Source organism: Proteus mirabilis ATCC 29906, from assembly GCF_000160755.1.
Classification (GTDB): Bacteria; Pseudomonadota; Gammaproteobacteria; order Enterobacterales; family Enterobacteriaceae; genus Proteus; species Proteus mirabilis.
The window spans coordinates 874,497-931,057 of sequence record NZ_GG668576.1; the positions used below are offsets into that span (position 1 = coordinate 874,497).

The following is a 56,561-nucleotide window of genomic DNA, read 5'->3' on the forward strand; positions in this document are numbered from 1 at the left end:
AGCGCGAAATTATGCCTATCTCTGAGCTTGCTGTCTAGCATTCAGCGTAAAAAAAATGACTTTTTTTGTTTATTTGCTCAAACTTCACCCGAATATCCCTTTTAAAGTAATAACCTGTTAATATAATGACTTAATACTGATGGTTGTTTAGCCAATTTTTTCTTTTTTATTGACTTCATTTCTTAAAGGCTCGCAAACTGAATGCGTACACTGACCCAATTAAAGCCAAATACATTAACTCGCTTATATGCTCTGTTTCTTCTGTTTATGGCCATATCCCTTTTTCTATATGCTTATAGCTATTTTGATACTTGGCTAGAAAGTAAAAAAAATGCCATTAATAACACGACTAATAAGTTTGCTTCTCAAGTTGAAGATTACCGCTATCACGCTAACCAACTATTCCAGTTATCAAACAAAATTAATGATCCAACCCTCTTTTTGCCTTTAAAAATCAATCCGGTCAAACTACGCTCTGATGTTTATTGGCTTGAAGGACGCGATCAGACCGTTGACGCAATTGTTTTTGGTAAATCGAATGAACAAACCTTTCAGTTAGCCGGTTATTTTGCAAACGCGTTAGAAATTATTTGGGGGGTACGTAATAACTATAGCTCTCTCTATTATCTTAATGGTAAAGGCAATGATCTTATCCTTATTACTACCCACTCAATACTAAAACCAGAATTGCGCTATAAAGAAAGCTATTTAACACTAACGGCTGAAAACAAACGTTCTGAGCTATTAATGCAATCAACGGCATTAGATGAAAAAGAGAGCCTTTCTCCCATTAGGAAAATGCCGACAGAAAATATTTATTACTATACCTACCGCACCATGTTTAATGTGCCAGGGCAACTGACCAGTGTTATTGCCTTTGATTTACCCATAAATAATTTTCTACCTGCTGAGCTATCACCTCAATATTTAAGATTATTACCCACAGGACAGCAGAGTGTTTATGATAAAAACAATATTGAGGTATCAACGGATGGGACTTCACTCATCTTCTCACAGCCCATCGCAGGAATACCCTACTCTTTATCTTATGAGTATCCACTAAAATCGATTTTCAATGAGATTGTGTATAAAAATATCTGGTTACTTATCAGCCTACTCATTTTTATCTCGATTTCAGTGTTTGGCCATATCTATATTCGTAATAAATATGTATTCCCTTATATTTCGATGACGCGTAATCTTCGCATCAAAGAAGAGATGACTAACGATATCATTTCTAATCTTCCTATTGGTCTATTGGTGTATAATTTTTCATCAAACCATAAGATTATTAGTAATAGCCACGCAGAGAAACTATTACCTCATATCGATTTATCTAAGATCCGCCAGATGGCGATTGAACATAATGGTTTAATCCAAACGGCCATTGATAACGAAATTTATGAGATCCGCACGAGTAGCAACAGCAATATCGATAATACTGCTCTATTCATTTTTCTGAATAAAGACAACGAAGCATTAATCAATAAGAAATTGCAGCTAGCACAACAAGAATATGAAAAAAACACGATTGCACGCCGCAAGATCTTATCCAATATGTCATTGGAACTCATACGACCAATTAAAGATATTAATGAGATGGTATATCAATTTAAAGATCTACTTCCTAACGATACTCACCAACAATTACTGAGTCTGCTATTAGAAAAAACGAATTATATTTCTGAGTGGATAGAAAACATTACGCTAATTAATAAGTTAGAAAATCAAGAATGGAAAATACATCAAGATGAATTTGAACTTTCAACGCTAGTTGAATCTATTCTAATAACCGCATCACCATTTATGATAAGAAAGGGATTAACACTTTATTTCCATAATAATATTAAACCTAGTTTACTTTTATTTAATGATGGCCCAGCATTAAGTAAGATTATTTTATCATTGATTAATTATGCCATTAGTACGACTAATTATGGAAAAATAACCGTCAATCTAAATTTAGAAAAAAATAATGATAAAGAAGAAATAGTAATTGATATTATTGATAGTGGCAGTGGGTTAACAGCTCAAGATCTGGCTAATATTAAATATCCATTTTTAGGTCAAGCTATGGGTGATAAATATTATTCCAACTCGGGTATTATTTTTTATTTATGTCATTTGTTGTGTAACAAAATACAAGGCACTTTGACCATTACAAGCCAAGAAAGTATTGGCTCTCATTTCCGTATCGTACTTCCATACCAGCATATAGATACAGAAGAGCGCTCTTTTGACATATTATTAGAGGGTATAACTGCAAAACTCGCCATAAAAAACCCTGAAATAGAAAAAATAATCTGCCAACAGCTTGATAAATATGGCGCTACATACTTTGATAAAAATAAAGAGAATCTTTACTCAGAATACGATATCATACTTAGAGACACTCCGGATAATAATCCTGAATCAGCAACAGTATTATTAGTTAGCTCTATTACCGGATTTGAAAAAATAGCAAGAAATTTAATAAAGTGTAACTATAACTTCGGTGATCCATTAATTGAGGCTATTACTTATTTGATTGAAGAAAATGAACAACTTTCTCTCGAAACAACTCAAACGAGTATTCGTAATGAGAATAATAACCTTGATCATCACGAAGTAATTCTTAATAATTATAGGAAGAAGTTGAATGATAGTGATTATAAGGAACTATTTATCAATACTGTTCCCATTGATGTTGAAAAACTACACTTAGAAGCAACTAATAAAGACTTTCATTCTCTAGCTCAGACAGCTCATCGTCTGAAAGGGGTTTTTGCTATGTTAGATTTAGAATATCTCAGAGAGAACTGCGAATATTTAGAAGATGACATAAAAAATCATAATGAATTAGAGATAAAAGAACGTATCAATCAACTGGATAAATGGATCCGACAGTTGCTGTAGCAAGGTAACAATTAAACATGAATAACCTTAATATTATTATTGCCGATGATCATCCAATTGTTTTATTCGGCATTCGTAAATCTTTAGAACAAATTGAATGGGTTAATGTTGTTGGTGAATTTGAAGATTCCACTTCACTTATCAATAACTTATCTAAATTAAATGCAGATGCTCTTATCACCGACCTATCTATGCCTGGTGATAAATATGGTGATGGTATTACGTTGATAAAGTACATCAAAAGACATTATCCTAATTTGTCTATTATTGTACTCACTATGAACAATAACCCAGCTATCTTAAGTGCTGTTCTTGACCTTGAAATCGAAGGTATTGTATTAAAACAAGGTGCGCCTGCTGATCTACCTAAAGCACTTGCAGCATTGCAAAAAGGCAAGAAATTTATGCCTGAAAGCGTGGCTAAACTGTTAGAAAAAGTGAATGCCAATGGTTATGGTGATAAACGCTTATCTCCCAAAGAAAGTGAAGTGTTGCGCTTATTTGCCGAAGGTTTCCTTGTCACTGAGATTGCTAAAAAACTCAATCGTAGTATCAAGACTATCAGTAGTCAGAAAAAATCAGCCATGATGAAGCTCGGTGTCGACAATGATATCGCTCTGCTTAACTACCTATCATCAGTCACTATTGATAAGGAAATTAACGGAGAAAGCTAACCCGTTAACTTTTCTTCTCTATGCTGTATAGATAAAATCAGGAAGCTCATACCCATTGTGGGAGCTTCTCTGCTTTTTTATTACTTTTTATCCGCCATCACATCGTTGGCAACAAAAAAATGTTTTCCTCTCTTCCCCTATCATCCTGAGCCGGCAACCTAGCAACAATATTTATCACTGTAATATCGAAATTTTTCAATCAAATCTACCATGAAAAAACCTCGCTTTTCCGAGATTAACCGTTGGATTATGCCACATAGGTGAGTAATACGTCTTTTAATACAGTAAGAGAGACTGGCTTGGAAACACAATCATTCATTCCCGCATCAATACAACGTTGTTTTTCTTCGGCAATCGCATTTGCTGTAACGCCAATAATAGGAATAGTGCTACTCAATTCACGCACTGTTGTCGCTAATTGATAGCCATTCATATTTGGCATATTGACATCGGTTAAAATAATATCGACATGATTTTCTTGCATAAAGGCTAAAGCATCACAGCCATCTTCTGCCGTTGCGGTATTAAAACCAATTTTTTTCAGTTGATCGGTCAACAATAAACGATTGATAGGGTGATCATCAACAATGAGCACCGTCAATAATTGTAGATCGTGATCTGTCATTAACGCGTTATTTTCTGAGTCATCAGACTCTAATTTTGTTTGTGGTAATTGTAGGATAATCTTAATTAATTCATTTAATTTATATGTACTACATAACCAATTATTCTCAGAGATTTTCTTTGCAGGCTCAAAATAGTGTTCATAAATACGGATAAATTGGCAAGAGTTATCTAAACATTCATCATGATCGGTGATAATAAAATCATTCTCAGAGACCTGAGTCACTTCCGTGAATAATTGACAATGTAAGCCCACATAGCTTAAATATCGTTCAACAAAGCTTTCTAGATAAAGATTTTTAATACTGATAAAGCAGCGAATAGTACTCTCTTTATAGAGATTATATTTGGTTTGTCCATCACTCGAATTTAGTGCCCCATATAAAGGGATCCGCACAGTAAAACGACTACCTACATTTTCTTGAGAAACAACACTGATATCACCATCCATCAAGTTAATCAGTTTTTCACAAATCGCTAATCCTAATCCTGTACCTTCTGAAGCACTTTCTGTATTTTGCGAGACCTGAAAGAAGGGTTCAAAAAGCTGATGAAGCATTTTTTCATTTATCCCTCTGCCGGTATCATGAATATCGAAATAGAGATAATATTCATCTCGATACAGGTGCAAAGTAATACATCCTGTCGTAGTAAATTTAATACTATTATTTAGTAGATTAGAGATAACTTGTTGGACACGAACCGGATCGTTATTAACGATTTTAGGTACATCCGGCTCAATAAAGCAGTAAATAGCTAAATCTTTTTTAGCAATTAACGGCAAATAGTTAGAGATAACAAAAGAGACAACTTGGCGACAATTGAATGGCTTAACGTCAATTTTTAATTGTTTCGATTCTATCTTCGAGAAATCGAGGATATCGCTGATAATTTTGAGTAGCAGCGATGAAGAGTTATCCATTGTTTTTAATAATCTGGCAGTCTCTTCATTTTGCGTCAATGATTGTAATAATTCTAAGTTACCAATAATGCCATACAGTGGTGTACGCAGCTCATGGCTGACTGTCGCTAAGAACATTGATTTAGCTTGGTTTGCTTGTTCTGCGGCCGTTGCCATATTTTGTAGAGAGCGTTCCATTTTAACACGAGCGCTGATATCCACTAATACGCAAATCGCCACATCTTCATTCTGATAACGTGAATTCACAAAACTAATTTGCAAATGATTATGATTATTAGTGACCACATCCACTATATTGCTACTTTTTTCAGCAATAATAGAGAGAATATTTTGTTTATCACTATGACTTAATAAGCGAAAATAATTATGGGCGAGCTCATTACTTAAAATAATCATGCCATCACGTATTCTTAAGATACTTATTCCTACTGGGGCTGACGCGACAATTTTATGATTAAACTGCTCATGCTCCTCTAAGCGTGAAGCATTATTTTCTGCAGGTGAAAATATTTTTCGCTCAAAAATCCAAACGAAAATAAAGATAACAATCGCCGAAATGATATTTAAAATAATGGCATTAAAAATAGTAAACTTAAATTCATTTAAAATTTGTTTTAATGGTAGTGAATAAACCACACTAAAAGAAGAAGGAAGTAGCTTACGTTTTGCAACTAAATCACTAAAATCATCATCAAAGCCAAAGTAAGGAGCACTAACATCCGGTACATCCCTTACACTGCGATAATTATTCTCTTCAGGATAACTTAAGACTGGATTATTTTTATTGTTTAAAAGATGAATAGAGATAACGCGATCTTTCGTAGGTGAAAAATACTCCAATCGGATCGCCCTTTCGATACCAATGAGTGCAATAAATTTCCCTGACGCATAAACTGGCGACATGACATAGAGGATACCGCTATCCCCCTTGGCATCAGGTACTATCCAGTATTGATTACTCTCTTTCCCTTGAGCTCGTTGATTAATGTAATTACGTGTATTTTCATAAACCATTTTTTTCAACAGTTCAGTATCAATAGGTGATGCACGCAATGGGAAATTAATCATACACATACTATGAGAGCCAACCATAAATACTTGGTTGATACCTTGTAAAGCAGGGGTATTATCTTTCCAGTAATACAGAATACTATTAAATGATCGAAAATAATTGTTTGTTTGCCCTTTGAATAATTCACAATCGGCACTTTCACTTAATTTATGAAGTGAAAAAGGCCCTTCATAAAAAAAAGAATTATTCATCTTAGGGTTTAAATTGAGTTGCTCTTGATGCCGCTCTGCTAAATATTGCAAATCGCGGATAGTACTCGAGGTTTGGCGAAAGAAGCCCAATAAATCGGTATAGTTATTACTATATTCTTGTCGGATATCTGATTTAGTATCATTAAAGATGTTGATGAGATAAAACATGGTTAATAATGCGCCCATTGCCCACAACATGATACCCAGTGCACGAAAAAGGTAGCGGGAAATTTTTAATGACGTTTTAAATGACGAAAGATATCGCAAATAACCACCCTAATCGGTAATACAGATAATCAACTTTCTCATTCTAACAGAAGTTACTCTAGGTCTGAATGAGATGATCTTTATCATCAGGATAATTTTTTCTGATGACTGATAAAATTTTTTGACTAATAAATGCTTATAATATAAAAAAGCAGGCATTCCGCCTGCTTTTTTTGCTTTAAGTTACTGAAAAATAGCTATTATTCTTCTTCACTATCCGCATCATCTGTTGGTTCAGACTCTGGAACATCAGAGATATTGTCGCTGATCATTTCATCAACTTCATCATCATCTAATGCATCATCTTCATCTTCAACACGTTGTAAGCCAACGACTAGCTCGTCTTCTGTAGTACGGATCAAGGTAACACCTTGTGTATTACGTCCCACAATGCTGACTTCTGATACTCGGGTACGCACTAACGTTCCGGCATTGGTGATCATCATAATCTGGTCAGTTTCTTCAACTTGAATAGCGCCTACCACTTTACCATTACGCTCACTCACTTTAATCGAGATAACGCCTTGTGTTGCACGGTTTTTGGTTGGGTATTCACTTTGAACGGTACGTTTACCATAACCGTTTTCAGTCACTGTTAAGATATCACCTTCGCCACGAGGAATGATCAGTGAAACCACTTTATCATCATCAACCAGTTTCATACCACGAACACCTGTCGCAGTACGACCCATTGGGCGAACACACTCTTCTGCGAAACGAACCACTTTACCATCTGCTGAGAACAGCATGGCTTCATTACTACCGTCGGTTAAATCAACACCGATAAGCTCATCGCCATCATTTAAATTAACCGCGATAATACCAGCACTACGAGGACGACTGAAGTCTTGTAATGGTGTCTTTTTAACCGTACCGCTCGCCGTTGCCATAAAGACAAATTTACCTTCTTCATACTCTCTTACTGGAAGAATAGCGGTGATCCGCTCATCTTGCTCTAGAGGTAATAAATTGATAATTGGGCGACCACGAGCACCGCGGCTCGCTTCTGGTAACTGATAAACTTTCATCCAGTACAGGCGACCACGACTTGAGAAACACAAAATAGTATCGTGTGTATTAGCCACCAGTAGGCGATCGATAAAGTCTTCTTCTTTGATCCTTGCGGCTGACTTACCTTTTCCTCCACGACGTTGCGCTTCATAATCAGTCAATGGCTGATATTTAACGTAACCTTGGTGAGATAGTGTCACAACCACATTTTCTTCATTAATCAGATCTTCGATATTAATATCAGCGGTATTTTCAGTGATTTCAGTACGACGAGGATCGTTATATTGTGTTTTGATTGCTGTTAGCTCTTCACGAATAACGTCCATTAAACGCTCAGGGCTTCTCAAAATATGCAATAACTCAGCAATTTGTAGCAGTAATTCACGATATTCATCTAGCAGTTTTTCATGCTCAAGTCCAGTTAGTTTCTGCAAACGCAGATCTAAAATGGCTTGTGCTTGTTGTTCTGTTAGATAGTATTTACCGTCATGCACACCAAATTGTGGCTCTAACCACTCAGGGCGAGCAACATTGCTATCACCAGCACGCTCTAACATCGCAGACACGCTACCGAGATCCCAAGGTTGGGCAATTAATGCTGCTTTCGCTTCTGCTGGGGTTGGTGCTTGACGAATTAATTCAATCACAGGATCGATATTGGCCAAAGCGACCGCAAGTGCTTCTAAGATATGAGCACGATCACGCGCTTTACGTAATTCAAAAATGGTACGACGAGTCACCACTTCACGACGATGGCGAATAAAGGCTGCGATAATTTCTTTTAGGTTCAATAATTTTGGTTGGCCTTGATGAAGCGCAACCATATTAATACCAAAAGAGACTTGCATTTGAGTTTGTGAAAAGAGGTGATTTAATACTACTTCACCGACTGCATCACGTTTGATCTCAACAACAATACGCATACCGTCTTTATCAGACTCGTCACGTAATCCGCTGATACCTTCAATACGTTTATCTTTTACAAGCTCCGCAATTTTTTCAATTAAACGGGCTTTATTCACCTGATAAGGAATTTCTGTCACGATAATGGTTTCGCGACCCGTTTTCTCATCAGTTTCAATATCAGCCTGAGCACGGATATAAATCTTTCCACGCCCTGTACGATAAGCATCTAATATTCCTCTGCGACCATTAATAATCGCAGCAGTCGGAAAATCAGGCCCGGTAATATATTCCATTAATTCTTCTATGGTGATGTCTTCATTATCAACATAGGCAAGACAACCGTCGATAACTTCACCGAGGTTATGCGGAGGGATATTCGTTGCCATCCCAACGGCAATACCTGAAGAGCCATTAACTAACAAGTTTGGAATACGGGTTGGCATAACAGCCGGTATATTTTCTGTTCCATCATAGTTAGGAACAAAGTCGACCGTCTCTTTTTCCAAATCCGCCAGCAGTTCATGGGCGATCTTCGCCATACGAACTTCGGTATAACGCATAGCCGCCGCGGAGTCACCATCAACTGACCCGAAGTTACCCTGACCGTCAACCAACATGTAGCGCATAGAAAAAGGCTGTGCTAAACGAACGATCGTTTCATAGACAGCACTGTCACCGTGCGGGTGATATTTACCGATTACATCCCCAACAACACGGGCTGATTTTTTATAAGGTTTATTCCAATCGTTTCCCAGTACATTCATCGCAAATAGCACTCGGCGGTGTACTGGCTTCAGTCCGTCTCGAACATCGGGTAATGCGCGTCCTACAATAACGGACATCGCATAATCCAAATATGAGCTTTTCAGCTCTTCTTCGATATTAACTGGTGTGATTTCTCTGGCAATGTCGCTCATGGAGCCACTGTCCCTCATACTACGGATTCAAAGGTGTAGAACTATACCACAAATCGCCAATTTTAGGAAAACTGAAACAATGAAATTAATCACTCTTTCGCGATTCTCTTCGATTTAGCTTCGATTTCGCTCTCTAACATTGGTAGAATCATCGGTAATATGAAAATAGGAGTAATACTTTCTGATGAATGATAAAACAACCTCTTTGCATGCTAACGTAGATCAGCATGAAATCGACAAATTTGAGAGTGTCGCATCAAGATGGTGGGATCTTGAAGGTGAATTTAAACCCCTACATCGCATCAATCCACTAAGACTTAATTATATCCAAGAACGTGCTGATGGCTTATTTGGTAAAAAAGTACTTGATGTTGGGTGTGGTGGCGGTATTTTATCTGAAAGTATGGCCCGTGTTGGTGCAGAAGTAACCGGACTCGATATGGGGAAAGAGCCATTAGAGGTCGCACGTCTCCATTCACTGGAAACCGGTATTCCTGTCACCTATATACAAGATACCGTTGAAAACCATGCCGCAGAATATCCACAACGCTATGATGTGGTCACTTGTATGGAGATGTTAGAACACGTTCCAGACCCTTCCTCCATTGTAAGATCATGTGCCAAACTGGTGAAACCAGGTGGACATGTATTCTTTTCTACCATCAACCGTAATAAAAAAGCGTGGTTTATGCTGGTGGTAGGCGCGGAGTATATTCTGAATATGGTTCCTAAAGGCACCCATGATGCGAATAAATTTATTCGTCCCTCAGAGTTATTAAGCTGGGTCGATGAAACCAATTTACGTAGCAAAAATATGATTGGGTTACATTACAATCCTATTACAGACAAATTCCGATTAGCGCCAAATGTTGATGTTAATTACATGGTGCACACTCAAGCGACCGATAATTCGGATTTGTGAAATAGAGAGATTGATTTGGTTTAATAAAACATCAAACGATCACATTTTTAAAAATTGACTTTGCCTCTTTTTAGCGTCGTTTTAAGTTTCTGACTGCCTGTATTTATGCAGGGTACAGGCAGTTGTTAAAAAAATTATCCCCTATTTATCCACAGAAACATTCAGATTTGTACACTTGATCAATCCCTCAATTACCATTATCTTGTTATCACCATTTGAACAAACCCCTATATATTGTGTTTCCTTAAATTTCACACCACAAGACTCCTTGGCAATGTTTGTCATCGGGAGCGCTTTTTTGCGGTATAAAATTTCAGGTTGCCCATTTATAGGTCATTAAAGCCAGAAAGGTGCATCGCTCATGAATCACAGCCTGCTCGTCACAAAACGTGATGGTCATAAAGAACGCATTGACTTAGACAAAATTCACCGTGTTATTACTTGGGCCGCTGAAGGTCTAGAAAATGTCTCTGTTTCTCAAGTTGAGTTACGTTCTCAGATTCAGTTTTATGATGGTATCAAAACTGCCGATATCCATGAAACACTGGTTAAAGCTGCTGCAGACTTAATATCTGGTGAAACACCTGATTATCAGTATCTTGCTGCTCGTCTTGCTGTCTTTAATTTACGTAAAAAAGCCTATGGTCAATTTGAGCCACCGGCATTGTATGATCACGTTAAACATTTAGTTGAACTCGGTAAATATGACCGTCATCTTCTCGAAGATTACACCAAAGAAGAGTTCGAACAGATGGATAAGTTTATTGTTCATCAACGTGATATGAATTTCTCTTATGCAGCAGTGAAACAGCTAGAAGGTAAATATTTTGTTCAAAACCGTATTACCGGTGATATTTACGAAAGTGCACAATTTCTCTATGTGTTAGTTGCCGCTTGCCTATTTTCGCGTTATCCAAAAGAGACGCGTATGGATTATATTGAACGCTTTTATAACGCGGTATCCACATTTAAAATTTCACTCCCAACACCTATTATGGCGGGTGTAAGAACTCCGACACGTCAATTTAGCTCCTGTGTTCTGATTGAGTGTGATGATAGCCTTGATTCTATCAATGCGACCTCAAGTGCTATTGTTAAATATGTATCTCAACGTGCAGGTATTGGGATTAATGCCGGTCGTATTCGTGCATTAGGTAGTGCTATTCGTAATGGTGAAGCATTTCACACGGGTTGTATCCCATTCTATAAGCACTTCCAAACGGCGGTAAAATCTTGTTCACAAGGTGGGGTACGTGGTGGTGCAGCAACGCTATTTTATCCTTTATGGCATTTAGAAGTTGAAAGCCTACTGGTATTAAAAAATAACCGTGGTGTTGAAGATAACCGTGTACGCCATCTCGATTATGGTGTGCAGTTAAACAAATTAATGTATGAACGTTTAATCAAAGGTCAGGATATTACATTATTTAGCCCGTCTGATGTGCCGGGTCTCTATGATGCATTCTTTGCTGATCAAGACGAATTTGAACGTTTATATGTACAATATGAGAAAGATAAGAGTATTCGCCAAAAACAAGTTAAAGCGGTTGAATTATTCTCACTCATGATGCAAGAGCGTGCCTCTACAGGTCGTATCTATATTCAAAACGTTGACCACTGTAATACACACAGTCCGTTTGATCCGGCGATTGCACCTATCCGTCAATCAAACTTATGTTTAGAAATAGCACTACCAACCAAACCATTAAATGATATTAAAGATCCAAATGGTGAAATTGCCCTGTGTACACTTTCGGCCTTTAATCTTGGGGCAATTGAAAATCTAGACGATTTAGAAGAGCTAGCACGTTTAGCCGTTCGCGCGTTAGATGCTTTGTTAGATTACCAAGATTATCCAATTTTAGCAGCTAAACAAGGTGCTATGGGTCGTCGTACACTGGGTATTGGTGTGATCAACTTTGCTTATTATCTGGCTAAACACGGTGTTCGCTACTCAGATGGCAGTGCAAACAACTTAACACACCGTGCCTTTGAAGCTATTCAATACTATTTATTAAAAGCATCAAATGAATTAGCAAAAGAGCAAGGGGCATGCCCATGGTTTAATGAAACCACCTATGCAGAAGGTATCTTACCTATTGATACTTATAAAAAATCATTAGATGTACTGACTAATGAACCTCTGCATTATGACTGGGAAAGCTTACGCAAAGAGATCAAACAATACGGTTTACGTAACTCAACGCTCTCTGCATTGATGCCATCAGAAACATCATCACAAATATCAAATGCAACCAATGGTATCGAGCCACCTCGTGGTTATATCAGTATTAAAGCTTCTAAAGATGGCATCTTACGTCAAGTGGTTCCAGAATATGAGCGCCTAAAAGGGGCTTATGAATTACTGTGGCAAATGCCAAGTATCGAAGGTTATTTGCAGTTAGTCGGTATTATGCAAAAGTTTGTCGACCAAGCGATTTCTGCCAACACTAACTACGATCCTACTCGTTTCCCTAGTGGTAAGGTTCCTATGAACCAGCTGCTAAAAGATTTGCTGCTCGCCTATAAATATGGTGTGAAAACACTCTATTATCACAATACCCGTGATGGTGCAGAAGATGTACAAGGTGATCTGGAAGAAGTCGTTGAAACGGCAGATTCAGATTGTGAAGGCGGCGCGTGTAAAATTTAATTGAGGAAGCTATGTCTTATACCACTTTTTCACAAGTTAGAAATGATCAGCTTCAGGAGCCCATGTTTTTTGGGCAACCTGTTAACGTAGCGCGTTATGATCAGCAAAAGTACCCTATTTTTGAAAAACTAATTGAAAAGCAACTCTCTTTCTTCTGGCGTCCAGAAGAAGTTGATGTTTCTCGTGATCGTATTGACTACAATGCGCTTCCCGATCACGAAAAACACATTTTTATTAGTAATTTAAAATATCAAACTCTGCTTGATTCGATCCAAGGTAGAAGCCCTAACGTGGCATTTTTACCTTTAATTTCGATTCCAGAATTAGAAACTTGGGTAGAAACATGGTCGTTCTCTGAAACCATCCATTCACGCTCTTATACCCATATTATTCGTAATATCGTCAACGATCCGTCGGTCGTTTTTGATGATATTGTTGAAAATAAAGAGATTTTAAAACGTGCTCGTGATATCTCATCTTATTATGATGAGTTAATCAATTTAACTAACCTTTACCATATGTTTGGTGAAGGTACGCATCAAATAAAAGGTAAAACTGTTGAAGTTACTTTACGTAAGCTCAAAAAACAGCTTTACCTATGCTTAATGAGTGTTAATGCTTTAGAAGCGATTCGTTTCTATGTCAGCTTTGCCTGTTCATTTGCCTTTGCAGAGCGCGAACTGATGGAAGGTAACGCTAAAATCATTAAATTGATTGCCCGTGATGAAGCATTACACTTAACAGGCACACAGCATATGCTCAATTTACTGCGTTCAGGTCAAGATGATCCTGAAATGGCCGAAATTGCCGCAGAATGCGAACAAGAATGTTATGACCTATTTGTTGAAGCAGCAGAGCAAGAAAAAGAGTGGGCAGAATACCTATTCTCAGAAGGCTCTATGATCGGTTTAAATAAAGAGATCCTTTGCCAATATGTTGAATATATTACTAATATTCGTATGCAGGCAGTAGGACTTAAATTGCCGTTTAAAGCACGTTCAAACCCTATTCCATGGATTAATGCTTGGTTAGTATCTGATAATGTGCAAGTTGCACCACAAGAAGTTGAAGTAAGCTCATATCTAGTAGGTCAAATCGACTCACAAGTAGATACTGATGATTTAAGTAACTTCGAACTGTAAAACAGAGAACTAGCGCTATACATTATGGCATCTCATAAAGTGACCCTGCACCAGCAGGGTCTATCAACCGCATTAGAATTTAGCTCTGAAACGCATCCTTCCTTGTTGGAGACGTTAGAGCGCAGCAAAATTCAAATCGAATATCAATGCCGAGAAGGTTATTGTGGCTCTTGCCGATTACGCTTAGTAAAAGGCAAAGTATGTTATCGCAATGAGCCATTGGCATTTATTCAAGCTGATGAAATTTTACCTTGTAGCTGTCACCCTGTGAGTGATATCGAAATCGAGATCTGCACAAAGTAAAACCATTGACTATAATGATCACTGTTTTCTTATATTGTTCTTTTTCTAACACAAATGCGTATTTTTAACTAAAGTTAAATAACAGAGTTATAAAAAGGATCGTTACTATGAAACTAAAAACTATTTTACCGATTTGTGCCGCCTCTTTCTCTTTACTGCTATTAGCAGGTTGTTCATCGCCACAAAAAATTGAAACCGTCGATGGGCAAACCATTTTGACCACAGATAAACCTCAAGAAGATGAGTCTACCGGATTAATTATTTATAAAGATGCTGAAACCGGTGCAATCAAACAAATTAATCGTGATCAAATAAGAAGAATGGTTGAGCTTGATGATTAATTAATCTTTTTTTGTCGTTCAACAACCAAAGATATGATGAATAGCGCCAACATTTTGTTGGCGTTTTTTTATATCCCCTTTATTTTGTAAACAAAACATTACACCCATCGTAATTAAAATTTGACAGAAATTTACCATTCTTATACCCTACTTTTAACTAGGTAAAATAGTTTGGAAAAACGAGGACTTTGTGAAAAATCGCACTATAGGCAGTGTATTTATTGTTGCAGGAACAACAATTGGTGCAGGAATGTTGGCAATGCCACTTGCTGCTGTGGGTATTGGCTTTAGTACCATGGTGTTATTGCTGGTGGGCTTATGGCTATTAATGAGTTACACCGCGCTTTTATTAGTGGAAGTCTATCAATACAACGATCCCCATACAGGCCTTGGCTCTATTGCGAAACGTTATCTGGGTATTGGAGGACAAGTCGTTACAGGTTTAGCTTTGCTACTTCTTATGTATGCTTTAACAACGGCTTATATCAGTGGTGCGGGTGAATTATTAGCTTCGACTTTATCTTCTTGGATTGGTCATAAGATAACCATCACACAAGGTATCATTATCTTTACAATTATTGGTGGTGCAGTAGTCGGTATTGGCACCACTTCTGTGGATATGATTAACCGCTTACTCTTTACAGCAAAAGTTATTTTCTTAATTTTTATGCTGGTAGTCATGTTACCCCATGTGGAAAAAGTCAACTTAACCTCTATGCCTATCGCTCAGGGACTCGTTCTTTCTGCGATCCCGGTTATTTTTACCTCTTTTGGTTTCCACGGTAGTGTACCCAGTATTGTCAGTTACATGGATGGCAATATCAAAAAACTACGCCTCATATTTATCGTAGGTAGCGCAATCCCTCTTATTGCTTATATTTTATGGCAATTAGCAACATTAGGAGCTATTCCCACCACCACCTTTATGGGGATTTTAGCCCAAGAATCTGGCTTAAATGGCCTACTCACCGCCATCCGTGATGTGGTTGCTACACCGCGAGTCAATATTGCTGTCAACCTTTTCGCAGCCCTTGCACTCGCCACCTCTTTCTTAGGCGTAGCATTAGGATTATTTGATTATCTAGCTGATTTGTTTAAACGCAGTAATCGCGCATCTGGTCGTTTTCAATCTGGTTTATTAACCTTTGTTCCACCGCTATTCTGTGCGTTATTTTTCCCTAACTTTGTGCAAGCCTTAGCCTATGCCGCAATTGCTTTATCTATTCTCGCACTATTATTACCGGCACTACTGGTATGGAAAGTAAGACAGCAAAAGCAGACTACAGAGCATTATAAAGTTAAAGGCGGTAAGCCAGCCTTAGCCATTGTATTTATCTGCGGGTTAGTGGTGATTGGTATTCAAATAGCGATTACCTTTAATATATTGCCACAAGTGGGTTAATCACCATTAGCTGATAAAAATCAAATAAAAAGCAGGTGTTAATTGTAACACCTGCTAAAAATAAATAACTAAACGGGAAAAACCTAATGTTCCCGTTATTGATATTAGAAACTTAAACCAGCTCCTACATAGAAACCATCAGCAAGTTTATTGTTACTGTGATTATGCGCGTTTTCAATTTCAATCACCCGATAACCCGCATTAACATGAAGTGGTTTAAATACCGTGTATTTAGCACCAACATCAGCTTCATAATAGGATTTACTTCCTGAGGTTAATCCTTCCGGCGAAGCGTAAGCTTCACCATAAACACTCAGTGAAGGTAAAACACGCCAATTAAGTCCAACACCACCAGCTAATGCCGCGCCGTCATCACCATTTTTGGGAGAGAGGTAAAGTGCTTTACCACCAACGCTTGCTGAGAATGGGCCAAGAGGTAACGCAAATTTTGCACCTAAACTACCTAATTGACCATCGTGATCACTACGTGCCCAATTACCGTTAAAAGAAAGTCCAGAATCGGCATCACCTAAACCTGCTTGTACATCGGTATAATGTTTACCCGCTTGCACATTCATCGATATGGCATTGGCATTAGCAGAAATAAGTAATGCGCTCATTGCTCCTAATAATAAAAACTTTTTCATTATGATTACCCCAGCAAATAATTTTCCTAACTTATAATTATACAGCAAATTTATTAAACAATTTTACTGAGAATTGAAAGTCAATGTTTAGATTTTTCAATCTATGTAAATAAGTTACATCTATCAATACTATCGGTCTAATGGGTTTTATTAATAATTTTAATCTTGCTAAAGTGGAATTACAGTAAAAATTAACCATAATAAATATAAGGCTGTTCGCTTCGTTTTATTCACCCATGCTATTTTTTAATGTTCACTATTCCACAAATTGGAGAAGATGTGATGGAAAAGAAAAAGCTCACAACGGCGGCTGGTGCACCAGTTGTAGATAATAATAATGTAATAACAGCAGGACCTCGTGGCCCAATGTTACTACAAGATGTCTGGTTTTTAGAAAAACTCGCCCATTTTGATCGTGAAGTTATTCCTGAAAGACGTATGCACGCAAAAGGCTCTGGTGCCTTTGGTACATTTACTGTCACTCACGATATTACGAAATATACTCGAGCTAAAATATTCTCTGAAGTGGGTAAAAAAACAGAAATGTTTGCTCGTTTTTCAACAGTAGCGGGTGAACGTGGTGCAGCTGATGCTGAGCGCGATATTCGTGGATTTGCCTTAAAATTTTATACAGAAGAAGGTAACTGGGATATGGTGGGTAATAATACTCCTGTATTCTATCTACGTGATCCCCTTAAATTCCCTGATCTTAACCATATCGTAAAACGTGACCCTCGCACTAATATGCGTAATATGGCTTATAAATGGGATTTCTTTTCTCATTTACCAGAATCTCTACACCAATTAACTATCGATATGAGCGATCGTGGTTTACCTTTAAGCTATCGCTTTGTGCATGGTTTTGGTAGCCACACTTATAGCTTTATCAATAAAGATAATGAACGTTTCTGGGTTAAATTCCATTTCCGTTGCCAACAAGGCATCAAGAACTTAATGGATGATGAAGCGGAAGCTCTAGTAGGTAAAGATAGAGAAAGCTCTCAGCGTGATCTTTTTGAAGCCATTGAACGTGGTGATTATCCGCGTTGGAAGTTACAAATTCAGATCATGCCAGAAAAAGAGGCATCAACCGTGCCTTATAACCCATTTGATTTAACCAAAGTTTGGCCACATGCTGATTATCCACTCATGGATGTCGGTTACTTTGAGTTAAACCGTAATCCAGATAACTACTTCTCTGATGTTGAACAAGCTGCATTTAGCCCTGCGAATATTGTTCCAGGTATTAGTTTCTCACCAGATAAGATGTTACAAGGTCGTCTATTCTCTTATGGTGATGCACATCGTTACCGTTTAGGCGTTAACCATCATCAAATCCCTGTTAATGCCCCAAAATGCCCATTCCATAATTATCATCGTGATGGTGCTATGCGTGTTGATGGTAATAGTGGTAATGGTATTACTTATGAGCCAAATAGTGGCGGTGTGTTCCAAGAGCAACCTGACTTTAAAGAGCCACCACTTTCTATTGAAGGTGCAGCCGATCACTGGAACCATCGTGAAGATGAAGATTATTTCAGCCAACCTCGTGCACTGTATGAGCTATTAAGCGATGACGAGCATCAACGTATGTTTGCGCGTATTGCGGGCGAATTATCACAAGCAAGTAAAGAAACACAACAACGTCAAATCGACTTATTTACCAAAGTTCATCCTGAATATGGCGCTGGCGTTGAAAAAGCGATTAAAGTGTTAGAAGGGAAAGACGCTAAATAACCTGATAACAAGAAGCCCTGTGAGCAACTCGGCAAAATAATAAGGCGCCTGTAGTTTGGGCGCCTTTCTTAAAGTCGTTCGATAAAATCGCAATATCAATTTACTTGTTGCCCTTTCACCCACTGTTGCACTTGTTTACGAGAGATTTTGATCCCTCCATTCTTTAGCTGTTCTGGTAATAGTAAACAAGCGATGGGACGTTGAAAGCCTGCTAAACGCGTATGATACCATTGTGGTAATTGATTAATTGTCTCAATATCAGTATCAACAACAGCAACGGGACGTTGACCAAATTCAATATCGTCAATCGGGACAATAAATGTTTGGCGAACATTCGGGTGACTATTTAGCACCTTTTCAATATCTTCTGGCTGGATACCTTCACCCGCACTAAAAAACAGATTATCTAATCGCCCTAAAATGCACCATTCCCCCTCTTTAAAACAACCTCTATCCCGTGTTGCATACCAATCATCCTGAGTGTGTGATAACGGCTTTAATTGACCATCAAACCAATATCCTAATGCAACACTATCAGATTTGATCTGGATTTCATTATCCACTAATCTGACCGCTTTACCCTTTAATGGCGTACCAACTCCCGCTTTACCATCTGCGCGTTTTGCACAAACAGTAGAGGCCATTTCAGTCATGCCATAACCACACCAACACTGAATACCTTTACTTTCCGCACATTGGGTTAATTCAGTTGGGATCATCGCTCCCCCTAATAAAACCGCTTTTAATGTGATGGGCTGCGAACTATCCTGTTGTGTATTTTGTAATAAACGCCAAAGTTGCGTTGGCACTAAAGAAGCATGAGTACAGCCTTGCAAAGCAGCAATAAAGGGGTGCATATTACGCACTACCAAGGTAGCGCCTCGTAATAACCAACGCCAAAGAATTCCTTGCCCAGATACATGAAAGAGAGGTAAAGACAATAACCAACTGTCGCTTTTTTCAAAGGGTATCAATTCAAGAACACCTTCTGCACTACAAAGATGAGCTTGAAAAGTATGTACTGCGGCTTTAGGTAAACCTGATGATCCAGAGGTTAAGATCAGTGTTGCCATACGAGAAGATGTCCATGCAACACCTGCCATGTTATTTTTATCTTGATGTGATTTGTTATTGAATTCGACACCTGAAAGATCGAGTAACCTCGCATCTAACTCAAGTGTTGATCCACTTAAATCAGCATAAAAATCGATGTTTAAATGGGGTAATAAATCATCAAGTAGAGACTTAGGGAGCTGAGGATCTAACGGTAATACTTTTGCACCGCATTGAAAAACAGCAAGTAGCGTAAAAACAACATGGATATGATTTTTACCACGTAGCAACACGGTACTTTTAGTATTAACACCCTGTTTCGCTAAATGGTTCGCCAATTGATTAATATGACAACTTAATTGTTGCCATGTTATAGGTGAATCACCGGATATGATGGCCGTTTCATTTGGGTTAAGCTGCGCCCAGTGATGCCACGGCCATTGTGTAAAATTAACTACTGTTGCCATACTGTCTTAAGCTGTTCAAGCGTGATAAGCGGAATATCTACATCTGGCCAACAACGAATAAGTTGTTGTTTGATAAGATCAACGGTATCTAAACCGGGAATAGAATCTGGCGTTAACCACTGAGCCACTCTTGCCAGTTGTGTCAATCCAAAGCTACTTTCAATACTCGAGCTAATAATCGCCTCTAGACCTAAAGCATGTGCTTGTTCAACGATAGATTGGCAACGAGCAAGACTTCCTACTAGCGTAGGCTTGATAACAATCGCCGTAACACCCTCTTGAGCTTTCACTTCAAAACCTTCATCACGCACAGTCTCATCCCAAGCAATATTGATACCTGTTGCTTGTGAAAAGGCGAGTGACTCTTCTGGGGTTTTGCATGGCTCTTCTAAAAATGCAATACGGTCGCGCCATTGTGGGTTCACGTACTTGGCAAAACCTTCTGCTTTAGCTGGCGTCCAACTGCGATTGGCATCAAGTCTTAGTTTTAAGTCGGGGATTGCCTCTAGTAATAAGTTGACGACAATACCATCTCGTACCGCTTCATACAGACCGACCTTAACTTTAGCAACTTTCTCCCCACTCATTTCATTAAGACTTAAAATTAAGTCATCAGGATCACCGTTGCATAAAGGTGCGGCACGATAATTGGCTTCTTCTGGTAAAGTGCCTTCAAGCTCTGCTAATGCGCAACTAATACCAAAAGCGACACTTGGCAATTCACTGTCAGTAGGATTTTCACCTAGACACCAAGCTGCTAGCCAAGATTGTGCGGCATCTTGTGCTTGTTCTAACGTTTCATGGCTAAACTCAGGAAGAGGTGAAATTTCACCCCAACCTTGTTTGCCATTTTGCTCTAAACAAACAAGAAAACCATCACGCGTTTTTAATCTTTGGTAGCGCAGAACAACACCTGCCTCCATTGGCAGGCTGAATGAATAGAGTTTGGCGTTTCGCATTATGGGTTACGTTTAAATTTAGTGAAATCAGGATGACGTTTTTCATTAAAAGCATTACGTCCTTCTTGACCTTCATCTGTCATATAAAACAGCATGGTTGCATTACCAGCCAATTCTTGCAGACCCGCTTGACCATCACAGTCAGCATTTAATGCTGCTTTCAAGCAACGTAGTGCCATTGGGCTATTTTCTAGCATTTCACGACACCAACGTACCGTTTCTTTTTCAAGAGAAGCATAAGGAACAACGGTATTTACCAATCCCATATCTAATGCTTCTTGCGCATTATATTGGCGGCATAAGAACCAGATTTCGCGAGCTTTCTTCTGCCCGACAATACGTGCCATATAAGAAGCACCCCATCCACCATCAAATGAGCCTACTTTAGGACCAGTTTGACCAAAAATGGCATTGTCTGCAGCAATGGTTAAATCACACATCATATGTAAGACATGACCACCACCAATGGAGTAGCCAGCCACCATAGCAACAACGGGTTTAGGACAAGTACGAATTTGGCGTTGGAAATCTAATACGTTTAAGTGGTGAGTGCCACTTTCATCACGGTATCCACCGTAGTCACCACGGATCTTTTGGTCACCACCGGCACAAAACGCTTTTTCGCCTGCACCAGTAAGAATAATAGTACCAATTGAGTCATCGTAACGTGCATCGGCTAATGCTTGGATCATCTCTTTCACAGTCAAAGGACGGAAAGCATTACGCACTTGCGGGCGGTTAATCGTAATTTTGGCAATGCCATCGACAGATTTGTGGTAGAGGATATCTTCAAAACCTTCAGAACAATCCTGCCATTCAATCGGTGCATATAGCTTTTCTTCGCTCGGGTAAAGCATAATTAGGTTCCTTTAACCAAAGAGGGATAATACATGGTTTATCACCGCAGCATAAGCATCAGGCTGTGCCTGATGGGCATTATGACCAGCTTGCGGGATAGTCGTTAATGGCAGCGAATATTGCTGCGCTATTGATTGAAATTTTTTATCTTGCTCACCACACAACCAAATAAAGGGTAAGGTGAGTTGTTGTAATTCTGCAACTAACCAAGGCTGATGGCCTAAAGAGAGTGTTTCTAAACTTTCCGCAATACAAAAACCTGCATTACTACTGCGTTTTTCAACTAATAACTGACGCATTTCATCGCTTAAATCAGCAAAGACAGGCTGTTGATACCATTGCGTTAATACATCATTAATAGGTTCATTGCGAAAACGCGCGGCCCAACGTTTATCATGTGCAATACGGTTTTGTCTTTCTATTGCATCATATAAACCTGGGTTTCCCCCTTCAACAATCAATCCCATTAATCCCGATGTTTCACCAAAACATGCGTGATACATCGCAATTCTGCCACCTAAAGAGTAACCAATCAGCCAGTAATGATTAATATCGTATTCTTTTAAAGTGTCATGGAGTAATGCACTCATCTCGACAAAATTATTTACCCCAATAGAGGCAGAGTTACCATGACGGGGCAAATCAATCACGAGTGAGGGATATTCATGGCAAGCCTTAATGACGGTCTCCCACTCATGACTGTCTCCTAATAGTCCATGCAACCAAACTAACCATGGCCCTTCGTTATGCGTGTTATATTGCCTACAAGCTAAAGTCATAAGCGGTTACCTGTTTTACCAACTGATTTAAGGTTTCAGCACCCTCAGTTTCATTGACAATCAATTCAATTAATGTTGTTTTGGCTTCCCCCTGCCAACATGCAGTCACTGTAGTAAACAGATCATCCCAACAGTTTGGTGCAACATAATCTAAACCAAACATGGCAGCAGCATGTTTAAAATTTAAAGCATGGGGCATACAGTAAAAACGCTCCCGCTCTGCCATAGGCGTCGGTAACATAGAGAATATCTGCCCACCATTGTTATTGACGATAATCACCACATTTGGGGCATAGACTTGTTGATGTAGTGCCAAACTATTTAAATCATATAATGCCGATAAATCACCCAAGATAGTTAACGTCGGTTTTTGAGTGGCTCGATGAACACCTGCTGAGGTTGAAAGTAATCCATCAATGCCACTAGCACCACGATTACTCATAACAGGATAGCCCTGTGGCAATTGTGCAAAAGCATCAATTAAGCGCACAATTAAACTATTGCCAACAAAAAGCTGCCCATTGTGAGGAAGTAGATGATCTAACTGATGAGCAACTTGTGCTTCACCAAAATAGTCTGTTACTTCAGTAACATGTTGATAAGTTTGTGTAGCAATATGACTTAATGACAACGCCCAAGGTAAATTATCAATAGCAGGATGTGCCGTTAACCATTGACTCGGGGATAAGGTAAATTTCTCCCCTTGATGATGCCCCGGATCTAAACGTCCCGGAATAGCATCAATCACCCAATACATTTGCGGTGAGCAATTCGCTTGCCATTGTAATAAGCGTTTGCCTGTTAAACTGGAGCCAAATTGGATCACTATTTCTGCTTGGTTTAATTCAGCCTTCACTTGTGGATTATTTAGCCATAAGTCAGCACAAGGTAGTGGTTGTCCAGTTTGTGATAACACATCACCTAACAGAGGCCATCCCAATTGTGAGGCCCATTTGGCAACGGCAATCCCCTCTTTCGCACTGATACGTCCAGCAATAACGACCCCTTTTTTCTGACGTAGTCGATCCCATTGAGGGTGTGTAGTCACAGAGGGAGAAAGCGTTTCTTGTAACCAAGGTTTATCACTTTGCCACCACTTTCCTAATGCTTGTGTCCATGGTGTGTCATGCTCTATATCATCACCATATAATGGCTCTGCAAAAGGGCAGTTTACATGCAAAGCACCATGCACAAGATTATTCATGGCATTATCTAATGTAGAAACCAGCCAACGAGCAGGAATATCTGCTGTAGGGCGTGGTAAAGAGAGTGTTTCTGAGGGATGGCTGGCAAAAATACCTTGTTGGCGTATAGCCTGATTGGCGCCACAATTAATCAGTTCAGGCGGTCTATCTGCCGTGAGAAAAATCACCCGTTCACCAGTAAGTCCCGCTTCAATTAAAGCCGGGTATAAGTTTGCCACTGCAGTACCTGAGGTGACAATCACAGCAACAGGCTGTTGAGTGGCTTTCGCCAAACCTAATGCTAAGTGACCTAAACCACGCTCATCGAAATGCGTATGACAAATAAGTTTATGATTGGCGGCTGCCGCAAGCGTTAAAGGCGTTGAACGTGATCCGGGTGCGATACAGATATGACGTAAACCATGACGAGTCAAAGTTTCCAGTATAACTTTAGCCCATTGGCGATTAAACGAACTATTAGACATTGATCATCCCAATAACGAAAACCTGCAATGACTATTATAATATCTGTTCCTAAATACTTTTCCTTAGCCTAGTTCAATGAACAGAAGTTTTCGTTAAATAAATCGTGAAAAAGAACTCTGATAAGAGTGTATTATTTAAGCTAAAGTACTTATCTTTTTAGGCTTAATTTTTATCGTTAACAAAAAGATAGCAATAACACTAGCTAGCACAAGAATAACATTAATTTATTAACAAGATGCAGTGACGAGTTGAAAGTAGCACTAAATGGCATCCTAATCAGTACTACTTATCAACACCCAGTTTATATATTATGAGAGCCACTGGATAAACTGCAAAGAATTCAACACTCTTTTTCTAATAAAGTGCGCAAACCTGCTGCTTTATTTTCAATTTCAGCCCACTCTTGCAAAGGATCAGATCCCGCAACCACCCCTGCGCCCGCATAAAGCGTTAATGCATCATCATGCAATTCACCGCAACGCAGGCTAACCGCAAATTCGGCATGAGGCAAAGACAAATAGCCCGCAGAGCCAGCATACCAACGGCGTTCAAAAGGTTCATGTTGACGAATAAAAGTGCGCGCAATAGAGCGCGGTAAGCCACAAACAGCCGCGGTAGGTTGTAAACGCTGTAAACAATCCACATCATCAGCATGGATAAGTTTACCGTGGATATAGCGACGCAGATGTTGCACTTTACGTAAGCGGATCACATCTGCTGACGACACATCAATCCCTTCTATCCCACCTTGTAATCGCTGACAAATATCATCAACTACCACCAGATTTTCATGTTGATTTTTTTTATCGTTCATTAGCCAATCAGCAAATGCTCTGGCCTGTTGTTCATTATCAGAACTTGCCACAGTGCCCGCTAACGCTTCGGTATAAAGCACAAATTCATCGCGTTTATACAATCTTTCTGGTGATGAGCCCATAAAAGCATCAGTAGGTGAAAAAGCCAGCATATAATGATAGCAATGATGATTAACATCTCGACTTGCTTTCATAAATTGAATAGCTTTTAACGGATTATCTAAGCTTAAGCAGGTTGCCCGTGCAGGTACTACTTTTTCAAATACACCTTGATTGATTTCCTCTAAAGCAATATTAAGATAGTCAGTCCATTGCTGTTGCGTTAACGAGTGCTCTACAGATGTTACTTTGACAGATAAAGGTGCAATATTCAGTGCATTTTTAAGTGAGCGAATAAAAGCAAGCGCACTTTGCTTATCTTCTTCTGCCAATAAATTAATATGGATCGACAGTTGTTGCTGACGTCTTATTTCGATACGAGGTAAAAAAAGGTAAGCATCATCCCCCTTTTCTTTATCAATACGCCCTGGAATAATGGTATCCCACGCGTTTAATCCCCAAATACGCACATCATCAGCATGCAATGAATGCCGATGTGTTGCTAAAAATCGATGAGCATCACGGATATGATTAAAGCACTTAACTTGTCCACAAGCGGCTACTTCTTCGCTTTCATCACGATGTTGCCAATAAAATTGCGGGTAATACGTTTGTGCTGCTAGCCATGAAAGTAAGGAAAATGACACCTCTGATGGCAAGATAACTTTCAAATGTAAAAGATCATCTTGTGCTGTCAGATTTATATTTTTAACTTTTTCGTACAGTGTCGAAAACACAGGATTAACCTTTTCCACTCTAAATACCTACTACTAATGAAAAGAAAGATTATACGTCTCTATAAGAATTATCAAAGTGCTGATTAATTATAACCTTTGTCATTTATCAAACTTTTGTTGTTTTCATGTTACAAAGGAGAAGCATTGACCAGATAATCGCAAATGGAAAACAGATCACTTCTAAATTATGCCTTAATCATAACAAATAATTATACATAAGAGAGGTTATATGGATACAACCACCCTTGATCATATAGATAAAGTGATTGAACAATACCAACTTCCCGAAGTCACTCTTAGCTTAATTCTAGGTAAAAATATCGATCATGGACGTAGTGCGGGTATTTTTACACCTTATGATCTTAATAAAATCAAATCTTATATTGATAAAGTATTAAAATTACCTTATCAAAAAGACACTATTATTGAATTATTAGGCTATGAAGATATTAACATTTCCCAAATATCGGCTGAAACTATTCAAACCCTCTTCTTAAATATGAGAACACATGCCTTTGAATGGCAAAAAATTGAATACTCAGTAAAACAGCAAGCTATTGATTTAGAGATCACCGGTAGAGAAATCACGAGTACAGGTGAGCAACTATTGGCATTTATTAATAAAATGCCAATTATAAAAAAAATAAATAGGAAAATTGAAGATATCACACCAGAAGAACTCAGTTCAATAAAATATTCAACACAAGATAAAAAAGTGTCTAAGCAACTTGTTGCCATTTTAGAAAGCATGAAAAATGATATTAATGAGCAATATAATAATACCTTAAAAATAAAAAACATGATTTATGATTTTAGAATAGAAATTGTGGGAGGTGAAAATAGTAAAGGTAATATATGTCATTCAATTTATTATGATATCATTAATAAAAAGAAATATATTAATGATTTTTTTGATAATAGTGATGACTCACTAAATGAACAGAGAATTTTATTAGAAAATGAAATTGAAATATTAAAAAAAGAGTATCAACACTTCGTGAAACTCGCCTTTACGGGGTTAGCATTCGGTATTATTGGTGTGATCATTACTGGAGGGATCTTTGGTTCAAAAGCTGAAAAAATCCGTAAAAAAAGAAATGAAACAATAGAGAAACTACATAATATCAATAAAGGAATAAAACAACAATCAACTATTTCTGAGTGTTTACAACGTTTTCAAGTCGATTTAGACGAAATAGAACAATATATTGAAGATGCTGATATGTCTGTGGAGCATCTTCTTTATATGTGGCAAACAATTTTAACTGAAATTAATGCTTCATTAATTAATTTTAAAAAAATTGATAATGCAATGGAGTTAATTAGATTTAGTATTTATTTAGAAAAAATCATTGCACCTTGGTATATGGTGGTCGGTTACTCAAAGGAAATGATGGCGGTATTTGATGAAGCTTTATCCTCTTTTTATTCATCTAAATAACAAAAGGAAATGTTATGAATAGCGTAACTTCGCAATTACAGGAATTTGATTGCAATCAATTTTTCCATACTATTAAATCAATTAGAAAAATAACTTCTGAACTATTTGAACATGATAATATCTTAAATCATAATCTTATTACCATATCAATAAACAATAATAAAATTTATGATGAAATAATTATTTTCTCTATTCTGCTAAAAAGCCGGCTAAACCAGAAATTGTTAACAGGGATATTTAAAAATATTAATGAAATTAATCATGCAATGGCTGATAGAGAGTTAACACAGCAATTATCAGAAAAACTGCTCCAAGAGAAAATGTTTATTGAGCAGTTATTTAAAGATGAATTAACTGAATCTATAGAAATTATAGAAAAGCACATCAGTTTTATTAATGATAAAAAACAGCTCTTAACAACCACCACTATTATTAGTGAAATAGATAAATTAATTAGAAATAAAGAAGAAATATCTATTGAAATCAATGAGAAAATAGCCAAGCAAAAGTTATCGATTAATGAAATTAAAGAACAACTCGATATAATTACTAAAAGTGAAGATATTATTTATAATAAAAATATCCTCGATTTTTTTACCTCTCACCTGCCAAGTAAACAGACAATTTCTAAACTGCAGTTGGCTTCTTCAGAAAAAGATATTCTCTCTGTTTTTATCGATCTGCTAAAGCAATTTTTTACCCATCTGGAGAAAGGGTTTTCTTACCAAAAACTGGTAGAGACACGTCATACTCTTATTGATAACTATTTGATACAGATAAAAAATCTAACCAAACTAGAACAGAAAAAACAAGCTCTCTTATTTACCCTAAGTCGTTATTATGCAGTCACAGAAATCAATCAATATATTGATATGTTAAATCAACAATTATCGCTATTAGAGCAGTATTGGCATACATTAATAGAGCAACTGATACAATTAAAACGCAATCTTTCCGAGGCCAAAACCGTGCTCTCACCTCATCTTGTATTCCTTAATCACTTTTCACACCATTATCAATAATATTTTCACTAGCCAGACATCATAACCCCCTTAAAACAGGGGGTATGATTGGTATAGTAGATATAGAGCTGTTCAATATAATCTGGTTCATTCACTTTTTTATTTTAAAACGGAAAGTGTAATCCAGTATATATGCAATGATAGGAATAATAAAAATGAAGTGTATGACATAGGATATAAATAAAAAATCAGTAACCATTACTGAAGTATATTTATAATTAATAACTTGATATCCATTAAAATACCAAACAATCATATTGATTATATAGGGAATTAATAAATATATGATAAAACGGAATTTTTTATCAAAATTAATTTTTTTAATGAAACATAGTGTGATTAAAGCAAGAGCTATCAGATAAGAAAAAAACGAATATGATAATATTTTCTGTATTTCAATAACTATTTTAGAGTTTACAGAATAGGGATAAAGTTTAAAGAAATATTCATGAACTGTTTCTAAGTAAAAAACAACAATACTTATAAATAGTGATATTAATGTGATAAAAAAACTAGATTTAATAAGCACCAGATATCCCTCTTCCCTCCACGTTTAGAGTAGTATAGATCAATTCTGTTCATAAATTAGTTCTATTATTTTTCCGCTTGAGCTCTAAGTACTACAAATTCAATTATCTGAATGTTGGGATCATTCCACAATTGAAACAACAGCGAATAAGGTCATCTTCAGGAACAAGTTTATCAAGGGGAATTGTTGCGAACAAAAATTGCTGGGGGAAGGTATTCTTTTAACATATCGGTTAGCTCACTATTTGTACTAACCTGATAGATCAAACATCTAACTAAAAACGAGGACTTTTCCGTAGTTTGAAGAGCCTGATAAAATATCAGGCTCTTTATCATAACAACGCGCAGATAAAAATTAATTTATCGCAGGTGCAATGATTGCAAAACGTGTCAGCTCAATCAATGGTTGTGGCCATACACCTAATACAATCACGATAATGGCGCAAACTAAAGTAATTAATGTTGCCATATTTTGTGATGTGGTCGTAACCGCTGGAGCATTATCGTTATCTGGTTTACGTAAGAAAACGATAGCTGCAGCACGTAGATAGTAGAATAAACCTATCGCACTACCTAACACTACCATGCCTGTTAACCACCACAAACTTGAATCAATACCAGCAAGAATAACATACAGTTTACCAATAAAGCCTAATGTTATTGGTACCCCTGCCAGTGATAGCATCATTAATGACATCACGATGGCAGCAACAGGACGACGCCAGAAAAGCCCACGATAATCTTCAAGAGACTCTAATTCACCTTTATTGTACGGGCTAGAAGCCACAGCAATCGCACCAAATGCACCTAAACTTGCAAAGAGATAACCTGCTAAATAAATCTCAGCGGTTTCTTGTGCCAGTATAGGGCTATATTGCAAGACAATTAATGCAACCAGTAAATAACCAAGGTGAGAGACAGAAGAGTAACCGAGTAAACGTTTTACGTTCTTCTGAGTCAGCGCCATGATATTACCAAACAGGATAGAGGCAATAGCCATAAAGCCTAAGATCATGCGTAATGTTTCGCTATCCGCCGCCGGCGCTTCAAGGAATAAGCGCATCACTACCGCAAATATACCAATCTTGCTCGCTGTCGCTAAAAATGCACCTGTTGGTGCTGGTGCACCTTGGTATACATCCGGTGTCCATAATTGGAATGGGAATAAAGAGAGCTTAAAACCAATTCCCACTAACATCATGCCTAACCCAGCAAGTACTAATGGTTTATGGATATTGCTATCACTTAAACTTTGCCCCATCGCCGTAAAGGAGAGATTTCCTGCTTCAGCATAAAGTAGTGCCATACCAAATAACAAGAAAGAAGAGGCCGCCGCAGAAAGCAGCATATATTTAATGCTCGCTTCCAGTGAAGGACGTTGTTGGAAAGCATAACCAATCAGACCAAATAACGGCAATGTTAATAACTCAATACCAATAAACATTGACGCCAAGTGGTGCGCAGAAGAGAGTAAAATACCGCCAATGACAGCAATCGCCACCAGCATATAAAACTCTTCTTTATTATCTTGATAACCTTCCAACCAAGGATAAGCAAAAGCAACCGTGCCTAAACCAGCAATAATAGTTAATGCCGTGAAAAAGCTGGAATAACCATCTACATGGTAGAGGGTGGTCACATCAACTACGCCTAATGCATTAACGTAGTAAAGTGATCCGAGAGCGATGATAAAACCAGTTGCTGTCAAGGTGGCAATAGTAAAGTGATCGCGTCGCCACGCAATGGACAGCATCACAACCACCACCGTCAAGATGACGACTAACAGCGGTAGCATTGCGATCAATTGTTCAGGAGTTATTGTCATGGCGAATTACAGCCTTACTGTTGAAAGAGAAGCGGAATACCAAGTCTGGAGATTTTCCATTGCTGATATCGAAGTATCTAATACTGGTTGTGGGAAGAAGCCCAAAATAACCAATAAAACCACCAAGATAAACAGGATCAAAAATTCTCTCAGATTTAACCCTTTATAGGTTCTTTCTGCTGTTTTCGGTGAACCATAGTAAGCTTGTTGCATCATCCACAAAGCGTAGACAGAAGCAAAAACTAACCCAAAGACCGAAATAATAGTGATCAGCTTAAAGTGGCCATAAGTACCAAATAGGATCATAAACTCACCAACAAAGTTACCTGTTCCTGGCATACCTAAAGAGGCAACCGCAAAGAACAGTGAAAATGCTGGTAAGAAACGGATGCTTTTCCACAATCCACCCATTTGATTCATATCACGCGTACCTAAACGCTCATACAGCATGCCACACATGATAAACAGACCGGCAGCAGACAAACCATTGGTGATCATTTGAATAATCGCACCTTGGTAAGCCAAAACAGAGCCAGCATAAATCGCAATCACGATAAAGCCCATGTGAGAAATACTACTGTAAGCGGCCAGACGTTTAATATCCGTTTGACGGAATGCTAACAGTGCAGCGTAGAATACGGTGATTAAGCCTAGCCACATCGCAACAGGTGCCAGTAATGCAGACGCTTCTGGGAATAACGGTAAGTTAAAACGTAATAAACCGTAAGCGGCTGTTTTTAGCAAAATACCTGATAAGTCAACAGAGCCCGCCGTTGGTGCTTCTGCATGTGCATCAGCTAGCCAGCCATGAACGGGGACAATTGGCATTTTTACTGCGAATGCAGCAAAGAAGCCAAGCATCAGAATAAATTGCAGTTCACTACCTAATAAGGTGTGCGCTTGTAGTAAGGTGTCATAATTAAACGTCCAAATACCTGTTTTGCTGTAAAAAGCGACAGCTAAACCGATAATGGCCAGCAACATTAACAGGCCACTCGCCTGTGTATAAATAAAGAACTTAGTTGCTGCACTAACATGTTTCTCATCGCTACTTCCTTTATGTCCCCAAAGAGAGATAAGGAAATACATTGGGATCAACATCATTTCCCAAAAGAAGAAGAATAAGAACAAGTCAGTCGCTAAGAATACCCCCATAACACCTGCTAAGATCCACAGCAGGTTGAAATGGAAAGCCCCTTGTGATGGTTGATTTTCGCTCCATGAAGAGAGCACCGCTAAAATACCTAAAATAGCAGTTAATACCACCATCAATAATGACATGCCATCAAGTGCAAACTGAATATTAATCCCCAAAGCAGGGATCCACGGTACAAAGTAAAACTCTGTCCAGCGAGGTGCACCATCAACACTAATCAGTTGATAGTCACCTTGCAACCACAGTTGCACAGAAATAACGAGTGTTAATCCCATCGTCAGCAACGCAACCCAGCGAGGAACTTGCGAGCCGATTCGTTCAGCCTGCCAACTTAGCAGGCCACCGATGAAGGGAATAAGTATTAGCCAGGGTAATAACATGGCGCAATGTGTCCCTTAATTAAACCAGAAGCAGCAGAGCGATAACCAGCACTGCACCTAAACCGAGAGAAGCCGCATACCAACGCGCTAATCCGTTTTCACTGAAACTCAAGCCTTTATTGGCGCCTTTAAAGAGACAGCCAAAGAGATTAAAGAATTGGTTAACAGGATCATTTTGGATAAGCCATGCCGCACCTTTATAAGGTTTGACAAACAGCACCTCATACAGTGCATCAAATCCCCATGCGTGGAACCACCATGTTGAGAAGAAACGCCCTGTTTTGGTATTTGCCACCTGAGAAACAAGTTGACGCTGTTTCAGGTATAACCATGCTGCAATGGCAACGCCTACAATCGCTACCACACCAGAAAGGATTTCTAATACATACTTACCTTCATGAGTAGCGGTGCTTTCTGGGAAAACATCGCCTAACGGTTGGGTAATTAACGCCCCAATAAAGGTTGATAACAACGCTAATACCGCTAATGGGAAAGTATGAGTGAAGCCTTTAACTTGGTGTGCTTCGGTTTTGGTTTCACCATGGAATACGATGAAAATTAAACGGAAGGTATAAAGTGACGTAAAGAATGCGCCAATTAAACCTGCTAACATTAAATTGAAATGTCCGTTTGCGTACGCACCCCATAAGATTTCATCTTTACTGAAGAACCCTGCTGTTAACAGTGGTAATGCCGCTAAGGCACCTCCGCCAATTAAAAAGCATGCATAAACAAATGGGATCTTCTTACGTAACCCGCCCATCTTAAAGATATTCTGTTCATGATGGCAGGCAATAATCACTGAACCTGCAGATAAGAACAATAATGCTTTAAAGAACGCGTGAGTCATTAAGTGGAAAATTGCGCCATCCCATGCTTGAGCACCCAACGCCAAGAACATATAACCAATTTGGCTCATGGTTGAGTAAGCAAGAATACGCTTGATATCGGTTTGTACTAAAGCCGCAAAACCCGCTAATACTAATGTCACTGCACCAACGATACCGACTAATTCTAAGATATCAGGTGCCATTAAGAATAGCGCATTACTACGAGCAACTAAGTACACACCAGCGGTAACCATGGTGGCGGCGTGGATCAACGCAGAAACAGGTGTTGGACCGGCCATCGCATCCGCTAACCAAGTTTGTAATGGTAGTTGTGCTGATTTACCTACCGCACCCCCTAAGACCATTAACATTGCCCAGTTAATGATGCTTGATCCTGCGGTCAGTTGTTCAGGAGCCAATACCGCCATTTCGCGGAAACTTAGCGTACCTAATTGATCAAACAGGATAAACATACCGATAGCTAAGAAGACATCACCAATACGGGTAACAATAAATGCTTTCATTGCTGCCGCGCCATTAGCTGGGTTGTTATAGTAGAAACCAATTAATAAGTAACTACATAAACCAACCCCTTCCCAACCCATATACATCAGCATCATATTATCAGCCAATACTAAAACAACCATACTCGCGATAAATAAGTTGGTATAAGCAAAGAAGCGAGAATATCCTTCTTCACCACGCATATACCAAGATGCATACATATGAATAAGAAAACCAACGCCAGTGATAACACCTAGCATGGTTAATGATAGGCCATCAAGCACCAACGTAAATGGGATAGTAAAGTTCCCCGCTGACATCCAAGTCCAGAGTGTTAAGACTTCTGTTTCTTGTCCGTGAGCAAAGAAATCTATCCCCACCCAAAGTGTCACTAAAGCTGATAAACCAACAGCGCCCGTGCCAATCCATGCTGATACATTTTCAGACCAACGACCACCTGAGAATGCGAGCAGTAAAAATCCCAGCAGTGGTAGCACAAAGGTTAAATAGAGTATATTCATCCGCGCATCTCACTGACTGTATCAATATTGAGGTTTTGGCGATGACGATGAAGTTGTAATAACAATGCCAAGCCAATACTTGCCTCTGCCGCTGCCAAACTGATTGCCAGAATATACATAATCTGACCATCTGTTTGACCCCAATAGCTACCACCAACCACAAAGGCTAGCGCAGCTGAATTAATCATAATTTCGAGTCCGATCAACATAAATAACAGGTTGCGGCGAAGTACTAAGCAAGTAAAACCTAACACAAATAGTACCGCAGCCAAGATCAAACCATGTTGAAGAGGTATCATTTTGGCTCCCCTACTTTTTCGTTTTCGACGAGATCGTCATGGCTCTGATCACGACCGATGTGATAAGCAACAATTAATCCTGACAATAAGAGAACGGAGGCTAACTCAACAGCCAGAATATAAGGCCCAAATAAGCTAATACCGACTTCTTTCGCCCCAATAATCTCGCCACTAATCTCACCATGAGTGACACTACTAATTGCATAAACCAATACAATTAACAGTACCAGAGACAAAATCGCCGGCCCTATCCAAAATCTAGGCTGTAACCATTTTCTCTCTTGCTCAACGACCGATTTTCCTAAGTTAAGCATCATCACAACGAATACGAATAGCACCATAATCGCGCCGGCGTAAACGATGATCTCTAAAGCACCTGCAAAATAGGCACCTAACGAGAAGAACACCACTGAAAGGCCAATTAATGAAACAATCAGATACAGCAGTGCGTGTACCGGATTGGTATGCGTTATTACTCTCAAAGTGGCAAGGATTGAAATCAGTCCTGCAATATAAAATGCAAATTCCATGAATATCGCTCCTTACGGTAACAGGCTTTTGACATCGATAGGTTTCGCTTCATCATCTGCTTCACCTTTATCTTTGCCATTAATCGCCATACCTGTTTTACGGTAAAAGTTATATTCAGGATATTTACCAGGCCCTGAAATTAATAAATCGTCTTTTTCATAAACCAGATCTTGACGCTTAAATTCACCCATTTCGAAATCAGGGGTTAATTGTAGAGCCGTTGTTGGACATGCTTCTTCACATAAGCCACAAAAGATACAACGCGAAAAGTTGATACGGAAAAACTCAGGATACCAACGACCATCTTCATGTTCTGCTTTTTGTAATGAGATACAACCAACAGGGCACACCGCTGCGCACAAGTTACAAGCAACACAACGCTCTTCACCATCAGGATCACGGGTCAATACAATACGTCCACGATAACGCGGTGCAACATTGACAGGTTCTTCCGGGTACATCTGCGTTTCGCGTTTGGCAAAGGCGTGTAAGCCAATCATCCAAATGCTGCGTACCTGGGTGCCGAAACCAGTCACTAACTCTTTTAAAGTCATGGTTCAATCACCCCTTATTGAGCGTTGTAGAGGATCACTGCAGCAGTGACCAACAGATTGATTAAAGTTAACGGTAAGCAGATCTTCCAACCAAAAGCCATCACTTGGTCATAACGCGGACGCGGTAATGATGCACGGATCAGAATAAACATCATCATGAAGAATCCTGTTTTCAGTGCAAACCAAACGAATGACGGTAAGAAAGGACCTTGCCAACCACCGAAGAATAACGTCACTATTAAGCCAGAAACGGCAACGATACCGATATATTCACCGACAAAGAACAGACCGAATTTCATACCGGAATATTCAATGTGATAACCATCAGCCAACTCTTGCTCTGCTTCGGGTTGGTCAAAAGGATGACGGTGACAAACGGCAACGCCAGCAATCGCAAAGGTAATAAAGCCAAAGAATTGTGGGATAATGTTCCACATATGGGCTTGCGAATTGACAATATCCGTTAAGTTAAACGAACCCGCTTGTGCCACAACACCTAAAATAGAAAGTCCTAAGAAAACCTCATAACTAACTGTTTGTGCTGAAGCACGCATTGCACCTAATAACGAATATTTATTGTTACTTGACCAGCCAGCAAATAAAACGGCATACACCGCTAAACCCGCTACCATCAAGAAAAATAAAATACCAATGTTTAAATCAGCCACAACCCAGGTTGAGCTAACTGGCACAATAGCAAATGACAATAATAAGGAAGAAAAGGCAATCACTGGTGCTATGGTAAAGATAAAGCGATCAGCAAATTTTGGGATCCAGTCCTCTTTAAAGAACATTTTGATCATATCCGCAATTAACTGTGCTGAACCTGCATAACCTACACGGTTAGGCCCATAACGGTTTTGGAATAACCCCAGTAGACGACGCTCCCCCATACTCATAAAAGCACCACAAGTGACAACCACCAGCAAGATCACCACGGCTTTTAAAACAGTGAGTAAAATCTCTGTAACTTCAGGAGATAACCAGCTCATTATGCAATACCCCGCAGTTGACGAACCGATACACCCACCAGTGATGGCGAAATGCCAGCCATCCCTAACGGAAGGCCAATTTGACCTCGGGTTAAGTGAGCACTGATTTTCACAGGTAAGGTGAATTCACGACCTTCGTAAGTAAACATCGCTTGTTGACCTTGAGATAATGCTAATGCGACGGCATCAGATTCACTCACGGTTAAATAAGCGTTGTCCATACGTTGTTGGATCACTTGTGAACGTTGCGATAACTCTTCGCTACCAAACAGACGATAGTAAGGAGCTACAACCCATTGATTTTCAACTAGGTTAAAGGCTGGTGGAATATCAGTGAAATAACCTAATGTGTTATCACTACATTCGATTAAGCGTACACCCGGATCACCAAAACGTAAGCTTCCCCCGACTTCAGACTGGAACTTATTCCATGCTTGTGGTGAGTTCCAACCCGGTGCCCATGCAAATGGAATTTGCTGGCGAGGAGCCGTTGGGCTGTTGTTTCCTTCCATAGAGAAAGCAAATGGGCTATCGATATCTTTAGGTTGACGCTGTTCATGTACTGAAACATTTGCCAACATGGAAGTACGACCACTATAACGATGCGGTTCGCGGGCTAATTTTTGACCACGAATACGGAATGATGCATTAGGTGCCGCATTCACAATACCGGCAAATTGCGGTAGACGCGTTGCACATAGCTCAATCACATGATCTAACTGCGTCCAGTCAAGATTACCTTCATGCCATTGTGAATCAACAGCACTTAGCCAACGCCAGCTTTCATGCATCACCACTTCTTTGTTATAGAAAGAAGGTTCAAACACTTGGAAGTAACGTTGCGCTCTGCCCTCTTGACTCACCATAGTGCCATCACTTTCAGCAAAGGAGGAAGCAGGTAACACAAGGTGTGCTTTTTCCATGATCTCAGTTTGCTGATGGTCAATTACAATTAGGTGATCCACTTTAGCAATCGCGTCATCAATGACGTCGGCGGCAAAATGGCGATACAAGTCGTTTTCCATCACAATAGCGCTATCTGCTTGACCACTACGCATCACTTTCAATGCGTCATCCAGTGGTTTCGCTTTCATCATCGCCAGCCCCATGCTATTGGCATCATCTGCCACATAAGAGAGACCAACTTCGCTCCCCTTGGCTTTTAAGGCAAAAGCGATATTAGCAGCCGCTTTGATAACTTCTTCGCTACCGGCATGACTACCACTAATGATTAACGGTTTTTTCGCTTGCGATAAGGCTTGAACAATCATGTCAATCTGTTTATTCAATGCTTCATCTAAACCATCAACCGCAGGGGCTTCACCATTAATATGATGGGCAATGGCAAAACCTAAACGCGCTTGTTCAACCACCGGCGCACGATAACTCCAAGCGGCAACATCATCCAGACGAGTTTCATCAACATGAGTGACAAACAGTGGATATTTCGCCCGTTGACCGATATTCATGATGGCGGCAATTTGCCAATCAGCCACTTTTTGTGCGGCTGCCATCTCACGTGCTTTACCTTTTACGGCTTGACGTACTGACAGTGCCATACGAGCACCTGTCTGTGTTAAGTCTTCACCTAACACCAGTACTGCGTCATAGTCTTCAATCTCACGGAGAGATGGAGTATAAACGCCACCTTTTTGTAAAATATCCAGCATTAAGGTCAAGCGAGCCTGCTCTGCAGCCGAAATACCACTATAGAAATTTTCAGCCCCAACCACTTCACGTAAAGCAAAGTTGCTTTCAATACTGGCTCGTGGTGAGCCGATACCGACAACACGTTGCCCTTTCTTCAGCATTTCTGCAGCGGCTTGCGTTGCTTGTGCTGCACTGATTTCAAGCCAGTTACTGCCTAAACGTTTTTTAGGTTGACGAGGTCTACTCGCTAAATTGACATAACCGTAGCCAAAACGACCACGATCACAAAGGAAGTAACGGTTTACTGTACCGTTATAACGGTTTTCAATACGACGCAATTCACCATAACGCTCACCTGGGCTGATATTGCAACCCATGCTACAACCTTGGCAAATACTTGGGGCAAACTGCATATCCCACTTACGGTTATAACGTGATGAGTGAGTTTTGTCAGTAAAGACACCCGTTGGACAAATCTCAACTAAGTTACCTGAGAATTCGCTCTCTAATGTGCCATCTTCAACCCGTCCAAAGAACACGTTGTTATGTGCACCAAAGACACCCAGATCAGTGCCATCAGCATAATCTTTGTAGTAACGAACACAGCGGTAACAAGCAATACAGCGGTTCATTTCATGAGAAATAAACGGCCCTAACTCTTGATTTCTATGTGTACGCTTAGTAAAGCGATAGCGACGCATAGTATGACCTGTCATAACGGTCATATCTTGAAGGTGGCAGTTTCCCCCTTCTTCACAAACAGGACAATCGTGAGGATGGTTAGTCATATACCATTCAACAACGCTTTCGCGGAATTTTTTCGCTTCTTCGTCATCAATTGAGATAAACGTGCCATCAGCCGCAGGTGTCATACAAGACATTACCAAACGACCGCGGGTATCCTCAGCATTTTGATACTGCTTAACCGCACACTGGCGGCAAGCGCCAACGCTTCCCAGCGCTGGGTGCCAGCAAAAATAAGGAATATCTAAGCCTAAATTAAGACAGGCTTCTAACAGGTTATCAGCCCCGTTAACTTCATATTCTTTGCCGTCTACATGAATCGTAGCCATAGTCAGCATGCTTCCCAAAGGCCTGCATTGCAGGCGTTAAACCTAGAATGTATCGTGAAAAACTACCAGCGGCTTTTCAGCAAATTAGGCTGAATACCACGGATAAGATTGGCATTGGTATAGTCTTCTTGAATAATGCCAGCCTCAAATTCTTCACGGAAATATTTGATTGCGCTTTGTAAAGGCTCTACTGCCCCTGGTGCGTGAGCACAGAATGTATGCCCTGGGCTTAAAGAGCGGCAGAGGTGCTCAAGAGTCTCAATATCACCAGGACGACCTTGACCTTTTTCTATCGCGCGTAAGATTTCGACACTCCATGGCAAGCCATCACGACAAGGTGTACACCAGCCACAAGATTCACGCGCAAAGAACTCTTCCAAGTTACGGGTTAATGAAACCATGTTAATTTCATTATCTACCGCCATCGCCAACGCAGTACCTAAACGGCTACCAGCTTTGGCGATCGTGCCAAAATCCATAGGGAGATCGAGATGATCTTCTGTTAAGAAATCCGTTCCTGCACCACCGGGTTGCCAAGCTTTTAATTTCAGCCCATCACGCATCCCCCCCGCATAATCTTCTAAGATTTCACGAGCTGTAGTACCAAAAGGTAATTCCCATAAGCCTGGATATTTCACGCGACCAGAGAATCCCATTAATTTGGTACCTGCATCTGGACTTTTACCGGCGCTTAAACCGATATACCAATCTTTGCCATGCTCAATAATCGCGGGTACGTTACACAGCGTTTCAACGTTATTCACGCAGGTAGGTTTTCCCCAAGCACCGGAGGTTGCAGGGAATGGCGGTTTCGAGCGAGGGTTAGCACGACGACCTTCCAGTGAGTTGATCAGTGCTGTTTCTTCACCACAGATATAACGACCTGCTCCTGTGTGAACAAATAGCTCAAAATCGATACCAGAGCCGAAGATATTTTTGCCTAAAAAACCCGCTGCTTTGGCTTCTTCAATAGCATGGCGCAGGTGCTTAGCCGCTTCAATATATTCACCACGTAGGAAAATATAACCACGATAAGCTTTCAATGCATGCGCACCGATAATCATCCCTTCGATTAACAGATGTGGCAGTTCTTCCATTAACAGGCGGTCTTTATAGGTTCCCGGCTCCATTTCATCTGCATTACAAAGGATGTAACGGATATTCATACTTTCATCTTTTGGCATCAGACTCCATTTCAAGCCTGTTGAGAATCCAGCACCACCACGTCCTTTTAAGCCTGCATCTTTAACTTCAGAAGTCACCTCATCAGGTGCCATGCTTTTTAATGCTTTTTCTGCCGCTTTATAACCGTTTTTTGCACGGTATTCATCCAGCCATACTGGCTGACGATCATCACGTAAGCGCCACGTTAGCGGATGCGTTTCTGCGCTACGAATAATCGGTTTTGCTCCTGAAATTGCTGTCATGGATACTGCTCCAGTAACGTTTCAATCTCTTCAGGTTTAACAAAACTGTGAGTATCGTCATCTACCATCATAGTAGGACCTTTGTCACAGTTACCTAAACAACAGGTTGGCAGTAAGGTAAAACGACCATCTGGTGTTGTTTGGCCAGGAAGGATATTGAGGTGCTTCTCAATAGCTGCCTGAATGCCTTGATAACCTGTAATATGGCAAACCACACTGTCACAAAAACGAATAATGTGACGGCCGACGGGTTGGCGGAAAATTTGACTATAAAAGGTTGCTACCCCTTCTACATCGCTAGCCGGTATACCAAGCACATCGGCAATAGCATAGATAGCACCGTCTTCAACCCAACCTCGATTTTTTTGCACTATTTTCAGCGCTTCAATCGATGCAGCACGGGGATCTTCATAGTGATGTTTTTCTTGTTCAATTTCAGCACGCTCTTCTTGCGTTAAAACAAACGTGTTTTTCTTTGAATGAGTTACATCAACGATTTCAATCTTCGCGGCATCTTCTTTATGGTTTAATTCATTTTGCATGATTAACGATCCACATCCGACATTACAAAATCGATACTTCCCAGATAGACAATCAAGTCAGAAACCAGACTACCGCGGATAACCGCTGGGATTTGTTGCAGGTGAGCAAAACTTGGCGTACGAATACGCGTACGATAGCTCATCGTGCTGCCATCACTGGTTAAATAATAGCTGTTGATCCCTTTAGTGGCTTCCACCATCTGGAATGATTCATTCGCAGGCATAACAGGGCCCCATGAAACCTGTAAGAAGTGGTTAATCATGGTTTCAATATGCTGTAATGTGCGCTCTTTTGGTGGCGGAGTCGTCAGTGGATGGTCGGCTTTAAATGGCCCTGCTGGCATATTTTTATAGCACTGCTCGAGAATACGTAAGCTTTGACGTAATTCTTCGACTTTCAGCATGACACGATCGTAACAGTCACCATTGCTTGCTACTGGAATTTCAAACTCAAAGTTTTCATACCCTGAGTATGGACGCCATTTACGCACGTCAAACTCAACTCCTGTAGCACGAAGCCCGGCACCCGTTACCCCCCAATCTAACGCTTCTTTAGCGTTATAAGAGGCAACACCAATGGTACGGCCTTTTAAAATGCTGTTTTGCAAGGCGGCTTTAACGTAAGAATCAAGACGTTTTGGCATCCAATCTAAGAATTCACGTAGTAAGCGCTCCCACCCTTTTGGTAAATCGTGGGCAACACCACCGATACGGAACCATGCCGGATGCATACGGAAACCGGTAATTGCTTCTACAATATCGTAAACTTTTTGACGATCAGTAAAGGCAAAGAATACCGGTGTCATCGCACCAACATCTTGGATAAAGGTACTGATATACAGTAAATGGCTATTAATACGAAATAGCTCAGACAGCATGACACGAATGACTTTAACGCGCTCAGGTACTTCAATACCGGCAAGCTTTTCCACCGCCAGTACATAAGGCATTTCGTTAACACAACCACCAAGGTATTCAATTCGGTCGGTATAAGGAATATAACTATGCCATGATTGACGCTCGCCCATTTTCTCTGCACCACGATGGTGATAACCAACATCAGGTACACAGTTGACGATTTCTTCGCCATCAAGTTGCAAAATAATACGGAATGCACCGTGAGAAGATGGGTGATTAGGACCGAGGTTTAAGAACATAAAGTCCTCATTCTCAGTACCGCGTTTCATTCCCCACTCTTCTGGTTTAAAGGTCAGTGATTCCATTTCCAGATCCTCTTTCTGCTTAGTCAGCACATAAGGATCAAATTCTGTCGCCCGAGCGGGATAATCTTTACGCAGTGGATGACCTTCCCAATTCGGCAACATCATAATACGGCGTAGATTAGGGTGTCCGTTAAAGACGATCCCAAACATATCCCACACTTCACGCTCATACCAATTCGAGTTCGGAAAGATAGAAGTGAGAGTCGGTAGATTAAGATCTTTTTCACTTAATGCGACTTTCAGCATGATATCTTTATTACGATCGAGTGATATCAGATGATAGAAAACGGAAAAATCAGCTGCCGGCAAGCCTTGACGATGCGTGCGTACACGCTCATCAACGCCATGCAAGTCGTACAGCATGACATATGGTTTTGGCAAAGATTTGAGGTATTGCATAACCTCAATAAGTTGTTCCCGCTTAACCCATACCACTGGCATGCCGGTACGAGTCGGCTGGAATGTAAACGCATCTGGCCCAAATTTCTGACGCAGTTCGTTAACCACCTGATCATCAATATGATCGCTGGTTTCCCACGCTGGCCGTGCGCTATTTTGCGCTATCTGATCGGTCATTTCTATTCACCACAACTTTGATCAGGGTTACTATGATCGCAACACATTGCTCTGGTTACGTCTTAGGCAAAAGCCTTTAAATTTCGTCTGGAGTACGCAGATTTTTTACTGCGATCCGCTCACCGTGTTTTCTTTCTCGTTCTGACTGCATATTGGCACGGTAAACGCCTTGGTCGCCCACCACCCAAGATAATGGGCGACGTTCTTTACCAATGGACTCTTGTAATAACATCAATGCTTGCATATAAGCTTCTGGACGAGGTGGGCATCCTGGGATATACACATCAACAGGGATGAATTTATCAACACCTTGCACTACCGAATAGATGTCATACATACCACCAGAGTTAGCGCAAGCTCCCATGGAAATAACCCACTTAGGCTCTAGCATCTGATCGTATAAACGCTGAATAACGGGCGCCATCTTTGTAAAGCAGGTTCCTGCAACCACCATAAAGTCAGCTTGACGAGGGGAAGCTCGTAATACTTCAGAACCAAAACGCGCTACGTCATGGACCGCAGTAAATGACGTCACCATTTCAACGTAACAACAGGAAAGACCAAAATTATATGGCCATAAAGAGTTTTTTCTGCCCCAGTTCACAACGTCATGTAACGCATGTTCCAGTTTTCCCATATACACGCTGCGATGAACGTGAGCATCTAACGGGTCACTGACAATTTCCTGTGATTGCAGGGGATAACGGTCATTCTCACCGTTCGGATCTATGCGGGTGAGCGTATAATCCATTTTTAATGCCTCGCTTATTACTGCTGCGGATGTTTGCCGCTGGTTAATCTGACATGGCTTTTACCCGCGGTTTCACGGCGAGAGCGAACTGGTGTCCAATTTAATGCACCAATACGAACCAAATAGAATAATCCAGCTAATAAAATTGCGATAAAGACAGCTGCTTCAATAAAGCCTAACCAGCCCACTTCACGTACGGAAACGGCCCAAGCATAAAGAAACAGTGCTTCAACATCGAAAATTACGAAAAACATGGCAACTAAATAGAATTTAGCTGACATGCGCAGACGAGCGCTGCCAACGGAATCAAGGCCAGATTCATAAGGAACATGTTTAGCCCTTGCTTGTGCACGGCCGCCTAAATAGCGGGCACCCAGCAACATGAGCGAACATAACCCCAATGCGCCTATTAAGAAGACAGCAAATGCCCAATAGTGGGCGATAACTTCGGTGGTCGTAGACATACTCATTGCTTACTCATCAAAGGTGGTGTCAATTAACCAACTCTTATCCGGCGGTTTACACCACATTTATTAATACGAAAAAAAAGGTAAAACAACAGACTTGCTAATTAAATAAATGATAACAATCTATTTAAACCTTTCTTCTTTTAAGGAAAACATTGTGATAACTCACTCAGTTTTCCGTCGCTTCTTAACAAATTTAACACTCATTTTTAACACCCAATTACTGGCCAATGCTAAAACGTGTCAGTCAACCTACAAATTTTCTGCTAACACGCTTAGTCTAACCGATAATTCGATTTTACTACACCAGTATCTCAGGAAAAACCTGACTCTATATAGGCAAATGTGCCTTATTTTTTTGATCAAACTCACAAAATAGTCGAAAAAATACATAATCAGTTTAAATTTTATCCAAACTTTAACAAATTAACTTTCCAATAATGTGGAGAAGGTCAAATATCCGTTTTCATTTGACTATTTATTCCCTGAAAACCTAGACAAACCTTTTATTTGTTAACAATTTCTACAAGCGTGTAACCCATCACACCTGCATACAATTTTTTAACAAAGCGACTGAGCGGGAAAAGAGAGGTGGATCACACTGTGATATACATTAATCTCTATAAATATTAAACCAATGTGACTATTTAAAAATAAAGCATAAAAAAACGGAAACAAATGCGTTTATAGCACCTGTTTCCGTTGATTGTGATATATCACTTTATTGTTTCGTTTGACTATTTTTAACCGTTAATATGGGTTATCCAAATAATCATGATAACAAGATCGCTCTGCGCCTTACTCTAAATCTAAAGAATGCGCTTCTTCAACTGAAGTGACAGTATAAGGCGTTTTCTTATTTTCGATGGCATTGAATACCGTTAATACAGCTTCGTTTTGCTCATCAAAATTACGATATAACCAGTACTGAGTCTCAGGCAAACGAGGTAACCCTTCGCTTTCGCCTAATATACGTAAATCAGCATTTTGCATTTCTAATGGACGAGCTGTGATCCCCACTTCGGCATTTACAGCAGCACGAACCGCAGATAAAGAAGCCGCTTCATACGCAATACGCCATTGAATACCTGCGTCATCTAGTGTATTTGTTGCCAACTGACGGAATGGGTTAGTTTCGTCCATGACTACTAAAGGAATAGGCTCATTCATTTGTAATTGGAAATCAGGGGCACAATGCCACAAAACAGGCGCTGTACGTAACGCTGTGCGTGGATGATGTCCAATACGTGCAGTGGTTAATGCTAAGTCGATTTCGTGGTTATCAAGCATAGTCTCAATAAATTGAGAACGCTTAATACGCACATCAACCGCTAAACGTGGATATACTGATGCAATACGATTTAACAAAAATGGTAGTAGTGTATCGACGGAATCATCAGATGCACCAATACGTAACTCACCTTCAGCATCGCTATATGTTAATGAAGCAGTTGCATCATCATTAGCACGGAGAATTTGACGTGCATAGCCTAATAATTGTAAGCCATGCTCTGTTAACAGTTTATTACGACCATGACGGGCAAAGAGTTCTCTGCCGACTAATTGCTCTAAACGTTGCATCTGCTGACTGACTGCAGATTGAGTTCGACATACAGCGGCCGCAGCGGCTGCAAAAGTATTCAAATCTGCTACAGCAACAAACGTTCTAAGCAGATCGAGGTCGAGATTCATTATCGGACGATTTGCATTAATCATTGTTTATTCTTCACTTATTTTTGATTTTTAAATTACATATACCTGGTGTTTTTTATCAAAAGTCTAAATTGGACTTCCGATTCAGACAGTACCTTACTCTGAAAAAGAGAGCAAAGACATACTGAATACTTTACATTTGTTTGTTGTCGTTTACACCTCCTAGTTCGCAAGCAACTGCATTTTTTTGTAACAAATTAAATTTTATTATCATTCTAAGGATCTACAAGAAAGAACTGTATACCATCATTACAAGTTAGATGTAGATCATACAATGCTCTCTAGGAATACATAAATTTTAACATTTTTAAAATAATTTAAATTACCTTAACTGTGTATGCTATTTTAAGTATCCACCCTTATAAAATATATTTAAGATTTCAATTTAATTTATATAAAAACTATTTGATTGATATGAATAAAAATAGATTTAACCATATTATTTGAAAATTTAATATATTAAGTAAGATAATACAAATCCGATAAAATTATTCAATAATTGATTATGCAACATCTTATCAACGTCCCTCTCACATCTGGTTATTGTTAAAAAACGCACTAAAAACCCTCTCTTCACCAGCATAATGTTTTTGATTTTTATTCAAAATGAGAATATACCACCAGATTAAGTGATACTTTCAGTCATCAAAATAAGTTCTTTAGAATAAACTGACCTTTTACACCAAAAATTATCTAGCATCTTCAAAAGTTTGTAGTGTAAGAGTAGAGTGATAGAACAGTTAATTTGCTGGGACAGCCTTTTCATTTATATCTTTCCGAGATGTGTATGAGAAATATAAATGTCGCTATGTAGATAAAGTCATACCCGATTAGGTAAACGTGCTATGAATCAAATAAAAAAATCAAGTAAACTCGACCATGTTTGTTATGACATTCGAGGACCGGTTTTGCAAGAAGCAAAACGTCTGGAAGAAGAAGGCAATAAAGTATTAAAACTCAATATTGGTAACCCAGCACCTTTCGGTTTTGAAGCGCCAGATGAAATCTTAGTAGATGTTATTCGTAACCTACCTAGCTCTCAAGGCTATAGCGACTCTAAAGGGCTTTTTTCAGCACGTAAAGCCATCATGCAACATTACCAAGCCCGTGATATGCGTGATGTAACTGTTGAAGATATCTATATTGGTAACGGTGTTTCAGAGCTTATCGTACAAGCTATGCAAGCATTATTAAATGATGGCGATGAAATGCTAGTTCCAGCGCCTGATTACCCATTATGGACCGCTGCAGTTTCTCTTTCTGGGGGTAATGCTGTTCATTATATGTGTGATGAGCAACAAGGTTGGTTTCCTGATTTAGATGATATCCGTCGTAAAATCTCCCCCAGAACGCGCGGTATTGTGATTATAAACCCTAACAATCCAACCGGCGCGGTATATAGCAAAGAGATTTTGCTGGAAATTGTTGAAATTGCCCGTCAACACAATTTGATTATTTTTGCTGACGAAATTTATGACAAAATTCTTTATGATGATGCCCAACATCACTCTATCGCCGCAATGGCACCTGATTTATTAACTGTTACCTTTAACGGTTTATCAAAAACCTATCGCGTCGCAGGATTCCGCCAAGGTTGGATGGTACTTAATGGCCCGAAAAAACAAGCAAAAGGCTATATTGAAGGCTTAAATATGCTGGCATCTATGCGCTTATGTGCCAACGTGCCGATGCAACACGCGATCCAAACGGCATTGGGTGGCTATCAAAGTATCAGTGAATTTATTCTACCTGGAGGCCGTTTATACGAGCAACGCAACCGCGCATGGGAGCTTATCAATCAAATCCCAGGGGTTTCTTGCGTTAAACCAATGGGAGCGTTGTATATGTTCCCTAAAATAGACTTAAATCGTTATAGTATTAAAGATGACCAAAAAATGATCCTCGATTTACTATTACAAGAAAAAGTCTTATTAGTGCAAGGTACTGCATTTAACTGGCCTCACCCTGATCATTTCCGTATTGTGACACTCCCTCGTGAGAATGATTTAGAGATGGCGATTCAAAAATTCGGTCGTTTTATTGTCGGCTACCATCAATAGTTATTAATAAAGATAAAACGCAATATCACTGAGGTTATATTGCGTTTTTTTATTTTCTTACTGATCACCGTTTACATCTAGTGTCTATCCACTCACAATAATCTCTTCAATCACGCTATTGGGAGATATTATGAGTTACTTTTTTGCCCACCTTTCTCGTTTAAAGCTAATTACACGCTGGCCTCTGATGCGTAATATTCGCCAAGAAAATGTCTCTGAGCATAGTTTACAAGTGGCTTTTGTTGCCCATGCATTAGCGGTGATTAAAAATCGTAAATTTGATGGCAATGTCAACGCTGAGCGTATTGCACTACAAGCAATGTATCATGATGCCAGTGAGGTTATCACCGGTGATATGCCAACTCCTATTAAATACCACAATCCACAAATTGCTCATGAATATAAAAAAATAGAAAAATATGCTCAGCAAAAATTGATTGAAATGTTACCCGAAGAGTTACAAGAAGATTTTCGCCCTCTTATCGATGAGCAATTACATAGTGAGGAAGAAACTTTTATTGTCAAACAAGCTGATAGTTTATGTGCCTATTTAAAATGCCTTGAAGAGTTAGCTGCGGGTAATAGCGAATTTAATTTGGCCAAAAATCGTTTAGAAAAAACGTTAGCAGAAAGACATAGCCCTGAGATGGACTATTTTATGAAAGTATTTGTACCAGGCTTTAGTTTATCCCTAGATGAGATCAGTGAGTAAGTCGCAAAAACGCCGTTTATAATAAATGAAACTAAACGGCGTTTTTACAAAAGATAACCGATTAAAATGGGAATAATAGCGGTATTAAGAAAACGCTAATCAACATCACAATAATGGTAAAAGGCACCCCTATTTTAATAAAATCAGCAAATTTATAACCACCAGGCTCAAGGATCAGGGTATTAACCGGGGATGATACAGGTGTCATAAACGCCGCCGATGCAGCAACACCAATAACCATTGCAAAAGGTAACGGAGAGACATTCATTTGATGGGCCGCTGCTATTGCAATCGGTGCCATTAACACCGCCGTTGCCGTATTAGAGATAAATAAACCAATAGTGGCACAAAGTACAAATAAACAGACTAACATAACCTGTGGCCCAGCATTCCCTGCTACATCCATAAGTCCATTAACGATAAGCTCGATACCCCCAGTTTTTTGCAATGCAGCCGCAAAAGGCATCATCCCGACAATCAAGATAATACTTGGCCAATGAATAGAACGATAAGCACTTTCCATATCTATACAGCGAAATTTTCCCATCAATAAGCAAGCAATTAACGCGGCAATAAAGTTAGGTACTTCATTGGTCACCATTAATGCAACCATTAATGCTAATGAAAAAAGTGCATGTGGTGCTTGCGATGAGGCCGGTGCAACAGTATCAATTTCAGCCGCTAAATTTAATACAATAAAATTACGCGGTTTTGTCGAAAGTATACGAATTAATTTCCAATCACCAATAACCAGTAACACATCTCCTAGACGTAATGGCTCATCAACAATTTTCCCCGGTAAAGCACTCCCTTCACGGCGAATAGCCACAACGTTTAGCCCATAACGTGTACGGAATTTGATTTCTCTTAATGATTTTCCTAATAATTCTGAGTCAGGGTTCATAGAGACTTCTGCTAATCCCACATCACGAGATTGCTCAGAAAAATACTCTCCACGTAACACCATCGGCTCTAACATTTGTTCACGACAGAACTCTCGTAAATCTACCTCACTTGCTGACATATCCACTAATAGGACATCTCGCTCTCTTAATTCAGTGCCTCCTGTCGCACTGACCATAACACGCCGAAAACGCCTCCAGCGTTCAATACCGACAACGTTTGCTCCATAGCGAGAGCGTAAATGTAATTCATCTAGAGAGTGACCAATCAGTGGTGAACCTTTACGTATGGCTAAGCGACGTGCACGCCCTGCTAATTGGTAATCACGGATAAGATCACGAAAAGTACGACGATAAACCTCTTTTTGCTTACCCCCTTCACTTGAACCTAACCAACGACGTACCACCAGCATATATAACACACCCGCAACTAATACAGCGATCCCTATTGGGGTAATAGAGAAAAACTGAAAACTGGGTAGCCCTTCCCTAACTAATTCACTATTAACCACCATATTAGGCGGTGTCGCAACTAGGGTCATTAAACCACTAATTAACCCCGCAAAGCCAAGAGGCATCATTAATCGACTAGGAGAAGTTTTCATCCGTGCCGCCACACTGAGCACCACAGGAATAAAAATAGCCACCACCCCTGTCGAGCTCATAAAAGCCCCTAAACTTGCAACACAGATCATTAATAGCACCAGCATTTTTACTTCACTACTACCCGCAACTCGTACTAGCCAATCTCCCATTTGATATGCCACACCTGTTCTTACTAATCCTTCCCCAATAACAAAAAGGGCCGCAATCAGTAATACGTTCGGATCGCTAAATCCTACCGTGGCTTCATTTAATGAGAGAGTGCCGCTAAGAACAAAAGCGACGATGACAAGTAAAGCGACCACATCCATGCGGATTTTGTTGGTCGTAAAAAGGACAATAGCTATCAATAGCAGGCTTAAAACCCATAATAATTCGCTATTCAAAATGGCCTCGATCAGCAATAAGTGAAAACAGATTAATACGTCAATTCACTGCATTGATAAGTAGACCATTTTTACCAATATAAATCTCGTTATATGATCAAATAAATGATTAACATTTATGCTTAATAACGACTTGCTGATTTTCTTTGTCAATTTGTAAATCATTTAATGAATCAATGATTAAATCAATTTCATTACGACGAGGAAGGGAAATCGGAGCATGTACGGCAATAACCTGACACCCGGCATCTAAACCAGAATAAATACCTGCAGCAGCATCTTCAAAAACCACACACTCTTTGGGAGCTAAGCCTAATTTTTTTGCCCCTAAAAGATAAGGCTCAGGGTTGGGTTTCCCTTGAGTGATACATTCTGCCGTCACCCAATGTTTAGGCTCAGGAATACCTGTAACTGACTGACGAGTAGAGGCAATTGGTACTGTGCCTGAGGTGACAATTGCCCAAGGGATCGCTAAGTCGTTTAAGCGATTAATGAGTTCGATAGCCCCCGGAAGAGGGGCTAATCCTTCTGTTTGTGTCGCTTCTAACTTTTCTAGCCAACGAAAAGTCTCTTCAATCTGTGCTTGCGTAGCATTAGGCATAAAATGGCGAATCGACTCAATGGCCGGCTTTCCATGGATATAGTTATTAATTTCTTGTGTTGATACCCCTACTCGCTCACCAAATAGTGCCCAACAGTATTCAACAACAGGCAATGAATCAACTAATGTACCATCTAAATCAAAAAGAAAGCCTTTACAGGTGATTGTCATATTTTATGCCTACCTTATCGTGATGCGTTAATAATTACGCATTCAGTATTTGTTGGATCTCAACACTGCTTAGGTGATATTGACGTGGACAGGCTAACCAAACAGCCAGCATTCTTTGGTATTTCTCCCACATAGGCGTTTGAGAGTTAAAACCATGACTACCACTATCAAAATGCGTATATCGCCCTTCAGTATTGACCATAAAGCGTACATAGCTAAGATAACGAGATTCTGTTGCTGCATCAAAGCCCATAAATGCCACTCGACGAGCATCCGGCATTTCTGGTGATTTTAAATTTTCTCGAGAAACTTGCAATGCATGGTACATTTCCATGATGTTAATAATGGTTCGGCAGGTCTCTTCTGACATCTCATCAAAATCGCGGTCTAATTCACGTAATTGTAATCCATAACCACGTTCAATAATTGTCTGATAGCGACGATAACGTTCAGCGTTATCAGGATCCATCATAGTCATCATTTTATATTGATTAGAGAGGATCAAGCGTTGTGCGTGTGTCATTTCCATCATTAATTCTCCAAAGAAATTATTGAAGAGAGCATGGCATTAATCAAAACACTTGAGTAGTGCTAACAACACGTTTTTTGATCTAAACAGGGGTAATTTTAATCCATTAAATAACCCATGAAGAGGGTAGAACAAATGTTCTACACATCATCAAGAAAAGAGCGATCAAGTTGCTTAAAAGCACGTTTAAGCAAATGCGCTAATGAGAGATAGGTTGGCGTCTTTTCTACTGGGGCTAATGCAATACCCGCTTGCTCAAATTTTTCACGAATTTCATAAAACCAATTGAGTAACACAGCGGGTAATGGCGTTGCAGCGCGTTTTCCTAACCACCATAATCCTTGCATTGGCAGGCTACAGGCAAAAAGTGCAGTAGTGATCGCCGGCCCCAAATCGCCACCTAATGCAATTTGCCAGGTTAATGTAAAAATAGCGATAGGAGGCATATAACGTATGCCAAAACGCGTTGCTTTTATCATTCTATTTTCAGGAAAAACTGGGGCTAATTGCTTCTCAACCGGCCAGGTTTTTAGATACTCGTTCCCTAGGCGTAACTTTTTGAAGAAACCTGGGGGAGTCACTGTCGGTTCGTTCATAATGACCTCAATCAATTTTTTCTATAACTTTTAAAAAACATCTATAAAGAATAAAAATCTTTTAGTAGAATTAAGTACATTTTGTCTTTGTTGCCTTTACTCTGTATCCTGTGCTCATTCTAAAGGTTTGTGGCAATAAAGCGCTATATTTTGTTTGCCGGCGTGATTTTCAACCCTTTTCGCCGATTTTCGGGCAAAAACTTTGGGGTGAATAAAAATCGTCCAATTGATGATTGGCAACTATAATTAGCATCAAGTTTTTTACCCTAAGCATGATGCGTATCATTAATGTCATCATAGTAATGCGATAGGCTTTTATGAGTGACGTTTTATTAACCATCGTCTTTATAATATAAAAGACACTACGACAACAAGATAAATAGGTAATTCCATGTCAAGTAAGCTGGTGCTGGTACTGAACTGCGGTAGTTCTTCTCTTAAGTTTGCAATTATTAACCCAGAAAATGGTGAAGAATTCCTTTCAGGCTTGGCTGAGTGCTTCAACCTTCCTGAAGCCCGCCTGAAGTGGAAAATGGATGGTCAGAAACATGAAGCGGCTTTAGGCGCTGGTGCTGCCCACAGCGAAGCATTAAACTTTATTGTTAATACTATTCTGGCTGAAAAACCAGAACTTTCACAACAAATCGCAGCAATTGGTCATCGTATTGTTCACGGTGGCGAGAAATTTACTAAATCTGTCGTCATTACTGACGAAGTCATCAAAGGTATTGAGGCGGCTATTCCATTTGCCCCATTACATAACCCAGCTCACCTTATTGGTATTGAAGAAGCGCGTAAAGCCTTCCCTCATTTAATTAATAAAATGGTGGCAGTATTTGACACTGCATTCCACCAAACAATGCCAGAAGAAGCTTATCTGTATGCTCTGCCATACAGCTTATATAAAGATCACAGCATCCGCCGTTACGGTGCTCACGGAACTAGCCATTTCTTTGTTTCCCGTGAAGCAGCTAAAATGTTAAATAAACCTGTTGATGAACTGAACGTAATCACTTGCCATTTAGGTAATGGTGGTTCTGTTTCTGCTATTGTTAACGGTAAATGTGTTGATACTTCTATGGGTTTAACACCATTAGAAGGTTTAGTCATGGGTACTCGTAGTGGTGATATCGATCCTGCTATCGTGTTCCATTTACATGATACTTTAGGTATGAGCGTTGAAGATATTAATAAACTGCTCACTAAAGAATCTGGTTTATTAGGTTTAACGGAAGTTACTAGTGACTGCCGTTATGTTGAAGATAACTACGAAACAAAAGCTGATGCTAAACGTGCAATGGACGTTTACTGCCATCGCTTAGCGAAATACATCGGTTCTTATTGTGCACTGATGGAAGGTCGTTTAGATGCCATTATCTTCACTGGTGGTATCGGTGAAAATGCAGCAATGGTTCGTGAATTATCACTGAAAAAACTCGCTCTATTAGGTTTTGAAGTTGATCATCAGCGTAACTTAGATGCACGTTTCGGTAAATCAGGCACCATCACTACCGATAACAGCCGTCTTGCTGTTGTTATCCCAACTAACGAAGAGTTAGTTATCGCTCAGGATGCTAGCCGCCTGACCGCTTAAGTTTTTTGATGTACTGCCAGTGTTATGCTGGCAGTACTGTTTCACATAACGAGCAACCGATATTTAAAGAGGTTTCCGTGTCCCGTACAATTATGCTAGTCCCAACTGATACACGCGTAGGTTTAACCAGCGTCAGCTTGGGTGTAATCCGTTCTATGGAACAAAAAGGCGTTCGCCTTAGTGTATTCAAACCTATCGCACAGCCTCGTGTTAAAGGCGCATTAGATCAAACCACTGCGATTATCCGCTCTCACTCCACAATTCAATCCGCAGAACCTTTAAATATGGATTACGTTGAGTCATTACTCAGCTCCAATAAAAAAGATGTTCTGATGGAAGAAATTGTTGCTAGATATCACGAAAATACTGCTGATGCAGAAGTTGTACTGATTGAAGGCTTAGTGCCAATGCGTAAGCACCCTTTTGCACAATCTTTAAACTATGAGATTGCCAAAACATTAGGTGCTGAAATTGTTTTCGTTACTGCATTAGGCAACAACACCGCTGAGCAGTTAAAAGAGCGCATTGAATTTGCTCGTGCTGAATTTGGTGGTGTAAAAAATCAAAATATCACAGGTGTGATTGTTAATAAATTAAATGCCCCTGTGGATGATCAAGGTCGTACTCGCCCTGATTTATCAGAAATTTTTGATGACTCAAGCAAAGCGATTATCTCTAATGTCGATTTAAATACCATCGAAAAAAATAGCCCACTTCCTTTATTGGGTTGCATTCCATGGAACTTCGATTTAATCGCTACTCGTGCTACAGATATGGCAAAACACTTAAATGCGACTATCATCAATAAGGGTGATATTGAAACTCGTCGTATTAAGTCTGTGACTTTCTGTGCTCGTAGTATTCCACATATGTTAGAGCATTTCCGCCCAGGTTCATTGCTTGTCACTTCTGCCGATCGCCCAGATGTTTTAGTTTCAGCATGTCTTGCTGCAATGAATGGCGTTGAAATCGGTGCTATCTTACTCACAGGTGGTTACCAAATCGATGCACCAATTAAACAATTGTGTGAGCGTGCATTTGAAACTGGTCTACCTATCTTTATGGTTAATTCAAACACTTGGCAGACTTCATTAAATCTGCAAAGCTTTAGCTTAGAAGTGCCAGCAGATGACCATGAGCGTATCGAAAAAATTCAGAACTATGTTGCTCAACATATCAATAACCAATGGATTGATTCACTGACAGCAAACTCTGAACGTCCTAATCGTTTATCACCACCAGCATTCCGTTATCAATTAACGGAATTAGCTCGTAAGGCGAAAAAACGCATCGTATTACCTGAAGGTGATGAACCTCGTACCGTTAAAGCCGCGTCTATTTGTGCTGAACGTGGTATCGCAACCTGTGTACTGTTAGGTGATCCTGAAGAAATTCGTCGTGTTGCTGCAGCACAAGGTGTTGAATTAGGTACAGGTATTGAACTCATCAATCCTAAAGAAGTACGTGAAATTTATGTACCTCGCTTAGTTGAACTGCGTAAAAACAAAGGTATGACAGAAGTTGTTGCTCGTGAACAGTTAGAAGATAACGTTGTTCTCGGTACCTTAATGTTAGAAAAAGGCGTCGTTGATGGTCTTGTTTCTGGCGCTGTTCATACAACCGCTAACACTATTCGCCCACCACTACAGTTAATTAAAACTGCACCCGGTAGCTCATTAGTGTCTTCTGTGTTCTTTATGCTATTACCAGAACAAGTCTATGTTTATGGTGACTGCGCAATTAACCCAGATCCAACCGCAGAACAACTGGCTGAAATCGCTATTCAATCTGCAGACTCAGCAAAAGCGTTTGGTATCGACCCACGCGTTGCGATGATCTCTTACTCTACAGGTAACTCAGGTGCTGGCAGTGACGTTGAAAAAGTGCGAGAAGCAACTCGTTTAGCACAAGAAAAACGTCCAGATCTGATTATTGATGGTCCTTTACAATACGATGCGGCTGTAATGGCTGACGTTGCTAAATCTAAAGCACCAAACTCACCTGTTGCAGGTAAAGCAACTGTGTTTATCTTCCCTGATCTAAACACCGGTAACACTACCTATAAAGCAGTACAACGTTCAGCAGACTTGGTTTCCATTGGACCAATGTTACAAGGTATGCGTAAACCTGTTAACGACCTTTCTCGTGGCGCGTTAGTCGATGATATCGTCTACACTGTTGCATTAACTGCAATTCAAGCAAGCCAACAAGAAAATGCCTAATTATTGAATTCACTTCAATAAATTATAAAAACGCCAGTTCATATCACTGGCGTTTTTTTATAATGGTTGATAAATCAAAAAACACATTATAAACCCCACCTATAAAACAAAATAACT

General features: G+C 39.7%; 42 protein-coding genes. 15 read left to right on the plus strand and 27 right to left on the minus strand.

All coding sequences use genetic code 11. The annotated features are described in order from the left end of the window. The first annotated feature begins 201 nt into the window (after positions 1–201). Both rcsD and rcsB read left to right on the plus strand, forming a co-directional pair. Entirely contained in the window at positions 202–2,895 is a 2,694-nt protein-coding gene (gene rcsD, locus HMPREF0693_RS04080; RefSeq protein ID WP_004243645.1) for a phosphotransferase RcsD, read from the plus strand. Positions 2,896–2,912: 17 nt separating this feature from the next. Continuing rightward, positions 2,913–3,569, plus strand: coding sequence for a response regulator transcription factor RcsB (gene rcsB / locus HMPREF0693_RS04085; RefSeq protein WP_004243646.1), 657 nt, complete (start codon positions 2,913–2,915; stop codon positions 3,567–3,569). A gap of 247 nt (positions 3,570–3,816) precedes the next feature. Here the strand turns inward: rcsB and rcsC are convergent, their stop codons facing one another. Both rcsC and gyrA read right to left on the minus strand, forming a co-directional pair. After that, complete coding sequence (rcsC, locus tag HMPREF0693_RS04090; protein WP_071587361.1) at positions 3,817–6,645, minus strand: two-component system sensor histidine kinase RcsC; 2,829 nt, start codon at positions 6,643–6,645, stop codon at positions 3,817–3,819. A 200-nt stretch (positions 6,646–6,845) separates the two neighbouring features. Beyond that, positions 6,846–9,479: a DNA topoisomerase (ATP-hydrolyzing) subunit A gene (gyrA, locus tag HMPREF0693_RS04095; protein ID WP_004248375.1), complete on the minus strand. Its 2,634-nt coding sequence runs from the start codon at positions 9,477–9,479 to the stop codon at positions 6,846–6,848. A gap of 184 nt (positions 9,480–9,663) precedes the next feature. Here gyrA and ubiG point away from each other — a divergent pair, with 184 nt between their 5' ends. From ubiG to tyrP, 6 genes are all read left to right on the plus strand, one after another. Next, positions 9,664–10,401, plus strand: coding sequence for a bifunctional 2-polyprenyl-6-hydroxyphenol methylase/3-demethylubiquinol 3-O-methyltransferase UbiG (gene ubiG / locus HMPREF0693_RS04100; protein ID WP_004243650.1), 738 nt, complete (start codon positions 9,664–9,666; stop codon positions 10,399–10,401). A 361-nt stretch (positions 10,402–10,762) separates the two neighbouring features. Further along, complete coding sequence (nrdA, locus tag HMPREF0693_RS04105; RefSeq protein ID WP_004243653.1) at positions 10,763–13,054, plus strand: class 1a ribonucleoside-diphosphate reductase subunit alpha; 2,292 nt, start codon at positions 10,763–10,765, stop codon at positions 13,052–13,054. 11 nt (positions 13,055–13,065) lie between these two features. Beyond that, positions 13,066–14,196, plus strand: coding sequence for a class Ia ribonucleoside-diphosphate reductase subunit beta (gene nrdB / locus HMPREF0693_RS04110; protein WP_004243654.1), 1,131 nt, complete (start codon positions 13,066–13,068; stop codon positions 14,194–14,196). A gap of 24 nt (positions 14,197–14,220) precedes the next feature. Then, entirely contained in the window at positions 14,221–14,499 is a 279-nt protein-coding gene (gene yfaE, locus HMPREF0693_RS04115) for a class I ribonucleotide reductase maintenance protein YfaE (protein ID WP_004243655.1), read from the plus strand. 107 nt (positions 14,500–14,606) lie between these two features. Next, entirely contained in the window at positions 14,607–14,840 is a 234-nt protein-coding gene (locus tag HMPREF0693_RS04120) for a YgdI/YgdR family lipoprotein (protein WP_004243656.1), read from the plus strand. 190 nt (positions 14,841–15,030) lie between these two features. Further along, entirely contained in the window at positions 15,031–16,242 is a 1,212-nt protein-coding gene (gene tyrP, locus HMPREF0693_RS04125) for a tyrosine transporter TyrP (RefSeq protein WP_004243660.1), read from the plus strand. Between the two features lie 104 nt (positions 16,243–16,346). Here the strand turns inward: tyrP and HMPREF0693_RS04130 are convergent, their stop codons facing one another. Beyond that, the gene (locus tag HMPREF0693_RS04130; RefSeq protein WP_004248380.1) at positions 16,347–16,889 is read right to left on the minus strand and encodes a YfaZ family outer membrane protein; all 543 of its coding nucleotides are present in this window, start codon (positions 16,887–16,889) and stop codon (positions 16,347–16,349) included. A gap of 282 nt (positions 16,890–17,171) precedes the next feature. On the opposite strand from HMPREF0693_RS04130, the gene HMPREF0693_RS04135 reads away from it, so the two are divergent. Continuing rightward, a complete protein-coding gene (locus tag HMPREF0693_RS04135) occupies positions 17,172–18,626 on the plus strand; it encodes a catalase (RefSeq protein WP_004248382.1) in 1,455 nt (484 codons plus the stop codon). 95 nt (positions 18,627–18,721) lie between these two features. On the opposite strand, the gene menE is transcribed toward HMPREF0693_RS04135, so the two are convergent. From menE to HMPREF0693_RS04165, 6 genes are all read right to left on the minus strand, one after another. Then, a complete protein-coding gene (gene menE / locus HMPREF0693_RS04140) occupies positions 18,722–20,146 on the minus strand; it encodes an o-succinylbenzoate--CoA ligase (RefSeq protein ID WP_004243666.1) in 1,425 nt (474 codons plus the stop codon). Beyond that, positions 20,134–21,105: an o-succinylbenzoate synthase gene (menC, locus tag HMPREF0693_RS04145; protein WP_004243667.1), complete on the minus strand. Its 972-nt coding sequence runs from the start codon at positions 21,103–21,105 to the stop codon at positions 20,134–20,136. The genes menE and menC overlap by 13 nt, the downstream gene beginning before the upstream one ends. Continuing rightward, entirely contained in the window at positions 21,105–21,962 is an 858-nt protein-coding gene (gene menB / locus HMPREF0693_RS04150; RefSeq protein ID WP_004243669.1) for a 1,4-dihydroxy-2-naphthoyl-CoA synthase, read from the minus strand. The genes menC and menB overlap by 1 nt, the downstream gene beginning before the upstream one ends. Before the next feature lie 12 nt (positions 21,963–21,974). Further along, positions 21,975–22,742 carry a 2-succinyl-6-hydroxy-2,4-cyclohexadiene-1-carboxylate synthase gene (menH, locus tag HMPREF0693_RS04155; protein ID WP_004243671.1) on the minus strand — a complete coding sequence of 256 codons (768 nt, stop codon included), beginning with the start codon at positions 22,740–22,742 and terminating at the stop codon, positions 21,975–21,977. Next, positions 22,726–24,411 (minus strand): 2-succinyl-5-enolpyruvyl-6-hydroxy-3-cyclohexene-1-carboxylic-acid synthase, encoded by a 1,686-nt coding sequence (gene menD, locus HMPREF0693_RS04160; protein WP_004243672.1) that lies wholly within the window; start codon positions 24,409–24,411, stop codon positions 22,726–22,728. Before menD ends, menH begins: the two co-directional genes overlap by 17 nt. 341 nt (positions 24,412–24,752) lie before the next feature. After that, a complete protein-coding gene (locus HMPREF0693_RS04165; protein WP_004243673.1) occupies positions 24,753–26,081 on the minus strand; it encodes an isochorismate synthase in 1,329 nt (442 codons plus the stop codon). Positions 26,082–26,292: 211 nt separating this feature from the next. Between HMPREF0693_RS04165 and HMPREF0693_RS04170 the strand changes: the two genes are divergently transcribed. Both HMPREF0693_RS04170 and HMPREF0693_RS04175 read left to right on the plus strand, forming a co-directional pair. Next, positions 26,293–27,504 carry an alpha-xenorhabdolysin family binary toxin subunit A gene (locus HMPREF0693_RS04170; protein ID WP_004243675.1) on the plus strand — a complete coding sequence of 404 codons (1,212 nt, stop codon included), beginning with the start codon at positions 26,293–26,295 and terminating at the stop codon, positions 27,502–27,504. 14 nt (positions 27,505–27,518) lie between these two features. Continuing rightward, entirely contained in the window at positions 27,519–28,526 is a 1,008-nt protein-coding gene (locus HMPREF0693_RS04175; RefSeq protein ID WP_004243678.1) for an alpha-xenorhabdolysin family binary toxin subunit B, read from the plus strand. An 883-nt stretch (positions 28,527–29,409) separates the two neighbouring features. Here HMPREF0693_RS04175 and nuoN read toward each other — a convergent pair. The 14 genes from nuoN to hexA form a co-directional block, all read right to left on the minus strand. Beyond that, positions 29,410–30,879 (minus strand): NADH-quinone oxidoreductase subunit NuoN, encoded by a 1,470-nt coding sequence (gene nuoN / locus HMPREF0693_RS04185; RefSeq protein ID WP_004243680.1) that lies wholly within the window; start codon positions 30,877–30,879, stop codon positions 29,410–29,412. Positions 30,880–30,885: 6 nt separating this feature from the next. Next, a complete protein-coding gene (nuoM, locus tag HMPREF0693_RS04190; RefSeq protein WP_004243685.1) occupies positions 30,886–32,415 on the minus strand; it encodes an NADH-quinone oxidoreductase subunit M in 1,530 nt (509 codons plus the stop codon). Positions 32,416–32,434: 19 nt separating this feature from the next. Then, entirely contained in the window at positions 32,435–34,270 is a 1,836-nt protein-coding gene (nuoL, locus tag HMPREF0693_RS04195) for an NADH-quinone oxidoreductase subunit L (RefSeq protein ID WP_004243686.1), read from the minus strand. Then, positions 34,267–34,569 (minus strand): NADH-quinone oxidoreductase subunit NuoK, encoded by a 303-nt coding sequence (gene nuoK, locus HMPREF0693_RS04200; protein ID WP_004243687.1) that lies wholly within the window; start codon positions 34,567–34,569, stop codon positions 34,267–34,269. Before nuoK ends, nuoL begins: the two co-directional genes overlap by 4 nt. Beyond that, positions 34,566–35,099 (minus strand): NADH-quinone oxidoreductase subunit J, encoded by a 534-nt coding sequence (gene nuoJ, locus HMPREF0693_RS04205; protein ID WP_004243688.1) that lies wholly within the window; start codon positions 35,097–35,099, stop codon positions 34,566–34,568. The genes nuoK and nuoJ overlap by 4 nt, the downstream gene beginning before the upstream one ends. A 12-nt stretch (positions 35,100–35,111) precedes the next feature. Continuing rightward, entirely contained in the window at positions 35,112–35,654 is a 543-nt protein-coding gene (gene nuoI / locus HMPREF0693_RS04210; protein WP_004243689.1) for an NADH-quinone oxidoreductase subunit NuoI, read from the minus strand. Between the two features lie 14 nt (positions 35,655–35,668). Next, entirely contained in the window at positions 35,669–36,646 is a 978-nt protein-coding gene (gene nuoH, locus HMPREF0693_RS04215) for an NADH-quinone oxidoreductase subunit NuoH (protein WP_004243690.1), read from the minus strand. Then, complete coding sequence (gene nuoG / locus HMPREF0693_RS04220) at positions 36,646–39,369, minus strand: NADH-quinone oxidoreductase subunit NuoG (RefSeq protein WP_172767752.1); 2,724 nt, start codon at positions 39,367–39,369, stop codon at positions 36,646–36,648. The genes nuoH and nuoG overlap by 1 nt, the downstream gene beginning before the upstream one ends. A gap of 62 nt (positions 39,370–39,431) precedes the next feature. Then, positions 39,432–40,796, minus strand: coding sequence for an NADH-quinone oxidoreductase subunit NuoF (gene nuoF / locus HMPREF0693_RS04225; protein ID WP_004243692.1), 1,365 nt, complete (start codon positions 40,794–40,796; stop codon positions 39,432–39,434). Beyond that, on the minus strand, positions 40,793–41,338 hold the full coding sequence (nuoE, locus tag HMPREF0693_RS04230) for an NADH-quinone oxidoreductase subunit NuoE (RefSeq protein ID WP_004243693.1): 546 nt from the start codon (positions 41,336–41,338) through the stop codon (positions 40,793–40,795). Before nuoE ends, nuoF begins: the two co-directional genes overlap by 4 nt. 2 nt (positions 41,339–41,340) lie before the next feature. Further along, the gene (gene nuoC, locus HMPREF0693_RS04235) at positions 41,341–43,137 is read right to left on the minus strand and encodes an NADH-quinone oxidoreductase subunit C/D (RefSeq protein ID WP_004243696.1); all 1,797 of its coding nucleotides are present in this window, start codon (positions 43,135–43,137) and stop codon (positions 41,341–41,343) included. Between the two features lie 76 nt (positions 43,138–43,213). Beyond that, positions 43,214–43,888: a NuoB/complex I 20 kDa subunit family protein gene (locus HMPREF0693_RS04240; RefSeq protein ID WP_004243697.1), complete on the minus strand. Its 675-nt coding sequence runs from the start codon at positions 43,886–43,888 to the stop codon at positions 43,214–43,216. 17 nt (positions 43,889–43,905) lie between these two features. Continuing rightward, a complete protein-coding gene (locus tag HMPREF0693_RS04245; protein ID WP_004243698.1) occupies positions 43,906–44,358 on the minus strand; it encodes an NADH-quinone oxidoreductase subunit A in 453 nt (150 codons plus the stop codon). 795 nt (positions 44,359–45,153) lie between these two features. Next, the gene (gene hexA, locus HMPREF0693_RS04250) at positions 45,154–46,071 is read right to left on the minus strand and encodes a transcriptional regulator HexA (protein ID WP_004243703.1); all 918 of its coding nucleotides are present in this window, start codon (positions 46,069–46,071) and stop codon (positions 45,154–45,156) included. 842 nt (positions 46,072–46,913) lie between these two features. Between hexA and HMPREF0693_RS04255 the strand changes: the two genes are divergently transcribed. Both HMPREF0693_RS04255 and yfbR read left to right on the plus strand, forming a co-directional pair. Further along, entirely contained in the window at positions 46,914–48,128 is a 1,215-nt protein-coding gene (locus tag HMPREF0693_RS04255; protein ID WP_004243704.1) for a pyridoxal phosphate-dependent aminotransferase, read from the plus strand. A gap of 130 nt (positions 48,129–48,258) precedes the next feature. Further along, positions 48,259–48,840 carry a 5'-deoxynucleotidase gene (gene yfbR, locus HMPREF0693_RS04260; protein ID WP_004243705.1) on the plus strand — a complete coding sequence of 194 codons (582 nt, stop codon included), beginning with the start codon at positions 48,259–48,261 and terminating at the stop codon, positions 48,838–48,840. Between the two features lie 61 nt (positions 48,841–48,901). On the opposite strand, the gene HMPREF0693_RS04265 is transcribed toward yfbR, so the two are convergent. From HMPREF0693_RS04265 to yfbV, 4 genes are all read right to left on the minus strand, one after another. Next, entirely contained in the window at positions 48,902–50,731 is a 1,830-nt protein-coding gene (locus HMPREF0693_RS04265) for an SLC13 family permease (RefSeq protein ID WP_012368104.1), read from the minus strand. Between the two features lie 109 nt (positions 50,732–50,840). After that, positions 50,841–51,503 carry a sugar phosphatase gene (locus HMPREF0693_RS04270; protein ID WP_004243707.1) on the minus strand — a complete coding sequence of 221 codons (663 nt, stop codon included), beginning with the start codon at positions 51,501–51,503 and terminating at the stop codon, positions 50,841–50,843. A 34-nt stretch (positions 51,504–51,537) separates the two neighbouring features. Further along, the gene (locus HMPREF0693_RS04275; RefSeq protein WP_023843594.1) at positions 51,538–52,032 is read right to left on the minus strand and encodes a YfbU family protein; all 495 of its coding nucleotides are present in this window, start codon (positions 52,030–52,032) and stop codon (positions 51,538–51,540) included. Between the two features lie 140 nt (positions 52,033–52,172). Then, on the minus strand, positions 52,173–52,628 hold the full coding sequence (yfbV, locus tag HMPREF0693_RS04280) for a terminus macrodomain insulation protein YfbV (protein ID WP_004243712.1): 456 nt from the start codon (positions 52,626–52,628) through the stop codon (positions 52,173–52,175). Positions 52,629–53,019: 391 nt separating this feature from the next. Here yfbV and ackA point away from each other — a divergent pair, with 391 nt between their 5' ends. Next, on the plus strand, positions 53,020–54,222 hold the full coding sequence (gene ackA / locus HMPREF0693_RS04285; protein WP_004243716.1) for an acetate kinase: 1,203 nt from the start codon (positions 53,020–53,022) through the stop codon (positions 54,220–54,222). Positions 54,223–54,299: 77 nt separating this feature from the next. Further along, the gene (gene pta / locus HMPREF0693_RS04290) at positions 54,300–56,444 is read left to right on the plus strand and encodes a phosphate acetyltransferase (RefSeq protein WP_004248391.1); all 2,145 of its coding nucleotides are present in this window, start codon (positions 54,300–54,302) and stop codon (positions 56,442–56,444) included. Positions 56,445–56,561 lie beyond the last annotated feature (117 nt).

What these genes read in the sequence shown, in the direction of transcription:
- rcsD (WP_004243645.1), top strand. Translation starts at nt 202, where the DNA reads ATGCGTACACTGACCCAATTAAAGCCAAATACATTAACTCGCTTATAT.
- rcsB (WP_004243646.1), top strand. Translation starts at nt 2,913, where the DNA reads ATGAATAACCTTAATATTATTATTGCCGATGATCATCCAATTGTTTTA.
- gyrA (WP_004248375.1), bottom strand. Translation starts at nt 9,479, where the DNA reads ATGAGCGACATTGCCAGAGAAATCACACCAGTTAATATCGAAGAAGAG.
- ubiG (WP_004243650.1), top strand. Translation starts at nt 9,664, where the DNA reads ATGAATGATAAAACAACCTCTTTGCATGCTAACGTAGATCAGCATGAA.
- nrdA (WP_004243653.1), top strand. Translation starts at nt 10,763, where the DNA reads ATGAATCACAGCCTGCTCGTCACAAAACGTGATGGTCATAAAGAACGC.
- nrdB (WP_004243654.1), top strand. Translation starts at nt 13,066, where the DNA reads ATGTCTTATACCACTTTTTCACAAGTTAGAAATGATCAGCTTCAGGAG.
- yfaE (WP_004243655.1), top strand. Translation starts at nt 14,221, where the DNA reads ATGGCATCTCATAAAGTGACCCTGCACCAGCAGGGTCTATCAACCGCA.
- HMPREF0693_RS04120 (WP_004243656.1), top strand. Translation starts at nt 14,607, where the DNA reads ATGAAACTAAAAACTATTTTACCGATTTGTGCCGCCTCTTTCTCTTTA.
- HMPREF0693_RS04130 (WP_004248380.1), bottom strand. Translation starts at nt 16,889, where the DNA reads ATGAAAAAGTTTTTATTATTAGGAGCAATGAGCGCATTACTTATTTCT.
- HMPREF0693_RS04135 (WP_004248382.1), top strand. Translation starts at nt 17,172, where the DNA reads ATGGAAAAGAAAAAGCTCACAACGGCGGCTGGTGCACCAGTTGTAGAT.
- menE (WP_004243666.1), bottom strand. Translation starts at nt 20,146, where the DNA reads ATGGCAACAGTAGTTAATTTTACACAATGGCCGTGGCATCACTGGGCG.
- menC (WP_004243667.1), bottom strand. Translation starts at nt 21,105, where the DNA reads ATGCGAAACGCCAAACTCTATTCATTCAGCCTGCCAATGGAGGCAGGT.
- menB (WP_004243669.1), bottom strand. Translation starts at nt 21,962, where the DNA reads ATGCTTTACCCGAGCGAAGAAAAGCTATATGCACCGATTGAATGGCAG.
- menH (WP_004243671.1), bottom strand. Translation starts at nt 22,742, where the DNA reads ATGACTTTAGCTTGTAGGCAATATAACACGCATAACGAAGGGCCATGG.
- menD (WP_004243672.1), bottom strand. Translation starts at nt 24,411, where the DNA reads ATGTCTAATAGTTCGTTTAATCGCCAATGGGCTAAAGTTATACTGGAA.
- HMPREF0693_RS04170 (WP_004243675.1), top strand. Translation starts at nt 26,293, where the DNA reads ATGGATACAACCACCCTTGATCATATAGATAAAGTGATTGAACAATAC.
- HMPREF0693_RS04175 (WP_004243678.1), top strand. Translation starts at nt 27,519, where the DNA reads ATGAATAGCGTAACTTCGCAATTACAGGAATTTGATTGCAATCAATTT.
- nuoN (WP_004243680.1), bottom strand. Translation starts at nt 30,879, where the DNA reads ATGACAATAACTCCTGAACAATTGATCGCAATGCTACCGCTGTTAGTC.
- nuoM (WP_004243685.1), bottom strand. Translation starts at nt 32,415, where the DNA reads ATGTTATTACCCTGGCTAATACTTATTCCCTTCATCGGTGGCCTGCTA.
- nuoL (WP_004243686.1), bottom strand. Translation starts at nt 34,270, where the DNA reads ATGAATATACTCTATTTAACCTTTGTGCTACCACTGCTGGGATTTTTA.
- nuoK (WP_004243687.1), bottom strand. Translation starts at nt 34,569, where the DNA reads ATGATACCTCTTCAACATGGTTTGATCTTGGCTGCGGTACTATTTGTG.
- nuoJ (WP_004243688.1), bottom strand. Translation starts at nt 35,099, where the DNA reads ATGGAATTTGCATTTTATATTGCAGGACTGATTTCAATCCTTGCCACT.
- nuoI (WP_004243689.1), bottom strand. Translation starts at nt 35,654, where the DNA reads ATGACTTTAAAAGAGTTAGTGACTGGTTTCGGCACCCAGGTACGCAGC.
- nuoH (WP_004243690.1), bottom strand. Translation starts at nt 36,646, where the DNA reads ATGAGCTGGTTATCTCCTGAAGTTACAGAGATTTTACTCACTGTTTTA.
- nuoG (WP_172767752.1), bottom strand. Translation starts at nt 39,369, where the DNA reads ATGGCTACGATTCATGTAGACGGCAAAGAATATGAAGTTAACGGGGCT.
- nuoF (WP_004243692.1), bottom strand. Translation starts at nt 40,796, where the DNA reads ATGACAGCAATTTCAGGAGCAAAACCGATTATTCGTAGCGCAGAAACG.
- nuoE (WP_004243693.1), bottom strand. Translation starts at nt 41,338, where the DNA reads ATGCAAAATGAATTAAACCATAAAGAAGATGCCGCGAAGATTGAAATC.
- nuoC (WP_004243696.1), bottom strand. Translation starts at nt 43,137, where the DNA reads ATGACCGATCAGATAGCGCAAAATAGCGCACGGCCAGCGTGGGAAACC.
- HMPREF0693_RS04240 (WP_004243697.1), bottom strand. Translation starts at nt 43,888, where the DNA reads ATGGATTATACGCTCACCCGCATAGATCCGAACGGTGAGAATGACCGT.
- HMPREF0693_RS04245 (WP_004243698.1), bottom strand. Translation starts at nt 44,358, where the DNA reads ATGAGTATGTCTACGACCACCGAAGTTATCGCCCACTATTGGGCATTT.
- hexA (WP_004243703.1), bottom strand. Translation starts at nt 46,071, where the DNA reads ATGATTAATGCAAATCGTCCGATAATGAATCTCGACCTCGATCTGCTT.
- HMPREF0693_RS04255 (WP_004243704.1), top strand. Translation starts at nt 46,914, where the DNA reads ATGAATCAAATAAAAAAATCAAGTAAACTCGACCATGTTTGTTATGAC.
- yfbR (WP_004243705.1), top strand. Translation starts at nt 48,259, where the DNA reads ATGAGTTACTTTTTTGCCCACCTTTCTCGTTTAAAGCTAATTACACGC.
- HMPREF0693_RS04270 (WP_004243707.1), bottom strand. Translation starts at nt 51,503, where the DNA reads ATGACAATCACCTGTAAAGGCTTTCTTTTTGATTTAGATGGTACATTA.
- HMPREF0693_RS04275 (WP_023843594.1), bottom strand. Translation starts at nt 52,032, where the DNA reads ATGGAAATGACACACGCACAACGCTTGATCCTCTCTAATCAATATAAA.
- yfbV (WP_004243712.1), bottom strand. Translation starts at nt 52,628, where the DNA reads ATGAACGAACCGACAGTGACTCCCCCAGGTTTCTTCAAAAAGTTACGC.
- ackA (WP_004243716.1), top strand. Translation starts at nt 53,020, where the DNA reads ATGTCAAGTAAGCTGGTGCTGGTACTGAACTGCGGTAGTTCTTCTCTT.